Annotated in this window: 41 protein-coding genes and 1 tRNA gene (2 of these 42 running past the window's edge); 23 read left to right on the top strand and 19 right to left on the bottom strand. The window is 73.0% G+C overall.

Going from position 1 to position 57,671, the window contains the following annotated elements; translation table 11 throughout:
• The 3 genes from pepN to ACFYMO_RS07195 all read right to left on the bottom strand — a co-directional run.
• Window positions 1-393: the 5' end (the start) of an aminopeptidase N gene (gene pepN, locus ACFYMO_RS07205; RefSeq protein ID WP_366772270.1), read on the bottom strand. It extends 2,160 nt beyond the left edge of the window; the window shows 393 of its 2,553 coding nt (coding positions 1-393); its start codon is at window positions 391-393; the stop codon falls past the left edge of the window.
• A 43-nt stretch (window positions 394-436) separates the two neighbouring features.
• Entirely contained in the window at window positions 437-1,207 is a 771-nt protein-coding gene (locus ACFYMO_RS07200; protein WP_388544837.1) for a transcriptional regulator, read from the bottom strand.
• Between the two features lie 109 nt (window positions 1,208-1,316).
• A tRNA-Leu gene (locus ACFYMO_RS07195) sits at window positions 1,317-1,390 on the bottom strand.
• A 97-nt stretch (window positions 1,391-1,487) separates the two neighbouring features.
• Here ACFYMO_RS07195 and ACFYMO_RS07190 point away from each other — a divergent pair.
• Window positions 1,488-2,171, top strand: a complete 684-nt coding sequence (locus tag ACFYMO_RS07190; protein WP_366772272.1) for a response regulator — start codon at window positions 1,488-1,490, stop codon at window positions 2,169-2,171.
• Between the two features lie 54 nt (window positions 2,172-2,225).
• On the opposite strand, the gene ACFYMO_RS07185 is transcribed toward ACFYMO_RS07190, so the two are convergent.
• The 7 genes from ACFYMO_RS07185 to ACFYMO_RS07155 form a co-directional block, all read right to left on the bottom strand.
• Window positions 2,226-2,942 (bottom strand): ABC transporter ATP-binding protein, encoded by a 717-nt coding sequence (locus ACFYMO_RS07185; protein ID WP_388545225.1) that lies wholly within the window; start codon window positions 2,940-2,942, stop codon window positions 2,226-2,228.
• A complete protein-coding gene (locus tag ACFYMO_RS07180) occupies window positions 2,939-3,922 on the bottom strand; it encodes an ABC transporter ATP-binding protein (RefSeq protein ID WP_366772273.1) in 984 nt (327 codons plus the stop codon). The genes ACFYMO_RS07185 and ACFYMO_RS07180 overlap by 4 nt, the downstream gene beginning before the upstream one ends.
• A 6-nt stretch (window positions 3,923-3,928) precedes the next feature.
• Complete coding sequence (locus ACFYMO_RS07175) at window positions 3,929-5,782, bottom strand: branched-chain amino acid ABC transporter permease (RefSeq protein WP_366772274.1); 1,854 nt, start codon at window positions 5,780-5,782, stop codon at window positions 3,929-3,931.
• A 5-nt stretch (window positions 5,783-5,787) separates the two neighbouring features.
• Complete coding sequence (locus ACFYMO_RS07170) at window positions 5,788-6,717, bottom strand: branched-chain amino acid ABC transporter permease (RefSeq protein ID WP_366772275.1); 930 nt, start codon at window positions 6,715-6,717, stop codon at window positions 5,788-5,790.
• Between the two features lie 94 nt (window positions 6,718-6,811).
• On the bottom strand, window positions 6,812-8,056 hold the full coding sequence (locus ACFYMO_RS07165; protein ID WP_366772276.1) for a branched-chain amino acid ABC transporter substrate-binding protein: 1,245 nt from the start codon (window positions 8,054-8,056) through the stop codon (window positions 6,812-6,814).
• A 593-nt stretch (window positions 8,057-8,649) separates the two neighbouring features.
• The gene (locus ACFYMO_RS07160; protein WP_019358390.1) at window positions 8,650-9,102 is read right to left on the bottom strand and encodes a PaaI family thioesterase; all 453 of its coding nucleotides are present in this window, start codon (window positions 9,100-9,102) and stop codon (window positions 8,650-8,652) included.
• A gap of 79 nt (window positions 9,103-9,181) precedes the next feature.
• A complete protein-coding gene (locus ACFYMO_RS07155) occupies window positions 9,182-11,464 on the bottom strand; it encodes an FdhF/YdeP family oxidoreductase (RefSeq protein ID WP_388544830.1) in 2,283 nt (760 codons plus the stop codon).
• Window positions 11,465-11,716: 252 nt separating this feature from the next.
• Here ACFYMO_RS07155 and polA point away from each other — a divergent pair, with 252 nt between their 5' ends.
• Both polA and ACFYMO_RS07145 read left to right on the top strand, forming a co-directional pair.
• On the top strand, window positions 11,717-14,380 hold the full coding sequence (gene polA / locus ACFYMO_RS07150; RefSeq protein ID WP_366772285.1) for a DNA polymerase I: 2,664 nt from the start codon (window positions 11,717-11,719) through the stop codon (window positions 14,378-14,380).
• A 290-nt stretch (window positions 14,381-14,670) separates the two neighbouring features.
• Window positions 14,671-16,410: a lytic murein transglycosylase gene (locus ACFYMO_RS07145; protein WP_388544827.1), complete on the top strand. Its 1,740-nt coding sequence runs from the start codon at window positions 14,671-14,673 to the stop codon at window positions 16,408-16,410.
• A gap of 161 nt (window positions 16,411-16,571) precedes the next feature.
• Here the strand turns inward: ACFYMO_RS07145 and hrpB are convergent, their stop codons facing one another.
• Complete coding sequence (gene hrpB / locus ACFYMO_RS07140; RefSeq protein WP_388544824.1) at window positions 16,572-19,106, bottom strand: ATP-dependent helicase HrpB; 2,535 nt, start codon at window positions 19,104-19,106, stop codon at window positions 16,572-16,574.
• A 175-nt stretch (window positions 19,107-19,281) separates the two neighbouring features.
• Complete coding sequence (locus ACFYMO_RS07135) at window positions 19,282-20,211, bottom strand: class I SAM-dependent methyltransferase (protein WP_366774232.1); 930 nt, start codon at window positions 20,209-20,211, stop codon at window positions 19,282-19,284.
• A gap of 392 nt (window positions 20,212-20,603) precedes the next feature.
• Between ACFYMO_RS07135 and rpsA the strand changes: the two genes are divergently transcribed.
• The 4 genes from rpsA to ACFYMO_RS07115 all read left to right on the top strand — a co-directional run bounded on the left by rpsA (window position 20,604) and on the right by ACFYMO_RS07115 (window position 24,670).
• Complete coding sequence (gene rpsA, locus ACFYMO_RS07130) at window positions 20,604-22,127, top strand: 30S ribosomal protein S1 (protein WP_366774231.1); 1,524 nt, start codon at window positions 20,604-20,606, stop codon at window positions 22,125-22,127.
• A 216-nt stretch (window positions 22,128-22,343) separates the two neighbouring features.
• Window positions 22,344-23,318: a PAC2 family protein gene (locus ACFYMO_RS07125; RefSeq protein WP_366774230.1), complete on the top strand. Its 975-nt coding sequence runs from the start codon at window positions 22,344-22,346 to the stop codon at window positions 23,316-23,318.
• 106 nt (window positions 23,319-23,424) lie between these two features.
• Window positions 23,425-24,021 (top strand): dephospho-CoA kinase, encoded by a 597-nt coding sequence (coaE, locus tag ACFYMO_RS07120; RefSeq protein WP_366774229.1) that lies wholly within the window; start codon window positions 23,425-23,427, stop codon window positions 24,019-24,021.
• Window positions 24,022-24,274: 253 nt separating this feature from the next.
• On the top strand, window positions 24,275-24,670 hold the full coding sequence (locus ACFYMO_RS07115) for a tetratricopeptide repeat protein (RefSeq protein ID WP_366774228.1): 396 nt from the start codon (window positions 24,275-24,277) through the stop codon (window positions 24,668-24,670).
• A 30-nt stretch (window positions 24,671-24,700) separates the two neighbouring features.
• Here ACFYMO_RS07115 and ACFYMO_RS07110 read toward each other — a convergent pair whose 3' ends face one another.
• Entirely contained in the window at window positions 24,701-25,966 is a 1,266-nt protein-coding gene (locus ACFYMO_RS07110) for an amidase (RefSeq protein WP_366774227.1), read from the bottom strand.
• 122 nt (window positions 25,967-26,088) lie between these two features.
• On the opposite strand from ACFYMO_RS07110, the gene ACFYMO_RS07105 reads away from it, so the two are divergent.
• From ACFYMO_RS07105 to ACFYMO_RS07085, 5 genes are all read left to right on the top strand, one after another.
• Complete coding sequence (locus tag ACFYMO_RS07105) at window positions 26,089-26,379, top strand: hypothetical protein (protein WP_388544817.1); 291 nt, start codon at window positions 26,089-26,091, stop codon at window positions 26,377-26,379.
• Between the two features lie 229 nt (window positions 26,380-26,608).
• Window positions 26,609-29,689, top strand: a complete 3,081-nt coding sequence (locus tag ACFYMO_RS07100) for a DEAD/DEAH box helicase (RefSeq protein WP_366774225.1) — start codon at window positions 26,609-26,611, stop codon at window positions 29,687-29,689.
• On the top strand, window positions 29,686-31,098 hold the full coding sequence (locus ACFYMO_RS07095; RefSeq protein WP_388544814.1) for an SWIM zinc finger family protein: 1,413 nt from the start codon (window positions 29,686-29,688) through the stop codon (window positions 31,096-31,098). The genes ACFYMO_RS07100 and ACFYMO_RS07095 overlap by 4 nt, the downstream gene beginning before the upstream one ends.
• Window positions 31,099-31,263: 165 nt before the next feature.
• Window positions 31,264-31,944, top strand: coding sequence for a hypothetical protein (locus ACFYMO_RS07090; protein WP_366774223.1), 681 nt, complete (start codon window positions 31,264-31,266; stop codon window positions 31,942-31,944).
• Window positions 31,945-32,317: 373 nt separating this feature from the next.
• A complete protein-coding gene (locus ACFYMO_RS07085) occupies window positions 32,318-33,100 on the top strand; it encodes a PIG-L deacetylase family protein (protein ID WP_388544810.1) in 783 nt (260 codons plus the stop codon).
• 117 nt (window positions 33,101-33,217) lie between these two features.
• Here the strand turns inward: ACFYMO_RS07085 and ACFYMO_RS07080 are convergent, their stop codons facing one another.
• The 3 genes from ACFYMO_RS07080 to ACFYMO_RS07070 form a co-directional block, all read right to left on the bottom strand.
• A complete protein-coding gene (locus ACFYMO_RS07080) occupies window positions 33,218-34,501 on the bottom strand; it encodes an MFS transporter (protein ID WP_366774235.1) in 1,284 nt (427 codons plus the stop codon).
• Between the two features lie 277 nt (window positions 34,502-34,778).
• Window positions 34,779-35,342, bottom strand: a complete 564-nt coding sequence (locus tag ACFYMO_RS07075) for a methylated-DNA--[protein]-cysteine S-methyltransferase (RefSeq protein ID WP_388544807.1) — start codon at window positions 35,340-35,342, stop codon at window positions 34,779-34,781.
• Window positions 35,343-35,467: 125 nt separating this feature from the next.
• Window positions 35,468-36,475: a glycerophosphodiester phosphodiesterase family protein gene (locus ACFYMO_RS07070; RefSeq protein ID WP_366774220.1), complete on the bottom strand. Its 1,008-nt coding sequence runs from the start codon at window positions 36,473-36,475 to the stop codon at window positions 35,468-35,470.
• A gap of 205 nt (window positions 36,476-36,680) precedes the next feature.
• Here ACFYMO_RS07070 and uvrB point away from each other — a divergent pair, with 205 nt between their 5' ends.
• The 4 genes from uvrB to ACFYMO_RS07050 all read left to right on the top strand — a co-directional run bounded on the left by uvrB (window position 36,681) and on the right by ACFYMO_RS07050 (window position 42,958).
• A complete protein-coding gene (uvrB, locus tag ACFYMO_RS07065; RefSeq protein WP_366774219.1) occupies window positions 36,681-38,801 on the top strand; it encodes an excinuclease ABC subunit UvrB in 2,121 nt (706 codons plus the stop codon).
• 155 nt (window positions 38,802-38,956) lie between these two features.
• Window positions 38,957-39,535 carry a TerD family protein gene (locus tag ACFYMO_RS07060; protein ID WP_366774218.1) on the top strand — a complete coding sequence of 193 codons (579 nt, stop codon included), beginning with the start codon at window positions 38,957-38,959 and terminating at the stop codon, window positions 39,533-39,535.
• Window positions 39,536-39,733: 198 nt separating this feature from the next.
• The gene (locus ACFYMO_RS07055; RefSeq protein ID WP_388544803.1) at window positions 39,734-41,647 is read left to right on the top strand and encodes a TerD family protein; all 1,914 of its coding nucleotides are present in this window, start codon (window positions 39,734-39,736) and stop codon (window positions 41,645-41,647) included.
• Window positions 41,648-41,962: 315 nt separating this feature from the next.
• Window positions 41,963-42,958, top strand: coding sequence for a TerC family protein (locus tag ACFYMO_RS07050; RefSeq protein WP_366774216.1), 996 nt, complete (start codon window positions 41,963-41,965; stop codon window positions 42,956-42,958).
• A 129-nt stretch (window positions 42,959-43,087) separates the two neighbouring features.
• On the opposite strand, the gene ACFYMO_RS07045 is transcribed toward ACFYMO_RS07050, so the two are convergent.
• The 3 genes from ACFYMO_RS07045 to uvrA form a co-directional block, all read right to left on the bottom strand.
• A complete protein-coding gene (locus ACFYMO_RS07045) occupies window positions 43,088-46,489 on the bottom strand; it encodes a phosphodiester glycosidase family protein (RefSeq protein WP_366774215.1) in 3,402 nt (1,133 codons plus the stop codon).
• Between the two features lie 227 nt (window positions 46,490-46,716).
• A complete protein-coding gene (locus tag ACFYMO_RS07040) occupies window positions 46,717-47,148 on the bottom strand; it encodes a Rieske (2Fe-2S) protein (RefSeq protein ID WP_366774214.1) in 432 nt (143 codons plus the stop codon).
• 63 nt (window positions 47,149-47,211) lie between these two features.
• Window positions 47,212-50,205, bottom strand: a complete 2,994-nt coding sequence (uvrA, locus tag ACFYMO_RS07035; protein WP_366774213.1) for an excinuclease ABC subunit UvrA — start codon at window positions 50,203-50,205, stop codon at window positions 47,212-47,214.
• Between the two features lie 196 nt (window positions 50,206-50,401).
• On the opposite strand from uvrA, the gene ACFYMO_RS07030 reads away from it, so the two are divergent.
• The 7 genes from ACFYMO_RS07030 to gap form a co-directional block, all read left to right on the top strand.
• On the top strand, window positions 50,402-51,115 hold the full coding sequence (locus ACFYMO_RS07030) for a maleylpyruvate isomerase family mycothiol-dependent enzyme (RefSeq protein ID WP_388544798.1): 714 nt from the start codon (window positions 50,402-50,404) through the stop codon (window positions 51,113-51,115).
• A 9-nt stretch (window positions 51,116-51,124) separates the two neighbouring features.
• Window positions 51,125-51,781 carry an MBL fold metallo-hydrolase gene (locus ACFYMO_RS07025; RefSeq protein ID WP_366774211.1) on the top strand — a complete coding sequence of 219 codons (657 nt, stop codon included), beginning with the start codon at window positions 51,125-51,127 and terminating at the stop codon, window positions 51,779-51,781.
• A gap of 104 nt (window positions 51,782-51,885) precedes the next feature.
• Window positions 51,886-53,976: an excinuclease ABC subunit UvrC gene (gene uvrC / locus ACFYMO_RS07020; protein ID WP_366774210.1), complete on the top strand. Its 2,091-nt coding sequence runs from the start codon at window positions 51,886-51,888 to the stop codon at window positions 53,974-53,976.
• A 56-nt stretch (window positions 53,977-54,032) separates the two neighbouring features.
• Entirely contained in the window at window positions 54,033-54,974 is a 942-nt protein-coding gene (gene rapZ, locus ACFYMO_RS07015; RefSeq protein WP_366774209.1) for an RNase adapter RapZ, read from the top strand.
• A 5-nt stretch (window positions 54,975-54,979) separates the two neighbouring features.
• Entirely contained in the window at window positions 54,980-56,032 is a 1,053-nt protein-coding gene (yvcK, locus tag ACFYMO_RS07010; RefSeq protein WP_026004935.1) for a uridine diphosphate-N-acetylglucosamine-binding protein YvcK, read from the top strand.
• Window positions 56,023-57,000 (top strand): DNA-binding protein WhiA, encoded by a 978-nt coding sequence (gene whiA / locus ACFYMO_RS07005; RefSeq protein ID WP_074998123.1) that lies wholly within the window; start codon window positions 56,023-56,025, stop codon window positions 56,998-57,000. The genes yvcK and whiA overlap by 10 nt, the downstream gene beginning before the upstream one ends.
• 211 nt (window positions 57,001-57,211) lie before the next feature.
• Window positions 57,212-57,671, top strand: the 5' portion of a protein-coding gene (gap, locus tag ACFYMO_RS07000) for a type I glyceraldehyde-3-phosphate dehydrogenase (RefSeq protein WP_388544793.1). 545 nt of this gene lie beyond the right edge of the window; only the first 460 of its 1,005 coding nucleotides appear in the window; the start codon lies at window positions 57,212-57,214; its stop codon lies off the right edge, out of view.

Genomic DNA, 57,671 nt, shown 5'->3' with positions numbered 1-57,671 from the left:
CAGCGGCGCGTCCGCCATGCAGCACTGCGTGTACACATAGGCACACCCGTCCTCCGGATCGGTGAACCGGTGCATGCCCTCACCCATCCGCGAGTACGGCATCACCGCCTCGACCCGCAGCTCGTGCTCCCCGGCCGCCAGCCCCCGCAGCGGCAGCCGCCCCTCCCGCAGCGCACCCGGATCCAGCGCCGCACCGTCCAGCTCGGCCCGCAGCAGCTCCCGCGGCCGGACCTCCACGAAGGTGTCGGCGCCCGCCTCCAGCACGGTGAACCGCACCGCCGTCGTGGACCCGAACACCTCCTCGCCCCGCGTCAGGTCAAGATCCACGGCATACCGCCGCACCCGCACGACCCGAGCCCGTTCCTGCGCTTCCGCACGCGTCAACACGACCATGCGCGCCATAGTGCCCCACCCGGATGCGCCGGGCACCGGGACCTCAGTATTTCGGGCCGACATGCGCGTCCATCAGCGCCACGGAGGCGCGCCGGGCGACGGAGACGTTGCGGGCGCCCTGCGGATGCCGGGCGGCCGTCCACGCGACGCCGAGCGCGTCGAGCGTGCGGGTGTAGAGGTCGACGATGTCGGGGGACTTGTTGGTGAAGAAGTACCGCGGGTAGGTGTAGCGCTTCCGCCGGCCGCCCACCGTGCGTGTGGTCCAGTTCGCGATGCGGCAGCCGTCCGAGTGCACCAGGCCCCGGATCAGCTCCCAGCGGTGGGCGCCGGTGATCTGCTGCTGCCAGGGCACCAGCTCGATGCGGCGCTCGTGCTTCCTGCCCGGGCCGTGCTGGGGGAACAGGCAGGGCCAGTGATTGGAGTAGGAGGTCACGGCCACGCAGCCGGGCGCCTGGACGCGGTGGACGCTGTCGCCCGGGCGCACCGCGCGCATCGCGCCCTCGCAGGCGTCGATCAGTCCGGGCCAGGCGTCGGCGCAGGAGACCCGCAGCGTCCAGGAGCGCCCCGTCCTGCTGACGCAGCCGTCTCCCAGGTACAGGCCCAGCAGGTAGGCGTAGGAGGACGGGTCGTCCGGCGGGCGCGGCGGTGTCGCACAGCGCTCGCAGGTGGCTCCGGAGCGGGTCGCCGGGTGCAGGCGCTGCTGCCAGGTGCGCAGACACCACCGGGATATCCCCGTCTGCCTGCTCACCGCGTTCAGGCTTCGTCCTTGCGCGACGAGTGCGAGGGCCCGCTTGCGCGTTTCCAGGTCGTACACGGGTTCAGCATGCGCCGGCCTGTGCGAGCTGAGGGCCGTATGGCCTCCCTCTCACCTGAACCGGCGAAGCCGACGGCGAGGGGTTGCAATCTTGAAATCGAAGGTAGAGTGCCCCGGGTCGGACTCGAACCGACACTGTATGGGTTTTGAATCCACCATCTCTGCCAATTGGATTACCGGGGCCCTTCGAACTGAAGGATTGCGGTCACCCGCTGTGCCAACACTTTACAGGACCTGGGTAGGCTCGTGTCTCCCACCCGTGGCGGAAACGAGGAGCCAAGTGAGCGCGGCGGACTTCCCCGAGCCCGAGAGTGCCCAGAGTGCAGAGCCTGTCGAGGAACCGACCCCGGCGGGCGGGAGTGAGCATGTGCCTCCGGCGACGCGGCGGGTCGTGATCGCGGAGGACGAGGCCCTGATCCGGATGGATCTCAAGGAGATGCTGGAGGAGGAGGGCTACACCGTCGTCGGCGAGGCCGGCGACGGCGGGCGGGCCGTGGAGCTGGCCCGCGAGCACCGGCCCGATCTGTGCATCTTCGATGTGAAGATGCCGGTGCTCGACGGCATCTCCGCGGCCGAGAAGGTCGCGGAGGAGGGCATCGCTCCGGTGCTGATGCTCACCGCGTTCTCGCAGCGCGAGCTGGTGGAGCGTGCCCGGGACGCCGGGGCCATGGCCTATCTGGTCAAGCCGTTCAGCAAGACCGACGTGGTGCCGGCCATCGAGATGGCGGTCTCCCGGTTCACCGAGCTGAAGGCGCTGGAGAAGGAGGTCGCGGACCTCTCCCAGCGGCTGGAGACGCGGAAGCTGGTGGACCGGGCCAAGAGCGTGCTGCAGACCCAGTACGGGCTCTCGGAGCCGGCCGCCTTCCGCTGGATCCAGAAGACGTCGATGGACCGGCGGCTGTCGATGCAGCAGGTGGCGGAGGCGGTCATCGCGGACGCGGAGGAGCGCCGCAAGCAGCAGTGAGCACCGGGAGGGTGGCGGGTCCGGTCCGGACCCGCCACCCTCCGCTGTGCGCGGTCAGTCCTCGCCGAGGTACGCCTTGCGCACGGACTCGTCGTGCATCAGTTCCTCGCCGGTGCCCGAGAGGGTGATGGTGCCGGTCTCCATCACATGGCCGTGGTCGGCCAGCGAGAGGGCGGCCTGGGCGTTCTGTTCGACGAGGAGGATCGTCGTCCCCTGGGCCCTCAGTTCGCCGATGGTCGACATGATCTTCTGCATCATGATCGGGGAGAGGCCCATGGAGGGCTCGTCGAGCATGAGCAGTTTGGGGCGGGACATCAGGGCGCGGGCCATGGCGAGCATCTGCTGTTCGCCGCCGGAGAGGGTGCCGGCGGCCTGTCTGCGGCGTTCTCCCAGGATGGGGAAGCGTTCGTAGGCGCTGCCGATGTCGTCGGCGACCCCGGCGGGGTCCTTCCGGAGGAAGGCGCCGAGCCGCAGGTTCTCCTCGATGCTGAGGCGGGGGAAGATGCGGCGTCCTTCGGGTGAGTGGGCCAGCCCCATGGCGACGATCTTGTGGGCGCCGACGCCGTCGAGTGGCCGTCCGTCGAAGCTGATCTTCCCGGTCGCCGGTTTGAGCAGTCCGGAGAGGGTGCGCAGGGTGGTGGTCTTCCCGGCGCCGTTGGTGCCGATGAGGGTGACGACCTCGCCTGCCTCGACGGTGAACGAGATGCCTTTGACGGCTTCGATCTTGCCGTAGGCGACGCGCAGGTCCTCGACTTCGAGCAGGGCCATCAGTCCGTCCGTCCTTCCTGACGTCGGTCCGCCCGGTCCGGCTCCGCCGCGTCCGGGGCCGCATCCGCAGGGCGCGTGCCGGCCGGGTCCGTGGCCGTGTCCCGGTGGGCCGCGGCTTCGGCCTCCTCCGCGGCCTGCACCTCGGCCGCTTCCGCCTGGCCTGGTTCGCCCTCGAAGGGGGTGCCGAGGTAGGCGGCGACGACGCGCTCGTCGCGCTGCACGGTCTCGGGGGTGCCTTCGACGAGTTTCTCGCCCCGGACCAGGACGGCGACGCGGTCGCAGAGGTTGAAGATGAACCGCATGTCGTGCTCGATGACCAGTACGGCCGTGCCCTGTTCGCGGATGGCGAGGACGAGTTCGCGGGTGGCGGTGGTCTCGACGGCGGTCATGCCCGCGGTGGGCTCGTCCAGGAGCAGCAGTCCGGGTTCGCTGGCGAGGGCGCGGGCGATCTCCAGTTTGCGCTGTTCGCCGTAGGGGAGGTTGCGTGCGAGGTGTTCGCGTTTGGTCTCCAGTCCGGTGAAGCGCAGGAGGTCCATGGCGCGTTCCTCGGATTCCCGTTCGGCTCTGCGGAAGCGGGGTCCGCGGACGAGGGCGGAGAAGAGGCCCTCGTGGGTGCGGGTGTGCCGGCCGACGAGGACGTTCTCCAGGACGGTCATGTTGGCGAAGAGGCGGATGTTCTGGAAGGTGCGGGCGATGCCTGCCTGGGTGACCAGGTGGGAGCGGTGGGGCAGGACGGTGCCCCGGTAGCGGACGGTGCCTTCGGTGGGGATGTAGAGCCCGGTGAGGCAGTTGAAGAAGGTGGTCTTGCCGGCGCCGTTGGGCCCGATGAGGCCGACGATCTCCCCGGCGTGCACCTCGAGGTTCACGTCCCGTACGGCGGTGAGGCCGCCGAACCGCATGGTGACGCCGGAGGCGTCGAGCACGGCGCCGCCGCTGCCGGTGCCGGGGGGCGGGGCGCCGGGCGTGGTGGTCGTGGTGGTCATCTCGTCTCACGCCTCCGTCTTGCCGAGGCCAAGGGCCGCTGCCGTGGGGGTGCTGGGCTGTTCCGGCTCGTGGAACTCGAGCTGCTTGCGGCGGTCGGCGATCAGGCCCTCGGGCCGGAAGCGCATCAGCAGGACGAGTGCGATGCCGAAGAGCAGGAGCTGGTAGTCGGCCATGAACTGGAGTTTGGCCGGGATGAGGTAGAGGAGTGCCGCGCCGATGAGGGGGCCGCTGACGGTGCCCATACCGCCGAGGATGACGGCGATGAGGAGGAAGGCGGAGTTGGGTGGTGCGGTGTGCACGAACTTGTAGGACTCGGGGGTGACGGAGAACTCGACGTGGGCCAGGACCGTGCCGGCCATTCCGGCGAGGGTGGCGCCGAGGGCGAAGGCCATGAGTTTGAGCCGGAAGGCGTTGACGCCCATGGCGCGGGCCGCGGTCTCGTCCTCGCGGATGGCGATCCAGGCCCGTCCGATGCGGGAGTTGTCGGAGCGCCGGAAGACGGTCACGACGATCGCGGTGAACAGCAGCATCAGCAGGTAGTAGTTGCCGAAGCGGCCGAGTTCGAAGCCGAGGACGGTGTGCGGCTGTCCGAGGTCGAAGCCGAAGATCTTCAGGTCGGGGATGTTGGGGATGCCGTTGGGTCCGTTGGTGATGTTGGGGCCGGAGTCGCCGTCGAGGTTCTGTACGGAGATGCGGAAGATCTCTCCGAAGCCGAGGGTGACGATGGCGAGGTAGTCGCCGTGCAGGCGCAGTGAGGGGAAGCCGATGAGGAGGCCGAAGACGAGGGCGACGGCGGCCCCGATGAGGACGGCGGCCCAGAACGGTACGTGGATGCCGAGGGAGGAGGTCTCGGCTCCGGAGACCAGGGCCGCGGTGTAGGCGCCGACGCCGAGGAACGCGACGTAGCCCAGGTCGAGGATGCCGGCCAGGCCGACGACCATGTTCAGGCCGAGTGCGACGGTCGCGAAGATGAGCACGCTGACGGCGATGTTGGTGTATGCCTCGTTGCTCTGGGTGACGGGGAAGAGCAGCGCGGCGGCGAAGGTGGCGGCCAAGGTGACGGTGCGGTGCGCGACGGTCAGCGCGGAGAGCCGCCGGGGCAGCCCGGCTCGGGCGAGTGCGGGGAAGGCGAAGGCGGCCAGGATCAGGAAGCCGATGAAGGGCGGGCCGCCTTCGGCCTCGATGCCGTAGGCGAAGACGTAGAGGCCGGCGGCGCAGGCGGCGCAGATCACCAGGATCTCGGCCCAGCCGGGCAGGGACGCTGCCGGTCCCGGTGGGGGTGCGGCGACGGCCCGGCGCAGCCGCTGCCAGGGCGCGCCCTGCCGGGTGCCGGGCGCGGTGCGGTCCGCGTCGGCATCCGCGGGCAGGTCGGTGGGCAGGGCGAGAGCGCCGATGACGGCCAGCAGGGTGCCGGCGGCGCCGATCCACATGCCGGGTTCGAAGTTGACGACGCCGCCGAGTTCGACGGCGATGGCGGCGGCGGTGTACCAGGTGGCGGCGAGGTTGCCGAGGGTGAGCAGGAGCAGGGCGCTGTGTCTGCCGCCGGGGGTGAGCCAGCGCAGTCCGGGGACGCCCGCGGTGGCCAGGAGCATGGCCGCGGTGAGGACGGCCGCGGTGAGGGTGAGGAGCTGGAGGCCCGCCGGGTACAGGGCGATCGTCAGGTTGCCCGGGAACGCGGAGGTCCAGGTCCAGGGGAGCATGGTGCTCGCGAAGGCGGCGAGGGCTCCGGCGCCGACGAGGATGCGGCCCCGCGTGCGGCTGGTGTGCGGGTCGGGGCTGAGCGGCAGGGGCGGTGGGCCCGCGGTGGTGGTGGCGTTCGCCGCGTCGGGGGCCGGGGTCGTGGTGTGCTGTGTGGTCATGGGTATCACGCCCGATCCGCGAGGCGTTCGCCGAGGATTCCTTGGGGTCGTACGAGGAGGACGAGGATGAGCAGGATGAACGCCCATACGTCCTTCCAGGAGCCGCCGCCGAACTGTTCGAGTCCGGGGATGTCGCCGATGTAGGCGGTGGCCATGGCTTCGCCGACGCCGAGGACGAGGCCGCCGACCATGGCGCCGTAGATGTTGCCGATGCCGCCGAGGACGGCGGCGGTGAACGCCTTGAGTCCGGCGATGAAGCCCATCCGGAAGTTGACCTCCCCGGTCTTGAAGCCCTGGGCGATGGCGGCGACGGCGGCGAAGGCGGCTCCGATGGCGAAGGCCATCACGATGATGCGGTCGGTGTTGACGCCCATCAGTTTGGCGGTGTCGGGGTCCTGCGAGGTGGCCTGCATGGCGCGCCCGGTGCGGGTCTTGGCCACGAACAGTCCGAGCGCGAGCATGCACACGGGTGCGGAGACGAAGATGAACAGGTCTTCGCGGGAGAGGGCGACGAAGCCCAGGTCGAGGTCGCCGCCGCCGAGTTGCGGGAAGGGGCGGGCCTTCTTGGCCTCGGGGTAGAAGGCCCAGACGGCCTGCTGGAGTGCGAGGGACAGCCCGATCGCGGTGATCAGCGGCGAGAGCCGGGGTCCGCCGCGCAGCGGCCGGTAGGCGAAGCGTTCGGCGCCGATGGCGACGAGGACGGCGCACACGACGCCGAGGAGGATCATCAGGGGGAGGGCGACGGCCATGCCGGTGCCGGCGGGCAGCCACAGGTGGGCGGTCAGCGCGCCGAAGCCGCCGATCATGAATATCTCGCCGTGGGCGAAGTTGATGAGCTGGACGATGCCGTAGACCATCGTGTACCCGATCGCGATGAGGCCGTACAGCGCGCCGAGTGCGAGTCCGTTCGCCAGCTGATCCGGCAGATCTTGCACCGGGACTCCTTGAGGTGTCAGATACGGCTGCGCGGGGGCGCGTCGGGCGCCCCCGCGCAGCCGTGCGGTACCGACTGGGGCAGTGGTGTGCTGATCAGCCTTCGCCGAAGGTGCCGGTCCGCACCGGCTCGTGCTTGCCGCCCTTGACCTCGTAGACGGAGAGCTGCTTGTTGGTGGTGTCGCCGTACTCGTCGAAGGCGACGTCTCCGGTGACGCCCTTGAACTGGACGTCCTGCATGGCCTCGGTGATCTGCTTGCGGGTGTCGTCCATGGAGTCGGGCAGCTTGCCGTCGTTCTTCTCGGCCACGGCCTTGACCGCCTGGATGATCGCCCAGGTGCTGTCGTAGGCGTAGCCGCCGTATGCCTCGTAGGGCAGCTTGTAGTCGGCGGCCTGGTAGTTCTTCATGAACGTCTTGGCGGTGTCGAGGGTCTCCAGCGGTGCTCCGACGGAGGTGGCCAGGTCGCCGTCGACGTTCTTCTTGCCGAGCTTGATGTACTCCTCGCTGTAGAGCGCGTCACCGCCGACGACCAGCGCGTCGGAGCCGGCCTTGGTGATCTGCGCGCTGAGCGGGGCGCCTGCCGGGTACTCGCCGCCGTAGTAGACGAAGTCGGCCTTGGACTTGGCGACCTTGGTGGCGACGGCGGAGAAGTCCCGGTCGTCGGGGTTGATGTGGTCGGTGCCCACGACCTTGCCGCCGAGCTTCTTGAACTCGTCGGTGAAGGTGCCGGCCAGTCCGGCGCCGTAGGTCTTCTTGTCGTCGATGATGTACGCCTTCTTCAGCTTCCGCTTGTCGAACAGGTACTGGGCGGCGTACGGGCCCTGTACGGCGTCGGTGGTGGAGGTGCGGAAGTAGGTGTCGAACAGCCGCTTCTTGTCGCCCTTCTGCCAGTTGGGGCCCTGGCTGAGCTCGGGCGCTGTGTTGGCGGGGGAGACCTGCACCAGTCCGGCGTTGCCGAAGACCTTCTGCATGGACTGGCCGACGTGCGAGTTGAGGGGGCCGACCACCCCGACGACCTTGTCGTTGCCCACCAGTTTGGTGGCGTTCTGCTGGCCGGTTCCGGCCTGGGCCTGGTCGTCCAGCGCCTCCAGCTTGAAGGTGACGCCCTTGACCTCGTTGTTCTTGTTGGCGGTCTTGACCGCGAGGTCGCTGGAGTTCTTGATGCCCTGCCCCAGTGCGGACAGGTCGCCGGTGAGCGGGGCGTCGACGCCGATGACGACGGTGGTGCTGGAGCCGCTGTCGCTGCCTCCGCTCTTGTCGTCGCGCGAGCCGCACGCGGACAGGGTGAGGGCTCCCACCGTGGCGGTGGCGGTGAGTATGAGCAAGGAACGGTGACGCACGATCAGTCCTTTCCCCGAGGCGCGGCCCCCCATGGAGTGAGTGGCCGTATCGCGCGCCGGGCCGTACGAGTCGTACAGAACGGTGCTGTCGTGCGCCCGGCGGCGCGTGACTGGCGGTGACTCTATGGCGCTGCCGGTGCCGCCGGGCAGAGGGCGGATCCAGGATGTGACTTTCTTGTTATGACCGTCACGGAACCGGTCGACCGGTGGCCGCTCCTCCGCGGTCCGCCCGGTGTGACGGGCGGATGGCGGACATGTTGCGCGGCCGGAAGCCGCAGTTGGTCCGGCGCTTCGCCGGCCGGGATCGCGCGGCGGGTCCGGATACCGTACGGGCCGCGCGGGTGCGCGCCCGGGCGCGACGGCCTCGGGGGACGTGATGGGCCCTGCCGTGCCTGCTCGTCACGCAATGTGACGCCCGGGTGGCGCGGCCGCACCGGTGGCGGCGGGTTGCGGCCTTCTCCGGTGGGCTCCGGCGGGTGCCGATGCGGCGGCTGGCGGTACGGCGGGTGGCGGCGCGGCAGGTGGCGGTTCGGCGGCCCCGCCGTACCGGGGGGAGCGGATGCGGTCCCCCGGTGCCGGGTGCGGCGTGGTCCCTACGCGTCACGCAGCAGGCAGGTCAGGCGTGCCGAGCACACCCGCCGGTCCTGCTCGTCGGTGACGACGATCTCGTAGCTGGTCATCGTCCGCCCCCGGTGCGCCGGGGTGGCCACCCCGGTCACCAGGCCCGAGCGCGGCCCGCGGTGGTGGGTGCAGTTGAGGTCCACCCCGACGGCGGCCTTGCCGGGTCCACCGTGCAGCATCGCTCCCACCGAGCCGAGCGTCTCGGCGAGCACGGCCGAGGCACCGCCGTGCAGCAGCCCGTAGGGCTGGGTGTTGCCCTCGACCGGCAGCGTGCCCACCACCCGCTCGGGGGCCGCGTGCAGGATCCGCAGCCCCATCCGCTCGCCCAGCTTCCCGGCCGAGAACAGCGCGGGCAGGTCGACCCCCGATCCCTTCCACTGGTCCAGGATCTCCTGGGGGAACTCGGTGGTGGTCTGCTCGCCCATGTGCCGCTGCTCCGATCCTCCGTCGTCCGCCGGTGCTCCGTCTCCGACCGGCCGATCCGAGCTTATGCCCGCGCGGGCGTCAGTCGGCCGCCGAGGGAGTGAGCCTGATCACGATGGACTTGCTGGCGGGTGTGTTGCTGGTGTCGGCGGTGGCGTCGAGCGGCACCAGCACGTTGGTCTCCGGGTAGTACGCGGCGGCGCATCCGCGCGCTGTCGGATAGTGCACGACGCGGAATCCGCGGGCCACCCGCTCCCGCCCGTCGTCCCACTCGCCGGTCAGATCGGCGTAGCAGCCGTCCGCCAGTCCGAGCGCGGCCGCGTCCGCCGGGTGCACGAGTACCACGCGGCGGCCGTCGCGGATGCCCCGGTAGCGGTCGTCCAGCCCGTAGACGGTGGTGTTGTACTGGTCGTGGGAGCGCAGTGTCTGCAGCAGCAGCCGCCCCTCGGGCAGCCGCGGGTACTCCACAGGGGCTGCCGTGAAGTTCGCTTTCCCCGTCGCGGTGGGGAAGTGCCGCCGGTCGCGGGGCGCGTGCGGCAGCGTGAACCCTCCGGGGCGGGCCGCCTTGGCGTTGAAGTCCTCGAAACCGGGCACCACCCGCGCGATGCGGTCGCGGACGAGCCCGTAGTCGTCCGCCAGCTCCGCCCAGGGGACGGTGGACGACGTGCCCAGTACGGCCTGCGCCAGCCCGGCCACGATCGCGGGCTCGGACCGCAGCAGCGGGCTCGCCGGCTCCAGCCGCCCCCGCGAGGCGTGCACCATGCCCATGGAGTCCTCGACGGTGACGAACTGGTCGCCGCCGGGCCGGGTGTCGCGCTCGGTCCGCCCCAGGGTGGGCAGGATCAGCGCCCGGGCGCCCGTCACGCAGTGCGAGCGGTTCAGCTTCGTCGAGACGTGCACGGTCAGCCGGGCCCGGCGCATCGCGGCCTCGGTCACCCCGGTGTCCGGGGAGGCGGCCACGAAGTTGCCGCCCATCGCGAGGAAGACCTTCACCTCCCCGTCGCGCATGGCGCGGATCGCCCGGACGACGTCGTAGCCGTGGGCGCGCGGCGGCGCGAAGCCGAACTCCTGCTCCAGCGCGTCCAGGAAGGCGGGCGCGGGGCGCTCGAAGATGCCCATGGTGCGGTCGCCCTGCACGTTGCTGTGGCCGCGCACGGGGCAGACCCCGGCGCCCGGGCGTCCGATGTTCCCGCGCAGCAGCAGGAAGTTGACCACTTCGCGGATGGTGGGCACCGCGTGCTTGTGCTGGGTCAGCCCCATCGCCCAGCACACCACGGTGCGCTCCGAGGCCAGCACCAGTTCCGCGGCGCGCTCGATCTCGGCCTGCTCCAGCCCGGTGGCGGCCAGCGTCGAAGCCCAGTCGGTGGCCCGGGCGGCCTGCGCGAACTCCGCGAAGCCGTGGGTGTGCTCGCGGACGAACTCCTCGTCGACGGCGCCCTCCCGCTCCAGGACGATCCGGTTCAGCGCCCGGAAGAGCGCCTGGTCGCCGCCGAGCCGGATCTGCAGGAACAGATCGGTGAGCGCGGTGCCGCCCGCCGCCAGGCCCTTGGCGGTCTGCGGGTTCCTGAACCGCTCCATGCCCGCCTCGGGCAGCGGGTTGACGGTGATGATCCGTGCGCCGCCGGCCTTGGCCTTCTCCAGCGCGGAGAGCATCCGGGGGTGGTTGGTGCCCGGGTTCTGCCCCGCGACGATGATCAGGTCGGCCCGGTGGAGGTCCTCCAGCAGCACGCTGCCCTTGCCGACGCCGAGCGTCTCGGTCAGCGCGGAGCCGGACGACTCGTGGCACATGTTGGAGCAGTCCGGCAGGTTGTTGGTGCCGAACTCGCGGGCGAAGAGCTGGTAGAGGAAAGCGGCCTCGTTGCTGGTGCGGCCCGAGGTGTAGAAGACCGCCTCGTCGGGCGAGGCCAGGCCGCGCAGCTCCTCGGCGATCAGCGCGAAGGCCTCGTCCCAGCCGATCGGCTCGTAGTGCCCGCCGCCCTCGGGTAGGTACATCGGTTCGGTCAGCCGGCCCTGCTGGCCCAGCCAGTAGCCGGACCGCCCGGCGAGGTCGGCCACCGGGTGCGCGACGAAGAAGTCCCGGGTGACCCGGCGCGTGGTGGCCTCCTCGGCGACCGCCTTGGCCCCGTTCTCGCAGAACTCCGCGGTGTGCCGTCTCTCGCCCTCCGGCCAGGCGCAGCCCGGGCAGTCGAAGCCGTCCTTCTGGTTGACGCGCAGCAGCGTCAGTGCCGTGCGCTTCACGCCCATCTGCTGCTGTGCCATCCGCAGCGAGTGGCCCACGGCGGGCAGCCCCGCCGCGGCCCGCGCGGGCTCTCCCACCTGGGGTGCGTCCTGGACCGGGTCACTGGAGGGAGCCTTCCGAGTCATACCCCGGATGGTGCCACTCATCGGCCGCCGTGGGCAGCCCGGCGGCGCGTCGGCCGACCGGGAACCCGTGCCCCGGCGGTCCGGCCGCGCGGCCCCGGGTGCCCCGCGACGCCCCCGTCCCGCGGCGTCTCACGGCGCCGTGTCCGGCGATTGTCGGACCCGCATGGGAGGATCGGCACCGTGGCTAAGAAGGCATCGAAGACGGCACCAGAAGCAACCCCTCAGCAGAGCGGCGGGGACCAACCCCGCCTGATGCTCATGGACGGGCATTCCCTCGCGTATCGGGCGTTCTTCGCACTTCCGGCGGAGAACTTCAACACCACCTCGGGGCAGCCCACCAACGCGATCTACGGCTTCGTCTCGATGCTGGCCAACACCCTGCGTGACGAGGCGCCCACGCACTTCGCCGTCGCCTTCGACGTCTCCCGCAAGACCTGGCGCTCCGAGGAGTTCCCGGAGTACAAGGCGAACAGGTCCAAGAGCCCGGACGAGTTCAAGGGCCAGGTCGAGCTGATCGGCGAGCTGCTCGACACCATGCGGGTGCGCCGCTACGCGGTCGACGGCTTCGAGGCGGACGACGTCATCGCCACGCTCGCCACCCGGGCCGAGGCTGAGGGCTTCAAGGTGTCCATCGTCACCGGCGACCGGGACACCTTCCAGCTCGTCAGCGACGACGTCACGGTGCTCTATCCGACCAAGGGCGTCTCGGAGCTGACCCGCTACACCCCGGAGAAGGTGCAGGAGAAGTACGGCCTGTCCCCGGCGCAGTACCCGGACTTCGCCGCGCTGCGCGGCGACCCCTCGGACAACCTGCCGGGCATCCCCGGGGTCGGAGAGAAGACGGCCACCAAGTGGATCACCCAGTTCGGCTCGCTGGCCGAACTGGCCGAACGGGCGGGCGAGGTCAAGGGCAAGGCGGGCGAGAACCTGCGGTCCCACCTGGAGTCGGTGCTGCTCAACCGCAGGCTGACCGAACTGGTGCGGGACGTGGAGCTGCCCGACGCGCCGGAGGACCTGGCCCGCGCGCCCTACGACCGCGACGCACTCGCCGTCATCCTGGACACCCTGGAGTTCCGCCACCAGAACTTCCGGGACCGCCTCTTCGCGGTGGACCCGGCTGCCGCGCAGGCCGAGGAGCCCGCGCCCGCGGAGGGCGTCGAGGTGGAGGGAACGGTCGCCGAGGCAGGTGCGCTCGCCCCCTGGCTGGAGCAGCACGGCGCGGCCGCTCTCGGCGTCGCCACGGTCGACGTGTGGAAGCAGGGCACCGGCAGTGTCAGCGAGGTCGCGCTGGCCACCGGCACCGGTCCGGCCCTGTGGTTCGACCCGGCCGCACTGCCGGAGGGGGACGAGCGGGCGTTCGCCGACTGGCTGTCCGACCCGGACCGCCGCAAGATCATGCACGACGCCAAGGCGCTGATCCGGGTCTTCGCCGACCACGGCTGGCGGGTGGACGGCGTGTGGATGGACACCGCGCTCGCCGCCTACCTGGACAAACCGGGCCGCCGTTCCTTCGCGCTGGACGCGCTGTCGGTGGAGTATCTGGGCCGCGAGCTGGGTCCCGCGGCCGAGGCCGACGGGCAGCTCGCGCTCGGGATGGACGAGCAGGCCGAGGCGCAGGCCCTGATGGTCAAGGCCCGCACGGTGCACGACCTGGGCAGCGCTTTCGAGGAGCGGCTGGAGCAGGTGGGCGCCGCCGGCATGCTGCGGGAGCTGGAGCTGCCGACGTCCGAGCTGCTGGCCGGCATGGAGCGGGCCGGTATCGCGGCGAACCGGGAGTGGTTCACGGGCCTGGAGCAGCAGTTCGCCGGTGCCGTGCAGCAGGCCGTCGAGGAGGCGCACGCCTCGGTGGGCCACGAGTTCAACCTGGGCTCGCCCAAGCAGCTCCAGGAAGTCCTCTTCGGCGAGCTGGGTCTGCCCAAGACGAAGAAGACGAAGACGGGCTGGACCACCGACGCGGACGCGCTGGCCTGGCTGGCCACCCAGACCGAGCACGAGCTGCCGGTCATCATGCTGCGCTACCGCGAGCAGCAGAAGCTGCGCACCACGGTCGAGGGCCTGATCAAGACGATCGCGCCCGACGGCCGCATCCACACCACGTTCAACCAGACGGTCGCCGCCACCGGCCGGCTCTCCTCCACCGAACCGAACCTGCAGAACATCCCCGTCCGCACGGACGAGGGCCGCGCCATCCGCCGCGGCTTCCGCGTGGGCGAGGACTTCGAGTCGCTGATGACGGCCGACTACAGCCAGATCGAACTGCGGGTGATGGCCCATCTGTCGGAGGACGCCGGGCTGATCGAGGCGTTCACCTCCGGCGAGGACCTGCACACCACCGTCGCGGCGCAGGTGTTCGGCGTCGAGAAGAGCGGTGTCGACGCGGAGATGCGCCGCAAGATCAAGGCGATGTCCTACGGACTGGCGTACGGGCTGTCCGCCTTCGGGCTCTCGCAGCAGCTCGGCATCACCCCCGACGAGGCGCGGAAGCTGATGGACACCTACTTCGAACGCTTCGGGGGGGTGCGGGACTATCTCCACCGTACGGTCGAGGAGGCCCGCGCCACCGGCTACACCCACACGATCATGGGGCGCCGCCGCTATCTGCCCGACCTGACCAGCGACCACCGGCAGCGCCGCGAGATGGCCGAGCGGATGGCGCTCAACGCCCCGATCCAGGGCACGGCGGCCGACATCGTCAAGGTCGCCATGCTCAAGGTCGACGCGGCGCTGCGGGCGGCCGGGCTGCGCTCCCGGATGCTGCTCCAGGTGCACGACGAGATCGTGCTGGAGATCGCCCCGGGGGAGCGGGAGCGGGTCGAGGAACTGGTGCGCTCCGAGATGTCCACGGCGGTCTCCTTGCGGGCGCCGCTGGACGTGTCGGTGGGCGTCGGCCTGGACTGGGAGTCGGCGGCGCACTGAGCCGCGCCGGATTCCGGGCGGTCGCGCCGGGACCCGGGCGCTGGTGTGCGCGGGCCCCGGAGGCCGCGTCGCGGACGGCAGCCGGGGACGGCGGCACCCGCCGTCCCCGGCTGCCGTCCGCGTACCGGCTGCTGTGAAGGACATGGGGGAACAGTGGGGCGAACATCGGGAAAACCGGCGTCCGAAGCGGGTCATAAGCGCCAGAAGTCCCTCAGGGCTGCTGACTTGGGGCAGGCTCTGCCGTAAGGTCGCGGTGACTGCGTCCGATGGGGAGAGGACGGGACTGACCTATGGCGCGAATCCGGGGCCGGCACGCCGCACGGCGGGCGGTCACCACAGCGGCGGGACACCGGCGCCGCGGCGGGCTGCGCAGTGCCAGATACCGCAGGGGGCTGGGCGGCACGGCCGTCGCGGCCGTCGTCATGGCGGCGCTGACCGCCTCGCAGGCGCCCGGGATGGAACTCGCCGGCGACGGCGGTGCCGACCGGCCGGGCTCCGCGGGCGACCGCACGCCTGGCGACGACGACTACGCCACGGAACTGCCGCCGCTGGAGTCCCCGCATCCGCCCGGTACGTCCGAACCCGGCGGTTCCGAAGACACCTCCGGCATCCCCGCCTCGGTGCTGGCCGCCTACCAGAAGGCCGCCCGGTCGCTCGCCTCCCGCACCCCGGGCTGCGGGCTGCGCTGGGAACTCCTCGCGGGGATCGGCAAGGTGGAGTCCGGCCACGCCCGCGGGGGCGCCGTGGACGAGGACGGCACGACGCTGCGTCCGATCCTGGGTCCGGTGCTCAACGGCAAGGGTTTCGCCCACATCAGGGACACCGACGGCGGCCGCTGGGACAGCGACACCACCTACGACCGTGCGGTCGGTCCGCTGCAGTTCATCCCCTCCACCTGGGACCGCTGGGGCGCGGACGGCAACGGCGACGGCCGCAAGGACCCCAACAACATCCAGGACGCCGCACTCGCCGCGGGCGCCTATCTGTGCGCGGACGGGCGCGATCTGTCCTCCGGTGCCGGGCTGGACCGGGCCGTTCTCAGCTACAACAACTCCAGCGACTACCTGCGGACCGTCCTGGCCTGGTTCGAGTACTACCGCAAGGGCACCCACGCGGTGCCGGACCGCGACCTTTCCGTGCTGCCTACCACGCCCGGAGTCGGCGAGTCCGGGGGCGGTTCGAGCCCGGGCGCCGGGCGCGGCGGCACGGACCCCGCGGACGACAGGCCCGGCAAGCCGAACGGGCCCGGTAGGCCGAACGGGCCCGGCAAGCCGGACAAGCCCGGGAATCCGGGCGAGCCCGGTGGCGGCGGCAAGCCCGGCGACGGGGACGACGGCGGCGGCAAGCCCACCCCCGAACCGACCGGCCCGCACGCCATCGAGCGGGTCGGCGCCGGGAAGTTCACCGCGGTCGCCGGTGAGGACTTCGCCGGGCACCCCGTCGTCCGGGTGGAGACCGCCAAGGGCAAGGGCGTCAAGGGCGTCGAGGTCCGGTTCGAGGTCCGCGGCGCGACCGAAGCCGCCTTCGGGGGCGGTGCCAGGAGTGCGACGGTCACCACCGACGCGCAGGGCAACGCGACGGCGCCCGCGCTCGGCGCGGGCAGCCGGACCGGTGCCTTCACCGTGCGCGCGACGGTTCCCGGCAAGAAGCTGGGCAGCGTCGATTTCGCGGCCTCGGTCACGGCCCCGCGGGCCGACACCCTGGCGCGGACGAGCGATGTCGCGCTGGAGGCCGACAGGGGCGGAAAGTTCGCCCAGGTCGTGGAGGTCAAGGCCACCCGCAAGGGCAAGGCCGTCGCGAACACCACGTTGACGGCCTCGTTCGGCGACGACGCCGAGGAGGCCGGCCCGTACTTCGGCAAGGACGAGCAGGGCACCCCGGTCCGCCGGCTCGCGGACCTGAAGACCGGCGCCGACGGTGTCGTCGAGCTGCCCGAGCTGTTCGCCGGCGACCGGCCCGGCAGCTACACGCTGACGCTGACGGCCGAGGGCGGCGCCACCGTGCAGGTGAAGGTCGTCGTCAAGGGCTGAGCACGACGGCCTCCCGCCGCCCCCGGTGCCGAGCACCGGGGGCGGTCCGGTCTGCGGCCGTCCCCGGCCCGGCGTCAGCGGCGGGCGGGGCCCGCGGGGACCGGGGCGTCCACCGGGGCGTCTGCCGAGCGCCCGCCCCGGCCGCCGCCCGCCCGACGGGCTCACCCTGGCCGCCCGCGAGCCTTCGTACGGCCGGTGGGTTCGGCCGCGGCGGGGTCCTCCGGCCAGGGGTGCTTGGGATAGCGGCCGCGCAGCTCGGCCCGCACACTCCGGTAGCCCTCCGCCCAGAAGGACGCCAGATCGGCGGTGACGGCCGCGGGACGCCCGGCGGGGGAGAGCAGGTGGAGCAGCAGCGGCACCCGCCCGTCCGCCACCCGCGGAGTCTCCAGCGCCCCGAACATCTCCTGGAGCTTCACGGCCAGCACCGGCTGCTCCGGCGCGTAGTCGACCCGGATCCGCGACCCGGACGGCACCTCGACCCGCTCCGGCGCCAGCTCCTCCAGCCGCGCAGCCGCACCGGAGGTCCACGGCAGCATCCCCGACAGCACCTCACCCGCCTCGACACCGGCCAGGTCGGCGCGCGAGCGCACCTGTCCCAGCCAGCCCTCCGCCTGCGCCAGCAGCGCCTCCTCGGAGACGTCCGGCCAGGGCGCGCCCACCGCCCGGTGCAGGAAGGCCAGCCTGCGGCGCAGCGCCACAGCCCTCGGTGACCAGCGCAGCAGATCCGTTCCGTGCTGCCGCAGCCCCTGCAGCGCGGCCTCCCGCAGCGCCCCGGGCGGCGGGTGGGGCAGCGGGCGCACCGAGAGCCGCACCGCTCCCAGGGACTCCACCTGACGGGCCACCACGTCACCGGGCGCGTCCTGCGGACCCTGCCCGGGGTCCCAGCGCACCTCCTCGCGCACTCCGTACAGCGCGCCCGCCGCGGTCCGCGCCGTCGCCTCGTCGATCCCGGCCGCCATCCGCACCCGGGCCGAGGCGGCGCCCACCGGCCGGTCCGCGACGGCGACGGCCAGCCACCGGGCCCCGCGCAGCGCGCTGTCCGCCGCGAGCTCGGCCCGGGTGCCGCCGGCCATCAGATACGCGCCGCCGCTCTGCGCCCGCGCCACCCGCTCCGGCTGCGCGAGCGCCACCACCGTGCCCACGGCCTGCTCGTGGGTGAGCCCCTCCGGCGGCGCGGTACGCGCGCCCAGCAGCGACCGCAGCCGCCGCACCTCGGCCGCCCAGCGCGTCCCGTACGGGTCCTCGCGCGGGGCCGCGCGGGCCCGCCGCACGGCCTCGGCCGCGTCGTCCCCGTACGCCCGCGGGGGCTCCTCGGCCAGCAGCGCAACCGTCTCGCAGGCCGCCTCGCTGCCCGCGGCCGCGGCGCCGTCCAGCAGCGCGCGCGCCAGCCGCGGGTGCACACCCAGACCGGCCATCCGCTGCCCTCGCCGGGTCACCCGGTCCCGCTCGTCCAGTGCGCCGACCGTCCGCAGCGTCCGCCGCGCCGCCGCCATGGCGCCCTCCGGCGGCGCGTCCAGCAGCGCGAGCCGCGCCGCCCGCGGATCGCCCCAGCAGGCGGCCTGCAGCGCGAACGCCGTCAGATCGGCCACCGCGATCCCGGGGGACGGATCGCGCGGCCGCCCCGCCTCCTCGGCCTCCGCCCAGCACGCGTAGGCCACACCCGGCGCCTCCCGGCCGGCCCGGCCGCGGCGCTGCTCGGCCGCCGCGCGGGAGACCCGCACCGTGGTCAGTGAGCCGAGCCCCCGCGCGTGGTCCGTACGGGGCTCCCGGGCCAGCCCCGCGTCCACCACCACCCGCACCCCCGGCACCGTCAGACTCGACTCGGCCACCGCCGTGGAGAGGATCACCCGGCGCTCCCCGCGGGTCCCGCCGCCCAGCACCTCGTCCTGCACCCGCGCCGGTGCCCGGCCGTGCAGCGGGAGCACCCGCGCCGCCAGCCCCGACAGCAGGTCAGCCACCCGGGCGATCTCGCCGACACCGGGCAGGAAGCAGAGCACGTCGCCCTCCGGCTCGGCCGCCAGCGCCTGCCGGACGGTCGCCGCCACATGGCGCAGCAGTCCCGGATCGACGCGCATGCCGTGCGGCGGGCGCAGCCCGGCGGGCGGCGGCGCGTACCGCACCTCCACCGGATGGCTCGTACCCCGGCCGCGCACGACCCGCGCGGACAGCAGCCGCGCCCACGCCGCGCTGTCCTGGGTGGCGGACGCGGCGATCAGGTGCAGGTCGGGGCGGAGCGTCTCGCGCACGTCCAGCAGGAAGGCCAGCGCCGTGTCGGCGTCCAGATGGCGCTCGTGGCACTCGTCCATCAGGACGGTGTCCACACCGGGCAGCTCCTGGTCGCGTTGCAGGCGCTGGAGCAGCACGCCCGTGGTCACCACCTCCACCCGGGTGCCGGGCCCGGCCCGGCGCTCGCCCCGCACCGTGAAGCCGATGCTCCCGCCCGGCTGCTCGCCCAGCAGCCAGGCCATCCGGCGCGCCGCCGACCGCGCCGCCATCCGGCGCGGCTCGGCCACCAGGACGGTGCGGGCCGGTGCGCCGTCCGGCAGGAGCCCGGCCAGCGCGAGCGGCAGCAGTGTCGTCTTGCCGGTGCCCGGCGGAGCGTGCACGACGGCCGCTCCGCACCCGGCGAGCGCCTCGCGCACCCGGGGGACGGCCTCGGCTATGGGGAGCTGCTGCAACTGGTCGTCATGGCGCACCAGCCGATTGTGCCCGGCCGGCGCCCCCGGTGTGCCTCCCGGGGCGCGGGGGTGCGGGGCAGGGGGACACGGTGGCGCCGGATGTCGTGCGATGCGGGCCGCCGTGCGCGCCGTGCCCCGCGCGGACACGCGAGGTGCGGGGGCCCGCACGGCCGCCGCCGCGCCGCCGGGACGCTCAGGCGAGCGTGCACACGAAGACGGCCGTGCCCGGCACCAGCCGTCCGCGCAGCGGCGACCAGCCGCCCCATACCTGCTGGTTCCACTCCGGCCACTCCGGTTCGACCAGATCCTCCAGCCGGAACCCGGCCCCGACCAGCTCCCGCACCCGGTCCCCCAGGGTGCGGTGGTGCTCCGCGTACACCGTCCGCCCCGCGCCGTCCTCCTCCACGTAGGGCGTGCGGTCGAAGTAGGAGGCGAGGACGGTCAGCCCCGCGGGCCCCGGTTCGTCGGCCAGGGACCAGCGCAGCGGGTGGGTGAGGGAGAAGACCCAGCGGCCCCCGGGGCGCAGCACCCGGGCCACCTCGGCGAACACCCGCTCGGGGTCGGCCACGAACGGGATCGCGCCGAAGGCCGAGCAGGCCACGTCGAAGGACCCGTCCGCGAAGGGGAGTGCCCTGGCGTCGGCCTCGACCAGCGGGAACTCCGCCCGGCCCGGGTCCCCGCCGGCGATCCGCAGCGCGTGCTGGAGCTGCCGGTGGGAGAGGTCGAGTGCGACGGGCCGGGCGCCCTGCGCGGCCAGCCAGCGGGAGCACTGCGCGGCACCCGCCCCCACTTCCAGCACGTCCAGGCCGCGGAGCCGCTCCGCGGGGCCGAGCAGCTGCGCCTCGGCCTCGTCCAGGCCCTCGGGGCCCCAGACGAAGCGGGCGTCGCCGAGGAAGTCGCCGTGGTCGTTCTGGTACTCGTCCGCGTTCCGGTCCCACCAGTCGCGGTTGGCCCGACTGGTTTCCCGGCCCCCGGCCGGCCGCCGCACGGCCTCGGCGTCGTCGGTGTGCTGCCCGGCGTGCCCGGCGCCGTCCCGCGGGCCGGGCGCGCCGCCGGACCGGGCCGCGGGGTCACCCTGGGTCATGGGGTGGACACCCTCGCCGACCTCGTGCTTTTGTTCCATTGCGGCGCTCCCCGTACTCTCGGTTTCTCGGTGTCCCCGCGGCGCGTCCCGGGGTGCCTTCCGGGGCTCCGGCCGGGCGGCCGGGTCCGGCGGACCGGCTCCCAGCTGCGGCCATCCGGCCGTGCGGAGCAGCGAGTTCTGCCGGGTATGGGGTGTTGCATCCCAGGTGTGCTCTTTCGCGCATTGACCATGCCCAGCGGCCCCCGTATGCTACAAGTTGCGCTGCGGGCCTGCGTGCCTCGGACCGAGCAGGCCGCGCTCGCATCGACTGTATGTCCCCTCGGGTTCCGGGTTTTCCAGGCTGTCCGGCTGACTTGCATGTGGTGCGTTCGAAGGGTCCTCGGCGTAGCAGTACCTACGACTTCATGTCCGTACCGGAGACCCTTTTCCACATGACGAGCAGCACCGAGACTTCCGCCACCACTCCGCAGGTTGCGGTCAACGACATCGGTTCCGAGGAAGCCTTCCTCGCCGCGATCGACGAGACGATCAAGTACTTCAACGACGGCGACATCGTCGACGGCGTCATCGTGAAGGTCGACCGGGACGAGGTCCTGCTCGACATCGGTTACAAGACCGAAGGTGTCATCCCTTCCCGAGAGCTGTCGATCAAGCACGACGTCGACCCGAACGAGGTCGTCGCCGTCGGTGACGAGATCGAGGCCCTCGTCCTCCAGAAGGAGGACAAGGAGGGACGCCTGATCCTCTCGAAGAAGCGCGCCCAGTACGAGCGTGCCTGGGGCACCATCGAGAAGATCAAGGAAGAGGACGGCATCGTCACCGGTACCGTCATCGAGGTCGTCAAGGGTGGTCTCATCCTCGACATCGGCCTCCGCGGCTTCCTCCCCGCCTCCCTGGTCGAGATGCGCCGGGTGCGCGACCTCCAGCCGTACGTCGGCAAGGAGCTCGAAGCCAAGATCATCGAGCTGGACAAGAACCGCAACAACGTGGTCCTCTCCCGCCGCGCCTGGCTGGAGCAGACCCAGAGCGAGGTCCGCCAGACCTTCCTCACCACCCTCCAGAAGGGCCAGGTGCGCTCCGGCGTCGTCTCCTCCATCGTCAACTTCGGCGCCTTCGTGGACCTGGGCGGCGTCGACGGCCTGGTGCACGTCTCGGAGCTGTCCTGGAAGCACATCGACCACCCCTCCGAGGTCGTCGAGGTCGGCCAGGAGGTCACCGTCGAGGTGCTGGACGTCGACATGGACCGCGAGCGCGTGTCCCTGTCGCTCAAGGCCACCCAGGAAGACCCCTGGCAGCAGTTCGCCCGCACCCACCAGATCGGCCAGGTCGTTCCCGGCAAGGTCACCAAGCTGGTGCCGTTCGGTGCGTTCGTCCGCGTCGACGAGGGCATCGAGGGCCTGGTCCACATCTCCGAGCTGGCCGAGCGCCACGTGGAGATCCCGGAGCAGGTCGTCCAGGTCAACGACGAGATCTTCGTCAAGGTCATCGACATCGACCTGGAGCGCCGCCGCATCAGCCTCTCGCTGAAGCAGGCCAACGAGTCCTTCGGTGCGGACCCGACCGCGGTCGAGTTCGACCCGACGCTCTACGGCATGGCCGCGTCCTACGACGACCAGGGCAACTACATCTACCCCGAGGGCTTCGACCCGGAGGCCAACGACTGGCTGCCGGGCTACGAGAAGCAGCGCGAGGAGTGGGAGGGCCAGTACGCCCAGGCCCAGACCCGCTTCGAGCAGCACCAGGCGCAGGTCATCAAGTCCCGCGAGGCCGACGAGCAGGCCGCGGCCGAGGGCGCGACCGGCGGCGGCGCCGGTGCCCCGCAGGGCGGCGGTGCCGGCGGCGGCCAGGGCGGCGGCTCCTACTCGTCCGAGGGTTCGGACGAGGACTCGGGCGCGCTGGCCTCCGACGAGGCGCTTGCCGCGCTCCGCGAGAAGCTGGCCGGCGGCCAGAGCTGATCGCTCGCCGCGAGGCGAGGAGCACACGAGCGGAGCCCGAGGCCCGCACCCTTTCGGGGGTGCGGGCCTCGGCCCGTTCCGGCCCGCCGCCGACCACCGGCGGAGGGCGCCCGGTGGCGTGCCGGCTGTCCGGCCGCGGCCCCGGACGCCCGGAAGCGAAACGGCCGATCGTCCGGAAGGGGAATGCGGGCGCGGGGGTGGGGCGTTGGAAGGGGTATGGCACAGAAGCGGGAAGCGATGTACTCCTGGGACCAGGCGGGACTCGACGCGGTCGATGCGATCATCGCCGAGCCGGACAGCGCCGGGCTGGTGATGCTGTACCACCTCGAGGGCTTCATGGACGCTGGCGACACCGGCGAGCAGATCGTGGAGCGGCTGCTGGAGAGCCAGCCCGCCCGCACCGTCGCCCGTTTCGACGTCGACCGCCTGCTCGACTACCGGGCGCGCCGGCCGATGATGACCTTCCGCCGGGACCGCTGGGTGTCCTACGAGACGCCCCGGCTGGAGCTGCGGCTGCTGCGCGACGCCACGGACGCGCCGTTCCTGCTGCTGTCCGGCCCGGAGCCGGACAGCGAGTGGGAGGGCTTCACCGCGGCACTGCGCGAGATCGTGGAGCGGCTGCGGGTCCGGCTGTCGGTGACCTTCCACGGCATCCCGATGGGCGTCCCGCACACCCGTCCGGTCGGGCTCACCCCGCACGGGAACCGCACCGACCTGGTGCCCGGCCAGGGGTCCGCCTTCGACGAGGCCCAGGTCCCGGGCAGCGCGGCGGCGCTGACGGAGTTCAGGCTCGGGGACAGCGGACATGACGTGCTCGGTGTGGCCGCCCACGTTCCGCACTACATCGCCCGCTCGACCTATCCCGACGCCGCGCTCGTCGTGGCCGAGGCGATCACCTCGGCGACGGGTCTGGTCCTCCCGGAGGTGGCGCACGCGCTGCGGACGGAGGCGCTGCGCACCCAGAACGAGATCGAACGGCAGTTGGCCGAGGGGGACGAGGAACTGGTCTCGGTCGTCCGCGGCCTGGAGCAGCAGTACGACGCGGTGGCGGGTGCCGAGACCCGCGGCAATCTGGTGGCCGAGCCCGCCGAACTGCCCTCCGCCGAGGAGCTGGGGGCGGTCTTCGAGCAGTTCCTCGCCGACCGTGAAGGCCAGCAGGGCCCGGGTTCCGAGGGCGGACGGCAGGAGTGAGCCGGGCCGCTCCCGCGTGGGCCGCCCCGTCCGGTTCCGGGGGCCTGGCGGCACCCGGCGGAGACGGACTGCCGCCCCGGTGCGGTCACCGGATAGCGTGGGGCGCATGGTGAAGGTGGGTCTGACGGGCGGGATCGGCTCGGGCAAGAGCGAAGTCGCACGGCTGTTCGCCGAGTGCGGAGCGGTGGTCGTGGACGCGGACCGCGTCGCGCGGGAGGTCGTGGAGCCGGGCACCCCGGGCCTGGCGGCGATCGTCGACACATTCGGTGCGGAGGTCCTGACCCCGGAAGGACGCCTGGACCGGCCGCGGCTGGCTGCCCTCGTCTTCGCCGACCCGGAACGGCGCGCGGCGCTCAACGCGATCGTGCACCCCCTGGTGGGCGAGCGCTCCGCCGAACTGGAGCGTGCTGCGCGGGAGGCCGACCCGGACGCCGTCGTCGTCCACGACGTGCCGCTGCTGGTGGAGAACGGACTCGCGCCGCTCTACGACACGGTCGTCGTCGTGGACGCCGCCACCGAGACCCGGCTCGACCGCCTGGTGCGGCTGCGCGGCACGGACGAGGACGAGGCGCGCGCCCGGATGGCCGCGCAGGCGAGTCGTGAGGAGCGGCTGGCGGTCGCCGACATCGTGGTCGACAACAACGGGCCGCTGGCGGAGCTGGCGCCCCGGGTCCGCGAGATCTGGCACGAACTGCACGGCTGACCCGCTACCCCCCGTCCCCGCCCGCTGCCGGCCACCGGCCGTCGGCTGTCGGCCCAGTGAGTGGGGATCCGGAATCGCCACGACCGGTGGCACCGCGGCGGGCGCTTCCCCGTGAAGGGGCAGGCAGTATTCCGTTCGTCCTGCCCGGCCGAGGGGCATATGCTCCCCAGTCCCCGGCCGGAGGACCGCCGCGGGAATGGCCGCGCACGGTCCGGCGTTGTGCCGAGGCGTCAGCCGACGGAAGGGCAGTGCCGTGACGAGCCCCGAGACGAACCTCATCCAGTTCCGCGCGGCGGAGCAGCTGCTGGCAGCGCGCGACCCGCGCGGCGCGGTCGACCTGCTGGACAACGTGATCGACGAACACCCCGAGCACCGGGGTGCCCGGCTGCTGCGCGCCCGCGCGTACTTCCTGGAGGCCCGGCTGCACTCGGCCGAGCAGGAGTTCCAGTGGGTGCTGGAGCGGGAGCCGGACAACGCCTTCGCGCACTTCGCCCTGGCCCGTACGCTCCAGCGCGGCTCCCGGGACGAGGAGGCCCGCGCCCACTTCAAGCTCGCCGCCGCTCTCGACCCCCGGCCCGACTTCGTGGAGGCCGCCGGTTTCGAGAGCTTCGAGCCCCCCGCCCCCGGGACGACGGACCTGGGCAACTGACCCGCGGGCCGCGGCCCGGGGCCGGGGCGGTCAGCGCGGGGCGGGCATCGTCTCGGCGGCGGCCGCGACGGCCAGCAGTTCGGCCTCCCGGCCGTGTGCGGCCACAAGTTGCAGCCCGACCGGTTCACCGGCCCCGGTCCGACCGGCGGGCAGGCTGATCGCCGGGTGCCCGGTGATGTTGAAGGCCCAGGTGAGAGCGACACTCATGTCCCCTCCCGGTCCCTGGTGACCGTGCGGCGGGTTGGGTGTGGTCGGAGTGGCGAGCAGATCGACCGCGGCGAAGACCCGGTCCAGCTCGGTCGTGAGCTCCGCGCCCGTGCGGTCGGCCGCCGCGGCCGCTGCCGGATCGGCCGCTGGGCCGCCTTCCGGGCCGGCGGCCGTCCCCGGAGGGCGGCGGGCGCGGAGCGTGCGCCAGCATTCGGCGACATCCGGCAGCCGGACGGCTGCGGGCCGCGGGGCGACGGCGCCGGTCCGGGCCAGCTCGTCCAGGAAGGCACGCGCCGCCGCGGCAACCGGCTGCCGTGTGTCGGCGCAGCCCAGGGTGGCCGACCACGCCGTGCGCAGCGGGCGCTCCGGAGGCTCGGGCTCGTATGCACAGGCGCCGGTGAGGGCGGCGAAACAGGCGGCGGTGTCGGCCGCGGTGCGCGCCAGCGGTCCGGGCACGCTCCGCCGGGGGCGTCCCACCGGGCTGCCGGGCAGGGACAGCAGCCCGCCCGTCGGCTTCAGGCCGAGCACCGCGCACCACGCGGCCGGGATCCGTACGGAGCCCGCCCCGTCGCTCCCGGTGGCCAGCGGGACCATCCCAGCCGCGACGGCCGCGGCCGAACCGGCCGAGGACCCGCCCGGACTCAGATCGGGGCGCAGCGGGTTGAGGGTGCGGCCCCGGTCGGTCATCCCCCACGTCTGCCATGGGGTTCCCGGGCCGGGGGTCGCCGTGGCACCGACGGGCACACATCCGGCCGCGACCAGCCGGGCCACGGACGGTGCCGAGAGCCGCTGCGTGGCCTTGACCCCCAACGGCACTCCGGCCAGCGGCAGCCGCTCGCCGTCCCCGACGGCCCGGTCGACGGCCGCCGCGTACTCCAGCGCACGCGCGGGCCACACCGAGTCGAACGCTCTGACCGACGGGTCGGCTTCCGCGATGCGGGCCAGCGCCTCCCGCACCACCTCGCGCGCCGTGACACGTCCCGCGGTCACCTCGGCGGCGATCCCGGCCGCCGACAGCGGACCGCGGGCGGCGGGGCCCGGCGGGCGTGCCGGTGCGGCGGCTGCTGCCCGTGCGTTCTCGCCGCTCACGGGGAAACGGTACAACCGGGCACGGTCTGGCGGCTCCGTCCCCGGCCGAACTACGTTGGAATGCATGGAGGCTGCCACCGCGCTCCGCCTCGTCGGCACCGCCGCCGCTTCCGCCGCCTGTGGTGCTGCCGACGCGGCCGGGCAGTCCGCCTGGGAATCCCTGCTCTCGCTCGTGCGCAGGGTGGGCGGCCGACGCGGCGACCCCGGAGAGGGGCGGCTGCTCGCCGTCGCCCGCCGCCGACGGCGAGCAGGTCGGTGCGCTGACCTGCTGGCTGGACGAGCAGGCACGGGATGACGAGGAGTTCGCCGCCCTGCCGTGCGGCTGGGCCGCGCGGCACGCCCCCGCGCTGCGGGCCGAACGCTCCGAGGTCCGCAACACGGTCGCGGGCTCGGCGCGGGTGCGGGGCCGGTGATCCACGCCCGGGGCATCCACGGCGGCGTCGACCTGGGCTGAGCCCCCCGCTACCCGAAAGCGCCGCCGGGCACCGCCCGATCCGCGGCGTCCCTTGACCGTCGGCGACCTCGTCGGTGGCTGTCAGTGGCCGCTCCTAGACTCGTTCCACGAGTGCGGGCCAGGTGTGCGGCCCGCCGGCCTGCTGTCGGGCTGTGCGGTTGGGGAACGAGGGTGGAAGCGAGGCGCGGATGGGTCCGGGGAGCGGTGCGGGCCTCGTGAGGTGCGCCGCGGTGTTCCTGCCGGGCGGGGTGCCCCGGGAGGGGTGCGTGGCGTTCTGGCGGGACGACGGGGGTGAGCTGCCCGAGCTTGGGGAGCCGGGAGAGCTCGCGGTGGTGCGGCCGCACGGCGAGGGCGTGCGGCGGCGCGCGGTGCCGGCCCGCCGGCTGCCGGTCCGCGAGGCCCTGCCCGTGCTGATGCGGGCGCGTACGGAGAGCGGTGCACACCCCGCGGCCGCCTGCTGGGGCGCGGCGGCGCTGCACGGACTGCGGCTGGTGGCCCGCGGCCGGCTGGTGCCGGGCCTGGGCGAAGGGGACGCGGACGTGTGGCGGGCGGGCCCGCTGGACCCGGAGGACGTGGCGCAGCTGCGGGCGGTGGCCGCCGCGATGCCCCCGGAGGCGCACGCGGTGCCGGCCCCGCGGGATGCGGCGGACCCCGGAAGCCGGTCGGCTGACGCCCCGCTGCGGGTCCCGGACCCCGAGGCACTCGTGCGGGACTTCCTGGACGCGGTCGCCGATGTGCTGCCCCGCACCCCCGCCGGATCCGCGGTGGCGGGGCCGGCGTTCGCGGACCCGGGGCGGCGACGGCTCACCGAGCAGTATCCGCGGCTGCGGGAGTGGGCGGGTGAGGTGGCCGCGGGCACCGAGGCGGGTATCCACGTCTCCCTGCGGCTCGATCTGTCGGCGGACCGGGTCTTCGACGGCGGCCCCGAGCCGGCGGGCCCGCGGGACCACCGGCCGGTCGTCGGCCGGGAGGGTGCGGACGGGCGGACCGGCCCCGAGGAGTTCGACGAGCGGAGTGGCCGGGAGCGGACCGAACCGGAACCGGGCGACCCACCGCGGAGCGGCCCGGAGCGGCATGGCCCGCAGCGGACCGGCCCCGCGGCGGAGCCGTATGTCGCGGCGGCGGTCGTCCAGGCGGCCAGTGCCGCGGATCCGACACTGGTCGCGGACGTGGCCGCGCTGTGGCGGGGCGAGGCGGAGTACCTCGGGCCGCGGGCCCGGGTGGACACGGTGCTGGCGGTGCGGCGGGCCGCGCGGGCCTGGCCGCCGCTGGGACGGTTGCTGGAGCGGCCCGCTCCCGACGTGCTGCCGCTGACCGGGACGGAGCTGGACGACCTGCTGGGCCGGGCCTCCCGGGAACTCGCCGCGGCCGAGGTGGCCGTGCACTGGCCGCGTGCCCTGGCCCGGGAGCTGCTGAGCGCGACGGCGGTGGTGCGCCCGGGCCCGCAGTCGCCGGGTTCGGCGGCCGACGGGTTCGGCTTCTTCAAGGAGCAGCAGCTGCTGGAGTTCCGCTGGCAGCTGGCGCTGGACGGCGATCCGCTCACCGAGGCGGAGATGGACGAACTGGCGGAGGCCCACCGCCCGCTGGTGCGGCTGCGCGACCAGTGGGTGCAGGTCGATCCGGAGCTGGTGCGCAAGGCGCGCAAGCGGCACCTGGGGCTCCTTTCACCAGGTGACGCACTGGCCGCCGCCCTCTCCGGGGAGGCGGAGGTGGACGGAGAACGGGTGGAGGCGGTGCCGGTGGGCGCCCTCGCGGCGCTCCGGGACACCCTCCGTACCGCAACCGACCCGGACCGGGCCGCGGTGGCCGCCCCCGCCCGGCTGCACGCCCGGCTGCGCGGCTACCAGCGTCAGGGGCTCGGCTGGCTGGAGTCGATGACGTCGCTCGGACTGGGCGGCTGCCTCGCCGACGACATGGGGCTGGGCAAGACCGTCACCCTCATCGCGCTCCATCTGCGCCGCGCCGAGCGCGGCGCGACGGCGCCGACGCTGGTGGTCTGCCCCGCCTCGCTGCTGGGCAACTGGCAGCGGGAACTCGCCCGGTTCGCGCCCGATGTTCCGGTGCGCCGCTACCACGGTCCCGGACGCACCCTGGAGGGGCTGGAGCGCGGCGGCCCCGGAGCAGCCGGGGAACCGGAATCGGACGCGGGGTTCGTCCTGACGACGTACGGCACCCTGCGCGGCAGCGCGGAACAGCTCGCCGGACAGGCGTGGGGGCTGGTCGTCGCGGACGAGGCCCAGCACGTCAAGAACGCGGGCTCCGCGACGGCGCGCGCGCTGCGCACCCTTCCGGCCGCCGCCCGGATCGCTCTCACCGGCACCCCCGTGGAGAACAACCTCTCCGAGCTGTGGGCCCTGCTCGACTGGACCACGCCCGGACTGCTCGGCCCGCTCAAGACCTTCCGCGCCCGGCATGCCAGAGCCGTGGAGGGCGGTGAGGACCCGGAGGCGACGCAGCGGCTGGCCCGTTTGGTGCGGCCCTTCCTGCTGCGCCGCAGGAAGTCCGATCCGGGCATCGTCCCCGAGCTGCCGCCCAAGACGGCGACGGACCACACGGTCGAGCTCAGCCGGGAGCAGGCGTCCCTGTACGAGGCGGTGGTGCGCGAGACCCTGGCGCGGATCGCGGACGCGACGGGCATGGAGCGGCGTGGCCTGGTGATGAAGCTGCTGACCGCGCTCAAGCAGATCTGCAACCACCCGGCGCAGTATCTGCGGGAGGGAGCGGCCGGACGCCTCCCCGGCCGCTCCGGCAAGCTCGGGCTGCTGGACGAACTGCTGGGAACGATCCTGGCCGAGGGCGGTTCGGTGCTGGTGTTCACCCAGTACGTGGAGATGGCCCGGCTGCTCCGGGCGCATCTCGCCGAACGCCGCATCCCGGCCCAGCTCCTGCACGGCGGGACACCGGTGGGCCGCAGGGAGGAGCTGGTGGACGCCTTCCAGTCCGGTACGGTCCCCGTCTTCCTGCTGTCGCTCCGGGCGGCGGGCACCGGTCTCAACCTCACCCGCGCCGGACACGTCGTCCACTTCGACCGCTGGTGGAATCCGGCAGTCGAGGAGCAGGCGACCGACCGGGCCTACCGCATCGGCCAGACGCAGCCCGTACAGGTGCACCGGCTGCTGACCCGGGGCACGGTCGAGGACCGCATCGCCGGGCTGCTGACGGCCAAGCAGCAGTTGGCCGAGGCCGTGCTCAGCGGGGGAGAGGCCGCGCTGACGGAGCTGACCGACCGGGAACTGGCGGATCTGGTGGCGCTGCGGAGGCAGCCGTGAGCGGCACCGCACCGGGATCCGAGGCCGCCCCGGCGCCTGCGGCCGGGAGTTGGGGCGCTGCCTGGCTGCGGGCGATGGAGGGTGTGGCGCGGGACTCCGCCCGGTTGGCGCGCGGCCGGGCCTACGCGGATCCGAGCAGGGCCGGGGCCCGGGGCGCGGCAGGTGCCGGTGCGGTGTCCGCACCGCGGGTCGGGCCGGGGCGCGTCCTGGCGTATGTGCGCGGCAGCCGCGCGCGCCCCTACCGCACCGAATGGCGGCTGCCCGCGCTGTCCGAGGAGGAGTGGTCGGCCTTCCTGACGGCTGCCGCCGCCCGCCCGGTGCTGGCGGCGGCGCTGCTGGACGGCGAACTCCCCTACGCCGTGGTGCCCGTCGCGCAGACGGCGGGGGTCCGGCTGTTGCCCGGCGCCGGGGATCTGCTGCCCGCGTGCAGTTGCCCGGACCGCGGACACCCCTGCAAGCACGCGGCGGCGCTCGGCTACGAGACCGGGCGGCTGCTGGACGCCGACCCCTGGGCGCTGCTGCTGATGCGGGGCCGCAGCGCGGAGGCGGTGCGCGTGGACGTCGCGCGCCTGGGTGCTACTCGCGCCGACCTGTCCGCGGAGCGCCCCCGTACGCGCCGCGGCGGAGCGGCACAGCGCCGGTCCGGCGGGGATGCCGGCGGCCGGCCGGCCGACGGGCGGGGGCCGCGCGCCACGCGGCTCGCCACCGAGGTGTTCGCCGCCCCCGTGCGTCCTCCGCTCCCTGAGCCGCAGCCGCTGCCGGACGTCGCGAGCGAGCCGGGTGTCTATCCCGAGCTGCCCGGCGCACCCGACGCCGACGCTCTGGCCTTCCTGGCGGCCGACGCGGCGGTCCGGGCCCGGTGCGCGCTCTCCGCCGTGCCGGTGGAGCACGACGGCGCGGGGCCGCGTGGCGTGGGGGAGCACGGCCCGCTGCCCGACCTGTCGCGCTGGCACGACACCGTGCGCCTTGCCGCCACCCACCCGCAGTTGACCGGTCGCCACACCCTCTCCGCGCGCTTCGCCGGTCTGGCGCGGTCGGCCGGCCGGGACCCGCTGGAGCTGGCCCGGGCCGCGGCGGCCTGGCGGCAGGGCGGTCCGGCCGGGCTGGCCGTGCTGGAGGCCGCCTGGGATCCGCCGGCGGGCGACTTCGACCGCGGGCGCAGCGCCCTGGCGGGCCTGGGGATAGCGATGACCATCCACCGCAATCAGCTCACCCACACCACGCGTCCCGTCCAGCTCCGCTTCGGGAGCGACGGCCGCTGGTATCCCTACCGGGACGCTTCCGGGCGGGCGTCCGCGGACCGCGGCGGCTCCGCCCGGGACGGCCGCGGGGACGCCGCCGACTGGTGGCCCGAAGGCCCCTCCGCAGCCGACCCGGTGCAGGCCCTGACCGGGCTCGGGCAGCGGTGACCGTCGCGGCAGCCGGGAGCGCCGCGGTCCGCGGTCCGCCCGCGGAGCGCGCTCCGGGCCGCCGGTCCGCGGCCCCGGGAGGAGTGCTGTCACCCGGGGCGAGTACTCTGCGCCGAACGCAGAGACAGCGCCGTACCCGCGGCGAACGGAGCGAGGAGCGGTCCGATGGCCTTTCGCAAGGCGACGATGAAGAAGCAGGTGGCCGAGGCCATTGCCCAACAGGCTCCCGGAGACCGTCCGCTGGTGTCGGTCGGGGCCGTTGCGGGGCCCACCCCGTGGCTCAGCGTCGGATTTCTGGGCCTGATCGGCCAGTTCCTCATCAAGTATTACTTCATTACCGTGACCGAACAGGCCCTGCTGGTGCAGCGGATGTCCCGGTTCTCGCAGCGCCCGAAGGAAATCGTGCATGCGATCCCGCGGGACCAGGCCCGCTCGCTCTTCGGCGAGATCCAGCTCAACCCCCTGTGGAGCTTCTACCACATGGCGCTGCCGGGCGAGGCGAAGCCGGTACGCATCAACGTGCACCGCATCTGGCGCAACGAGCTGGAGGAACTGCTCGCGGTGGTCGGCGGCGGGCAGGGCGCCCCGCAGGGCTATCCTCCGCAGCAGTATGCCCCTCCGGCCCAGCTGCAGCAGGGCTATGCGCCGCAGCAGGGTTACGCGCCGCAGCCTCAGCAGGGCTACGGGCCGCAGCAGCCCCCGCAGGCCCACCCCCAGCCCGGCCCCTACTACGGCCGGCCCCAGGCCCCCGGAGCCCCGGCCCAGCAGCCCGGCCCGTACTACGGCAACCCCGGCCAGCAGCAGGGCGGTGCTCCCGCCGATCCCCGCGGCAACCCGTACGGCTGATTCCGCCCGCCGTTCCGGCGCCGCGGCACCACGCCTCTCCGCCACGGCGCCGCGCTCCCTCCGCGCGGCGCCGTGGCGGTGTGCGTACGGGGTCGGTCACCCGCGGCCGCGCACCGTCCCCGCAGCTCCACTCGCCGGGCCGGGCCGCCGAGGTCGACCCGCCGTCCGGCTGGAACCCTGGAGCCACCCGGAGTGCCGACAGCATCGGCCCCCCGGCGCCGGTCGGACCGCCGGCGGAGGTCAGCGGCGCGACGCGGAGGCGCCGGACCCGTGGAGACACGGCCGGTCACTGGGGAACAGGCGCCCGGGGAACGGGAGTTGCCATGGAGGAGCGGCGCCGACGGAGGCGCGGGTGACGAGAGGCGGAGCGGACATGACGGCCACAGCGCGAGGCGCCGAGGAGCAGGGGGCGCGAATGCGCCTGGCGGCGATGCCGGAGGACTGGACCCGGGCCCTGGCGGTCGTCGCGCATCCCGACGACATGGAGTACGGCGCCGCCGCGGCGGTCGCCGAGTGGACGGCGCAGGGCAAGGACGTCACCTATCTGCTCGCGACCCGGGGCGAGGCGGGTATCGAGACCATGGACCCGGCGGAGGCCGCCGGGGTCCGCGAGGCCGAACAGCGGGCCGGCTGCGCGCACGTGGGCGTGACCGAGGTGGAGTTCCTCGACCACCGGGACGGAGTGCTGAGGGAGGGCCCGGAGCTGCGGAGCGACATCGCGGCGGCGATCCGCAGACACCGCCCCGAGCTGGTCCTCACCCTCAACCACCACGACACCTGGGGCGGCGCCCCCGGCAGCCCGTGGAACACCCCCGACCACCGCGCGCTGGGCCGCTCGGTCCTGGACGCGGTGGGAGACGCCGGCAACCGGTGGATCTTCAGCGAACAGTTCGACGTGGAAGGGGTCCTGCCGTGGGACGGAGTGCGGTGGGTGGCGGTCTTCGCCTCACCGGCCGTCACGCACGCGGTGTCGGTGGGGGAGGAGGCGACCCGCAAGGGAGTCGCCTCGCTGCTGGAACACCGTGCCTATATCGAGGCGCTCACCGACGAGGCCCCCGAGACGTACGCGCGTTCGATCGTGCACGGGGGGCTGGATCTGCACGCCGACCGGAACGGTGGGCGACGCGCGGTGGCCTTCGAACTCCACGCGCGCTGATCCTCGGCGGACCGGCGGCGCGCCCGCCCGGCCCCGGATCCGCCCCCGCCGTGCGGCGACGGACCTGCCGTGCGGCCCCGCCCCCGGTCCGCGGCCGATGCCGCACGGCGGCCTTCCTCAGCGCCGTACCGCGACCGTCACCGTCAGCACCGTGACGGGGATCAGCAGCGCCGCTGCCAGCAGGTTGAGCCAGCCGTAGCCGGCCTGGGCGACCACCAGCCCGGAGAGCGCGCCGCCGACACCGGCGGCCGAGTTCATGATCAGGTCGGAGAAGCCCTGCACGGCGGCGCGGGCCCGCTGCGGTACCGAGTCGGTCAGCAGCGCGGACCCGGCGACCAGTCCCGCGGACCAGCCCAGTCCGAGCAGGAACAGCCCGACGGCGGACTGCGCGTGGTTCCCGTCCGCCGTCCCGGCCAGCGCGGTGGCGCACCCGAGCAGCGCCGCGCCCACCAGGATGACGCTGAACCTGCCGATCCGGTCCGCGAGCCAGCCCATCACGGGCGAGAAGGCGTACATCCCGGCGATGTGGCCGCTGAGCACGAGCCCGATCAGTTCCACCCCGGCGCCGTGCCCGCCCAGGTCCACCGGGGTCATCACCATCACCGAGACCATGACCGTGTGCGAGCCGGCTATCGCGGCCAGCGCGACCCGGGCGGGCGCCGAGGCCGTCACCGCGGCCAGACCGGCCCGCAGCGACCGGCCACCGCCGTCCTCGTCCGACTGCCGGCCGGCGTCCGCCCCGGGCTGCCCACCCCCTTCGTCCGGCCCGCCGCCGGCCGTCGCCTTCCGGGCCAGCGCGCGGGCCGTCAGCAGCGGGTCGGGCCGCAGCAGCACCTGCAGCAGCCCTCCGGCGATCAGGAAGACCACCGTGCCCCACAGGAAGGGGCCGGCCGTCTCCGGCACCCCGAGGCCGGCCACGCTCCTCCCGGCGGGCCCCGCGATGTTCGGGCCCAGGACCGCGCCGACCGTGGTCGCCCACACCACCGTGGAGATGGCCCGTGCCCGGTGCAGCGGCTCGGCCAGGTCGGCGGCGGCGAAGCGGGCCTGGAGATTGGCGGTGTTGCTCGCGCCGAAGGCGGCCATGCCCACCAGCAGCAGCGGGAAGTTGCGCAGCGCGGCTCCGGCCACCACGACGAGCCCGCCGACGGCCGCCACCGCGTAGGCGGACGTCAGCCCGACGCGCCTCCCGCGCCGCGCCATCAGCGCCGCGCACGGCAGGGACAGCAGTGCCGTCCCGATGACCGAGGATGTGGACGCCAGCCCCGCCACGGCCTCGGAGCCGCCGATGTCCTCGGCCAGTACGGCGGCCAGCGCGACCGCTGTGGAGACGCCCAGTCCGCCGAGGATCTGGCTGAGGGCCAGGGCCAGCCGCACCCGCCGCCGGACGGCCGGCAGGTCCATCCCGCCGTCCGCCGCCGGTTCCCCGGCCGGCTTCTGCGGGCCGCGCACGGCGAGTCCTCCGGGCCGGGCGCTGTGCTGTGAGTGCCCGCCGGGCCGTCCCCCGGGCGCGTCTCGCGGACCGTCGGCGCCGGTCCGCTCCGGCGCCGTGCCCACCGGTCCGTCTCCTGTGGCTTCCGGCGTGTCATCACCGTCGACCGTGTCGCGAATGTCAGTCACGCCGTGCAGTCTGGCACCCGGCGCCGTCCGCCACCACGGACTTACGGCCGGTCCGCACGGCTCAGAACAGCGGCTGCGGCAGCACGCCCTCCAGCGCGAGGAGCGCCCGCTTGGTCTCCAGCCCGCCCCCGAAGCCGCCGATCGCGCCCGAACTCTCCAGCACCCGGTGGCAGGGCACGACCACCGGCAGCGGATTGGCGCCCATGGCGGCGCCGACGGCGCGGGCCGCACCGGGGTCGCCCGCGCGCACGGCGAGGTCCTGGTAGCCGACCGTCGTCCCGTACAGCACTCCGGTCGCCAGCTCGCGCAGCACCCGCGCCGGGACACCCTCCGTCAGCGACCAGTCCAGCGGCACGGTGAAGGGCGCCGGGGAGCCCGCGAAGTAGTCGTCCAGCGCCGCCTCGGCCGCGCCGAGATGTTCGGCGGCGGGCGCCGGGGCCTGCGCCGCCGGCAGCGGTCCGGCGCCCAGCTGCGCGTGCAGCCGGGCGAGGGCCCGGTCGAGTGTGCGTCCCCGCGCGTGGAAGACGACGTTGGCCAGGCCCTCCGTGGTGGCCGCGAGCAGCAGCGGTCCGATGGGCGTCTCCCGCAGGCTCCAGGCCGCGGGCCGCACCGGGGTGTCAGTCATACCGGCACCCCGGGTCGTGTCTTCAAAGCCCCGCCCTCCGGGCGGACGGCCCTCCGTTGAGGACACTTATCGGAGGAGCCCACCGAAAGCCGCCGACGCCCGTCCGGACCGCACCGGCGGGCTGGTCAGCCGGTCGGCCCCGACCCCTGGACGGCGTCGCTGACCACGTCCGGCTTGTTCGAGATGATGCCGTCCACTCCCGCGTCGGCGACCTTGCGGGCGGTCTCGGCGTCGTTCACGGTCCAGGTGAAGATCTCCATTCGCTTGTGGTGCGGCCCCTTGAGGGCGTGGACGGCCTTCACGTAGTCGGCGGTGGCGTCGGCGTGGGTGGGGTTGATCTGGTCGGCGAACGCGGCGTAGTCCTTCAGCTCGGCTGCCTTGGGGGTGCCCAGGAAGCCGGTCTTCACCTCGGGGCGCTGCTGGTGCACCTTCTGCACCGCGCCCTTGTCGAAGCTCTGGACGATGAGCCTGCTCCTGGTGTGCCGGCGGTCCAGCCAGCCCTGCCGGTCGAGCTCGTCGAGGGTCTCGCGTTCGATGCCCGGGTAGAGCGCGGGAGACTTCAGCTCCAGCAGCAGGTCCTGCCCGTTCCTGGTGAGCCGGTCCAGGTACTCGCCCAGGGTGGGGATCCGCTCGCCGGCGAACTTGCTGTCCAGCCAGCTTCCGGCGTCCAGCGTCTTGATCTCCTTGAGGGTGAAGTCGGAGACCTTCCACGGGCTGCGGTCCGGGAAGCGCTGCTCGACGTCCGTGGTGCGGGAGAGCGTGGTGTCGTGGATGACCAGCAGCTTGCCGTCCTTGGTGCGCTGCACGTCGTTCTCGACCCAGTCGATGCCGAGATCGTGTGCCTTGTCGACCGCGGCCAGCGTGTTCTCCGGCGCGTAGGCGGACGCCCCGCGGTGGCCCACGGGGAGCGGGGAGCGGTGCGGCTTTCTGGAGTCGGAGGGGGGCTGCTGCAGCTCCGGGTCGGGGTCCTCGTCGTCGCCGAAGCCCGGGAAGCCGGAGAAGTCTACGACCGGATCCGGCGTCTGTCCCGCCGGGCGGGGTGAGGCCGCCGCAGAGGGCGTGGCGGTGAGGAAGAGCGCGCTCATACCCAGCAGCGCACCTGTGGCGGCAGCGGTCAGCGGGCGTATCGACATGCGGGACTCCTCGCTTGTACCTGCACGGACTGCCGAGACAGTTCCCGATGCGCAATACAACCAAGCCAGGACAAAGTGACGGGGTGCTGAACGGAGCGTGGTCAAGCCTCTGACCTGCGACGAAGGAAATTGGCAGCTATCTGCCAGTGGGGCGTAGTTTGCGCGCGGAACCCCGTTGTCAGTGCCGAGTCGTACCGTGGTGGACATGCGGCCCAACACCGAGATCGAACGCAAGGTGGCGCCCTTCGAGGTCGTCAGTCCGTATCAGCCCAGCGGCGACCAGCCGACCGCCATCGCGGAGCTCGCGCAGCGGGTCACCGCAGGTGAGAAGGACGTCGTGCTGCTGGGTGCCACGGGCACCGGCAAGTCGGCCACCACGGCGTGGATGATCGAGAAGCTGCAGCGCCCGACGCTGGTGATGGCGCCGAACAAGACCCTGGCCGCACAGCTCGCGAACGAGTTCCGGGAGCTGCTGCCGAACAACGCGGTCGAGTACTTCGTCTCGTACTACGACTACTACCAGCCGGAGGCGTACGTCCCGCAGACGGACACCTACATCGAGAAGGACTCCTCGATCAACGAGGAGGTCGAACGGCTGCGCCACAGTGCGACGAACTCGCTGCTCACCCGGCGTGACGTCGTGGTGGTCGCCTCCGTCTCCTGCATCTACGGCCTGGGCACCCCGCAGGAGTACGTCGACCGCATGGTGCCGCTGAGGGTCGGCGAGGAGATCGACCGGGACACGCTGCTGCGGCGCTTCGTGGACATCCAGTACCAGCGCAACGACATGTCGTTCACCAGGGGCACCTTCCGGGTCCGCGGCGACACCGTCGAGATCTTCCCGGTGTACGAGGAGCTCGCGGTCCGCATCGAGATGTTCGGGGACGAGATCGAGGCTCTCTCCACCCTCCACCCGATCACCGGCGAGGTGATCACCGAGGACCGGGAGCTGTACGTCTTCCCCGCCTCGCACTACGTGGCCGGTCCGGAACGGATGGAGCGCGCCATCGCGGCCATCGAGGCCGAGCTGGCCGCGACGCTGGAGTCGATGGAGAAGCAGGGCAAGCTCCTGGAGGCCCAGCGGCTGCGGATGCGGACGACGTACGACATCGAGATGATGCGGCAGATCGGCACCTGCTCGGGCATCGAGAACTACTCGCTGCACATCGACGGCCGCGACCCGGGCACGGCGCCGCACACCCTGCTGGACTACTTCCCCGAGGACTTCCTGCTGGTCATCGACGAGTCGCACCAGACGGTCCCGCAGATCGGCGCCATGTACGAGGGCGACGCCGCCCGCAAGCGCACGCTGATCGACCACGGCTTCCGCCTGCCCTCCGCGCTGGACAACCGCCCGCTGAAGTGGGAGGAGTTCCTGGAGCGCACCGACCAGACGGTCTATCTGTCGGCCACCCCCGGTCCCTACGAGCTGGCCCGCTCCGACGGCTATGTGGAGCAGGTCATCCGCCCCACCGGGCTGGTCGACCCGGAGGTGGTCGTCAAGCCCACCGACGGGCAGATCGACGACCTGGTCCACGAGATCCGGCTGCGCGAGGAGCGCGACGAGCGGGTGCTGGTCACCACCCTCACCAAGAAGATGGCCGAGGATCTGACGGACTACTTCGTCGAACTGGGCATCCGGGTCCGCTACCTGCACAGCGACGTGGACACCCTGCGCCGCATCGAACTGCTGCGGGAGCTGCGCTCCGGCGAGTACGACGTGCTGGTCGGCATCAACCTGCTGCGGGAGGGGCTCGACCTGCCCGAGGTCTCCCTGGTGGCGATCCTGGACGCCGACAAGGAGGGCTTCCTGCGCTCCGGCACCTCGCTGATCCAGACGATCGGGCGTGCGGCGCGCAACGTCTCCGGCCAGGTCCATATGTACGCGGACAAGGTCACCCCTGGTATGCAGCGGGCGATCGAGGAGACCAACCGGCGCCGCGAGAAGCAGATCGCCTACAACCAGGAGCGCGGCATCGATCCGGAGCCGCTGCGCAAGAAGATCGGGGACATCGTCGCGGACATCGCCCGCGAGGAGGTCGACACCGAGGCGCTGCTGGACACCGGCTACCGCCAGCGGGACGAGACGGGCAAGGCCGGCAAGGGGAAGGCCCCCACGCCCGCGCTGGGCAAGGGCAAGGGCGCCGGCTCCGGAGAGCTGACCGACCGGCCGGCCGCCGAACTCGCCCAGACCATCGAGGATCTGACCGAGCGGATGCGCGCTGCCGCCGCCGAGCTCCAGTTCGAGGTCGCCGCCCGGCTGCGCGACGAGGTCGGGGAACTCAAGAAGGAGCTGCGCCAGATGAAGGAAGCCGGGCTGAAGTAGCCGGGCACGGCGCCTGCCGCCGGGGCCGCCACGCGGAGTGTTGCAAGACCGACACAAGTCGCGGACGGCCTCCCGGGCGCTCCGCGCTCTTGCGTAGGGTGCTGAATCTGGTGGCCGTCGGCCTGTGGCGGCCCCGGTTCAGAGAGGGGACGCACGTGTCGGTCAACTTGTCCAAGGGCCAGGGCATCAGCCTGCAGAAGAGCGACGGGGCCAGCCTCACCGCGGTGCGCATGGGCCTGGGCTGGAAGGCCGCACCGCGGCGGGGCCTGTTCGGCAAGCGCACCAAGGAGATCGACCTGGACGCCTCGGCGGTGCTCTTCGCCGACAAGCAGCCCGTCGACGTCGTCTTCTTCCGCCATCTGGTGAGCGACGACGGCTCCGTCAAGCACACCGGTGACAACCTGGTGGGCGGCTCGGGCGAGGGCGGCGACGACGAGGCGATCCTGGTGGATCTGCAGCGCGTCCCGGTCCATATCGACCAGATCGTCTTCACGGTCAACTCGTTCACCGGCCAGACCTTCGCCGAGGTCGAGAACGCCTTCTGCCGCCTCGTCGACGAGACCACCGGCCAGGAGACGGCCCGCTACACGCTCACCGGCGGCGGCCAGTACACCGCGCAGATCATGGCCAAGGTCCACCGGCAGGGCGACGGCTGGCAGATGACCGCCATCGGCGAGCCCGCCAACGGCCGTACCTTCCAGGACCTGATGCCGACGATCCTGCCGAAGCTGTGAGCTGCGCGCTGCCGCCGAGGCCGTGACCCGTCCGGTCCACCCGGCGGGGTGGCCCGTCCGGTCCCGCCGACGCGGTGACCGTCCCGGACCGTCGATGCGACCGCCCCGGGCCCGCCCGAGCGGCAGCGGTCCCGGCCCGCGGGGGTCCCGGGCGGCCCCGTCCGCCGAGCACGAGAGCCGCAGGGGAGAGGCACGACGATGAGGGCCGAGCTGGTCCGGGGGCAGAACCACCCGCTGCCCGGCACCCGGATGGAGATCCGGGTGACGGCGGGTACCCCGGTCGTCGCCGGGGCGACGCTCAACGACGCGCAGGGGCGGATCCGCGGCGCCGAGTGGGCTGCCCACCCGGCAGCCCCGCGGCTGCCCGGGGTGGAGGTCTCCCGCCGGGCGGCGGCGGTGCACCACCTGGCCCTCGACCCGGGGGCGCTGCCCCAGGGCGTCGAGCGGGTGAGCATCCTCCTGGCCCTGCCCGCCGGGCCGGGCGCTCCCTCGGGGTTCGCCGGCCTCCCCGCGCCCTTCCTCGCCGTCACCGGCCCGGACGGCACGGAGATCGCCAGCTACACGGTGACGGGACTGGCCACCGAATCCGCCGTCGTCGCCCTGGAGCTCTATCTGCGCGGGGGCGCATGGAAGGTACGGGCTGTCGGACAGGGGTATGCGGACGGCCTCGCAGCCCTGTTCGCCGACCAGGGGCTGGCCGAGGCGCACACGCTGGCCGTCGCCGTCCAGGAGGCGGTCGGCGCCGAGGCGGACGACGCGGTCGCGCCCCCTCCGCAGGGGCGGGCCCGGCACGCCGCCGCGTCCCGCGGTGCGGTCGGCGGCGCCCCCGCCGGGGGCAGCGGCGCCTCCGCCGAGGGCCCGATCGACTATCGCCATCCGCGCCGCGCACCGGCGGCCACCGGCGCCGCGCAGGCCGGGGGCGGTTCTCCGTCGTCCGCGCCGCCCGTCCCTGGACCGGGGTCCGGGGAGGATGCGGGAGCCCAGCCGGTGGCGGGCGACGCCGCCGGCTGGTCGATGGAGGAGCGGCTCCACAACCAGGTGTGGGGCATCTTCGAGGACCTGGCCCGCAGCGTGGCGGCCTACCGCTCGGCCGTCGACTTCGCCGACGCGCGCAGGGAGCGTGAACTGGACGGGGTGCTCGCCGATCCGCAGGCCCGGGTCGGCGCCGCCGCGGCGGCGGCCCGTGCCCGGGCCGAGGCCAAGCACAGCACGCTGGTGGAGCAGGCCCGTGCCGTGCTGGAGCGGGACGCGGCGCAGCTCGAGGCCGAGGCGGAGGTGGTCGAGCCGGCTCTGCCGCCGGCGATGGCCCGCTGGGACAACCCGGTCTGGCACGCCTACCGGCCGCCCACTGAGCGTCCCCTCGCGCTCCGGGTGGGCGATCTGAGCCTTCCGGAGCGCGCCGGGCTGCGGGTTCCCCTGCTGGTGCGGCTGCCCCTGGAGCGGGGCCTGTGGATCGACAGCGGCCGCCCGCGGAGCCGCGAGGCGGGTGTGGCGGACGCGGACGAGCTGCGTCGCCTCGCGCAGACGACCGCCGCCGCACTGGCCGCCCGCGTCCTGGCCGTGCACCCGCCGGGCGAGGTGACCCTCCGGGTCCTCGACCCGGCGGGCGCGGCGGCCACCGCGCTCCTTCCGCTGGTGGAGTCGGGTGTGCTGGCGGACCCGCCCGCCGCGGGTGCCTCCGGTGTCGCCCGCACCCTGGAACGGCTGACGCAGCGTGTCGACCTCGTCCGGATGGCGGTGCGCAGCGGGGCGACCGACGCGCTTCCGCCGGACCTGGACCTGGCCGACCAGCTTCTGGTCGTCCACGACTTCCCGCACGGCTTCGACGACCGGGCCGTCAATCAGTTGCGCTACCTCGCGGACGAGGGTCCCGCGGTCGGCGTCAGCCTGCTGCTGGTGGCCGACCGGGACGAGGCGCGCGGCTTCGGGCCGCTGCTCGATCCGCTGTGGCGCTCGCTGCTGCGGCTGACCCCGGTCCCGGACGACCATCTGGCCGATCCGTGGGTGGGCCATGCCTGGACGTACGAGCCGCTGCGGGTGCCCGCGGGCAGCCAGGTCGTGCCGCAGGTGCTGCGGCATGCCGTAGCCGCGCGCCGCACGGCCGGCGGCTGAGAACCGCTCCCTCCGTTCCCCGAGGCCGGGGTGGAATCCTGCCGCCCGGAGGGCCGTGCCCGACCGCGCCCGACCCCGCCCGGCGGCCTTCGCGGGGGCGGGGCGCGAGGCCCGCGCGACCACGCTCTTTACCTTTACATGGTTTTACTTTACTCTCTCTTGTATCGGAGGGGAGTATTCCCAGCCATGCGGTGATCCCGTCAGTACGGGCCGGACAGGACGGCCCCGGGGCACCGGCCCGGCCCGCTGCGGGCGGCGGCCCCCGGGTGGAAGAGACCTCCGGCCCATGCTCGAATGCAAGCCGGAGGATCACGCATGGACATATCCATGACCACCTGGGCGCTGACCATCGTCGGTCTGTCCGCCCTCATCGCGGTCGACTTCTTCATCGGCGGCCGCAAGCCGCACGAGGTCTCCCTCAAGGAGGCGGGCATCTGGACGACCGTCTGGATCGTCCTCGCCGCGCTCTTCGGACTCGGCCTCTTCCTGTTCGGAAACGGCCAGGCGTCCGGCGAGTTCTTCGCGGGCTTCATCACCGAGAAATCCCTGAGCGTCGACAACCTCTTCGTCTTCGTGCTGATCATGGCGAAGTTCGCGGTGCCGTCGATCTACCAGCAGCGGGTGCTGATGGTCGGCGTGCTCATCGCGCTGGTGCTGCGCGGAGCTTTCATCGCCGCCGGGGCCGCGATCATCTCCACCTTCTCCTGGGTCTTCTTCCTCTTCGGCGCCTTCCTGATCTGGACGGCGTGGAAGCTCGTCCAGGAGGCCCGCTCCGGTGACGACGAGGAGGAGTTCGAGGAGAACCGGCTGCTCAAGGCCGTCGAGCGACGGTTCCCCTCGACGGACAAGTACCACGGCACCAAGCTGTTCGTCGTCGAGAACGGCAAACGGCTGATGACACCCATGCTGATCGTCATGCTGGCGATCGGCACCACCGACGTGCTGTTCGCGCTGGACTCCATCCCGGCGATCTTCGGCCTCACCCAGGACCCGTACATCGTCTTCACCGCCAACGCGTTCGCCCTGATGGGGCTGCGTCAGCTCTACTTCCTGATCGGCGGCCTGCTGCAGAAGCTGGTGCACCTCTCCTACGGGCTCTCGATCATCCTCGGCTTCATCGGCGTCAAGCTGGTGCTGCACGCGCTGCATGAGAGCGGAGTCCACGTTCCGGAGATCAGCATCCCGGTGTCGCTGGGCGTCATCTGCGCCGTGCTGGTCGTCACGACGATCACCTCGCTGGCGGCCTCCCGCAAGCAGGCACGGGCCGTGGCCCAGGCCGAGCGCGACGAGCGGACCCGTACGGGTTCCTGACCTCCGGCCCCTGACCGGCCACCGGACTCCGGCAGCGCCCGGAGCCCCCGTCCCCCGGCCCCGCCCCACCACTCCTTCCGGTAGGGGGCGGGGCCGGGACCGCGCCCGGCGGCCCGCCGCCCTGCCGGCTCAACGGCTGACCGTCACCCGCTGTGCCGCCCGCTCCCCGTTGACCAGCACCGCAAGGGTGACCGTGCCCGGTCTGCGCCCGGTCAGGGTGCCGTCCGCCGGATCGTAGGAGGCCACACAGCGTCCGCGGGGCACCGCGCCCTTCACGCACAGCCCCGGTGAGCCGGGCCAGTCCGCACTCACCGGCCAGCCGACCGGAACCCGGCGCGCTGCCGGGCCGCTGCCCTGCCGGACCGTCGCCGACGCGGTGGCCTGCCCGCCCACCGCGAGCCGCTCCGGCGCGTCCAGCAGCAGCGCGTCCACATGGGCGCGGGTCTGTACCGAGAGCCAGTCCCCGTCGCGTGGCCGCCCCTGGTCCACGCCCAGCAGCGACCAGCCGGTGAAGCCGCCCGCTGTCGGCGGAGCGGCCGGAGCCTTGGCCGAGTTCCCGTTCACCAGATACGGGACCCCGTTCACCCGGGAGGCGTCGAAGACGCCGACATGCCCCGCCACCAGGGCCGCGCCCTTGCCCGAACGGGACCGGAAGTCGGCCAGCCAGCTCTCCAGCAGATCGGCCTCCATCCGGTCCGTGAGCTGGCTGGCCCGCGCCGGGGTGGGGTCGCGCGGCGGTACGTGCTCGATGACGGCGACGGAGTCGATGCCGCGGTCCCGTGCGGCGGCGTCCAACTGCCGGCGCAGTTCCTGGAACTGGGCAAAGCCGCCGCCCCGCACCGTCAGCGACGAGGTGTCCAGGGTGATGAACCGGGTGCCGCGGTGGTCGAAGGTGCGCTGCGCGGGCCCGAACTCCTGGACGAAGTGGTCGATCGAACCGCCCATCACCTCGTGGTTGCCCGGCACGTAGTACCAGTCGACCGCGTCCCCCAACTCCTCCTCGAGTACCGTGCGCGCGAACGCCAGGTCCTCCGGGGTGCCCTCGTCCACCAGATCCCCGTCGACGATCAGGAAGTCGGGCCGGGCGGCGCGGATCTCGCGCAGGGTCCGGCGTGCCTGCCGCACGGCCTCGCTGTCCGGGTCGCGCGCGACGAACTGCGCGTCCGACAGCACCGCGAACCGCCAGTCGCGCCCGGCGGTGTCGGCGGCCGTGGAGATCAGCGGATCGGGCGGCCGCCCGGTCTCCGGCAGGTCGATGTCCGGCGGCGTCCTGGCGACCAGTTCGTCCAGCACCACCGAACCCTCGTACTGCGCGGCGGGCCGGGTCTCGGCCAGGTAGAAGCGGTGCAGCGTGAGCGGATACGCCACCCCTTCGGGGACCTCGAAGGTGACCTGGCGCCAGTCCCGCCACTCCACCAGCGGGCCGCGCAGCACCTGGTCGGTGCCCGCCGCGTCCTTGAGGTGCAGCGAGGGCCAGGCACCCGAGCCGTCCCCTCTGATCCACAGGGTGAAGCTGCGCGGCTGCCCGGGGATCTCCCGCTCGGCGGGCGGGTTCGCGTAGGCGGCACGAGTGGCCGTGGAGCGGGTGAAGTCGTAGCTGAGCTTGAGCCCGCCGCCGTCCTTGCCGTCCGGTTCGGGAGCCACCGAGCCGGTGGCGCGGGCCGCGCTGAACGTCCAGTCGGACGCGTCGCCGAAGTCGGCCACCGGCTGTTCGCGCAGCCCCACGGTGACGGCCACCCGGGTCGTGTGCCCCCGCACCGTCACGGTCACCGTGCCGGACGCGGACTCCTGCCCGGAGCGGGTCCTGACGGTGAACCTGCCGTCGGCGGCGTCCTCGTCCGCGGTGACCGAGAAGAGCGTGTGGTCGTAGGACAGATGCGCGTCCGCGGGCTCGACGGGTGCGCTGTTGCCCTCCGCGTCGTATCCGACCAGCCCGAACGACCCGTCGGCACCGCCGTCGGCCAGACCCACCCGGTCCGTGGTGGCGCGTACCCGGTCCAGCGGACCGAGGACCCGCAGCTTCGTGGCGCCCTCGGCGGCGCCGGCCCGAGCGGTGACCGCGGTGCTGCCCGTCCGGCGGGCCCGGAAGACGCCCTGCGCGTCCACCCGGCCGACGTCCGGCCGCGCGGTCCGCCACCGGGGGCGCGGCGCCCCCCGCGCCGGGCCGTAGGTCTCGTCGTACGGGGCGGCGGTCAGCGTCCGGGTCAGGCCGGGGAAGACGCGGTCGGGGTGGCCGCCCGGCATGGTGTCGGCCGTGGCCGCCTCGCGGGGGTCGAGGGCCGTCTCCACCCAGAAGCCGGACAGCCGTCCGGAACCCTTCGGCGCCGTCAGCGCCAGCGCGTCCGCGACCTCCCGCTGCTCGCCGTCGGAGGGCGCGTTCTCCAAGCGGAGAGCGGTGCCGCCCGGCTTCCGGGCCAGCAGCGTGGAGGAGCCGCCGCCGTCCAGGTTGAGGGCGTTGTAGGCGCCCAGCTTCTTCATCATCCGGGCGAGTTCGGTCAGCGTCACCCCGCCCGAGGCCGCCTGCCTGCCGTCCACCGTCAGCACGTGCATCGTGCCGCCGTCCTTGGAGAAGCCCACGGCGGTGCGCGGCGCCGCCGTGTTGTTCGGCCTGCCGTCCCAGTTCTGCGGGGTGCCGTCCTCGACCAGCACACCGCGTCCGCCGACCGCCGTGCGCGGCAGTGGGGAGCCGTCGTCGGTGCGCATCCGGTAGGCCACCTCGACCGGGTCGCCCGGGTGCAGCGCGGCGAGCCGCTCGGCGCCGTCGCCCCGGCCCAGCAGGATGTTCACCCCCGCCGGGATCTCGCCCTTGCCGGGTTTCCGGGCCACCGAGGTGACGTCGCCGTCCCGCACGGCCACCTCGGTGACCTCGGGATCCCGGTCGACCGTCAGCGCCCGGTCGGCGTCGCCCCAGTCCGCGTCGTACAGCCCGATGCCGTCCTCCGCGACATCGGCGGCGTCCCTCCCGGCGAGCGGTACGTCGCCTGCCGGGAGGGTGACCGTGCCCTCGAAGTACAGGTCCAGGATGCGGCCCGCCGCGTCCGGCCCGATGCCGACCGCCTCGGAGACCCCGGGCGCGGGGGAGTGGACGGGCTTGCCGTCGCGGACGCCGGGGCCGAGCGGGGCGCCGGTCTCGTTGATGTCGAAGAAGTCGGCGTTGAGCGCCGCGATGGTGCGGCGGCCCGGTCCGGGATCGTGCTCCGCGGCAAGGTCGCCGACCGTCCGGCGTTCGGTGACTTTGCCCGAGGAGAGGTAGTCGGCACTCGTACCCGTCCGGGCCCGGCCCAGGTCGAGGGTGAGCGCGTCCGCGCGCAGCCAGCTGTCCGGTTCGAGCCGGTCGAATGAGGTGAGCCGCGCACCCTGCGCGAGGGGCCGGGTGGTGCGGGAGAGTTCCATGCCGTCGCCGGCCGGCCCGGGGGCGGCCCGGTCTCCGGCGCTGCCGGCCGTGGCCGGCCGGGGCGTGTGCTGCTCCACCGCGGCCCGGGCCGTGCCGGCCGACAGCAGACCGGCCAGCAGCGCCGCGGCGGTCGCCACCGGGAGCAGCGGAGCGGTGAGTCTTGCGCGAGCGTGGACTTTTCTCACAACGTCCCCCACAAAGACCAGTGTTCTCGGCACTTTCTGCGCACAGTGCCGCACAGGGTCCCAAGGAGGACCGGTCCACACCAGAGGTGCGGAGCGAAGTCGGGGGAAACGCCGCGGATCTTCCACCGGTTGGCCGCAGGGTTCCGCGCCCGGGCGGGCCCGCTCGCGCTACGAGCGGCTCAGCCCGCGACGAGCTTGCCCTGCTCCACCTTCACCGGTACCGCAGGCAGCGCCTCGGTGGCGGGACCCTGCGCGACCTTCCCCGAGTCCACGTGGAAGCGGCTCCCGTGCAGCGGGCAGACCGCCACCTCGCCGTCGATCTCGCCCAGGACGCTGCCCTGGTGGGTGCAGATCGCGCTGAATCCTTTGAAGTCGCCCTTCTCCGGTTGGGCGACCAGTACCTTCTGCTCGGCGTACAGCTTCGCGCCACCCACCGGTACGGCTTCCGCTTCGCCGAGCTCGACCGGCTCGTCCGGGCCGGACCCCGACGTGCCCTTCCCGGAGTCACCGGCGCACCCGGCGGTGGTCAGTCCCAGCGCGGCCAGCGCGGCCCCGCACAGTACGGTGCGGCGCGTGGCCGGCGATTCCTTGCTCGTCGTCACGCGCCGCACTCTACGTCCGGCCCGCCGCTCCGCGCACCCGGCGGCCGGCGCCTCGCACGGCCGCACACCGGGTCAGGGCTTGCGGGCGGCCTTCCTGGTGGCGGTGGCCTTCTTCGCGGCCGGCTTCTTGGCGGCGGCCTTCTTCGCGGTGGCCTTCTTGGCGGCCGTCTTCTTCGCGGCTGCCTTCCCCGCCGCGGGCCTCGCCGGGACGGACGCGTCGCTGACGCGGTCGCCCAGCACATCGCGGAGGAACTTCCCGGTGTGGCTGGCGGGCTCTGCCGCGACCTGCTCCGGGGTGCCCTCGGCGACCACCAGGCCGCCGCCGTTGCCGCCCTCCGGGCCGAGGTCGACGACCCAGTCCGCGGTCTTGATGACATCGAGGTTGTGCTCGATCACCATGACCGAGTTGCCCTTGTCCACCAGGCCCTCCAGAACACCGATCAGCTTCCTGATGTCCTCGAAATGGAGGCCGGTCGTCGGCTCGTCCAGGACGTAGACGGTCCGTCCGGTGGAGCGCTTCTGCAGCTCGCTGGCCAGCTTCACCCGCTGCGCCTCACCGCCCGAGAGGGTCGGTGCGGACTGCCCGAGCCGCACGTAGCCCAGGCCGACGTCGTTGAGCGTCCGCAGATGGCGGGCGATGCCGGGCACCGCCTCGAAGAAGTCCAGGGCCTGCTCGATCGGCATGTCCAGGACCTCGGCGATGTTCTTGCCCTTGTAGTGCACCTCCAGGGTCTCCCGGTTGTAGCGCGCACCGTGGCAGACCTCGCAGGGGACGTAGACGTCCGGCAGGAAGTTCATCTCGATCTTGATGGTGCCGTCGCCGGCGCAGTTCTCGCAGCGGCCGCCCTTGACGTTGAAGGAGAACCGGCCCTGCTGGTAGCCGCGCACCTTCGCCTCGGTGGTCTCGGCGAACAGCTTGCGCACGTGGTCGAAGACGCCGGTGTAGGTGGCCGGGTTGGATCGCGGGGTACGGCCGATGGGCGACTGGTCGACGTGCACGACCTTGTCCACGAGGTCGTCGCCCTCGACCCGGGTGTGCCGGCCGGGAACCGCTTTGGCACCGTTCAGCTCGCGGGCGAGATGCGTGTAGAGGATGTCGTTGACCAGCGTCGACTTCCCGGAGCCCGACACGCCCGTGATGGCGGTCAGCACGCCGAGCGGGAAGGAGACGTCGACGTCGCGCAGGTTGTTCTCCCGCGCTCCGCGGACGGTCAACTGCCGTGCGGGGTCGGCGGGACGGCGCACCTCGGGAGTGGGGATCTCGCGTTTGCCGGTCAGATAGTCGCCGGTCACGGAGTCCTCGTTGGCCAGCAGTTCCTTCAACGGCCCGCTGTGCACCACCTTGCCGCCGTGCTCGCCCGCGCCCGGACCGATGTCCACCACCCAGTCGGCCGCCTTGATGGTGTCCTCGTCGTGTTCGACGACGATGAGGGTGTTGCCCAGGTCGCGCAGCCGCACCAGGGTCTCGATCAGCCGGTGGTTGTCGCGCTGGTGCAGCCCGATGGACGGCTCGTCCAGCACGTACAGCACCCCGACCAGCCCGGAGCCGATCTGGGTGGCGAGCCGGATGCGCTGCGCCTCCCCGCCGGAGAGGGTGCCGGCCGCCCGGTTGAGTGTCAGGTAGTCCAGGCCGACGTCCACCAGGAAGCGCAGCCGCTCGTTGACCTCCTTGAGCACCCGCTCGGCGATCTGCTTGTCGCGTCCGGTCAGCGTCAGCTCGCGCAGGAAGTCGGCGCACTCGGTGATCGACATCGCGGAGACCTCCGCGATGGACTTGTTCTGCACGGTGACGGCCAGCACCAGCGGCTTGAGCCGGGTGCCCTCGCAGGCGGGGCAGTTCACCTCGCGCATGTAGCCCTCGAAGCGCTCCCGGCTGCTGTCGGTCTCCGCCTCGGAGTGCCGCCGCTTCACGAACGGGACCACGCCCTCGAAGGCGGTCGTGTAGGCGCGCTCGCGGCCGTACCGGTTGCGGTACCGGACCTCGACCTGGGTCTTGTGACCGTGCAGCAGGGCCTTCTTGGCGCGGGCCGGGAGGCCCGCCCACGGGATGTCGGTGCGGAAGCCGAGCGCGTCGGCCAGCGCGCCGATCAGCCGGCCGAAGTACTCCTTGGTGTGGCCGTGCGACCACGGGTGCAGCGCGCCCTCGTCCAGCGACTTGTCCTCGTCGGGGACGATCAGCTCCGGGTCGACCTCCATCCGGGTGCCGATGCCGGTGCACACCTGGCAGGCGCCGAAGGGCGAGTTGAAGGAGAAGGACCGTGGCTCCAGCTCCTCGAAGGAGAGGTCGTCGTAGGGGCAGTACAGGTGCTCGGAGTACATCCGCTCGCGCTGCGGGTCGTCCGGCTCCAGGTCGACGAAGTCGAGAATGATCATGCCGCCGGAGAGGCCGAGCGCCGTCTCCACCGAATCGGTGAGCCGCCGCTTGGCGCTGCCCTTGACGGTCAGGCGGTCGACGACCACCTCGATCGTGTGCTTCTCCTGCTTCTTCAGCTTCGGCGGCTCGGAGAGCTGGACGGTCCGCCCGTCGACCCGGGCGCGGCTGTAGCCCTTGGTCTGGAGTTCGTTGAAGAGGTCGACGAACTCGCCCTTGCGCTCGCGCACCAGCGGCGAGAGCACCTGGAAGCGGCTGCCCTCCTCCAGGCCGAGCACCTTGTCCACGATGGCCTGCGGCGACTGGCGCGCGATCGGGCGGCCGCAGACGGGGCAGTGCGGCTTGCCGATTCGGGCGTAGAGCAGCCGCAGATAGTCGTAGACCTCGGTGATGGTGCCGACCGTCGACCGCGGGTTGCGCGAGGTCGACTTCTGGTCGATGGAGACGGCGGGGGAGAGCCCTTCGATGAAGTCCACGTCGGGCTTGTCCATCTGCCCGAGGAACTGCCGTGCGTAGGCGGAGAGCGACTCCACGTAGCGCCGCTGGCCCTCCGCGAAGATCGTGTCGAAGGCGAGCGAGGACTTGCCCGAGCCCGAGAGCCCCGTGAAGACGATGAGCGAGTCGCGGGGGAGGTCTATCGAGACGTTGCGGAGGTTGTGCTCGCGAGCGCCACGGACGAGAAGACGGTCGGCCACGCCTGTTGGCACCTTTCGTGTGGGAAGCGGGAGCCCGCGTCGAGCGGGAGCCCCCGACCAAGAGTAGGACGGCGCCGCCCGGAGTGTCGTTCGCCTCGGGTTCGGAAGCCGGGCTCGACCATATAGCACGTTCATTCGAATCACGGCGGATCCGGCAGTCTTCCCCTCGAACGAGGGACACCAGTAGCTTTGGATCATGACCTCGCCTGCGACCACGCCCGTCCACGACACCGAACTCCTGCGGAGCGCGACCGGTCACCTGCTCGCCGCTGCCGCCGGACTGACGGCGGCCGAGGCGGCCGAGCCCTCCCACCTCCCCGGCTGGACCCGCGCCCACGTGCTCACCCACCTCGCCCGCAACGCCGACGCGCTCGTCAACGTGCTCGCCGGTGAACCCATGTACGCCAGTGCCGAGGCCCGCGACGCGGACATCGCGGCCGGGGCCGGCCGCTCCCCGGAGGCGCTCGCCGACGACGTGCGCACCAGCGCGGCCTGCCTGGAGCGCGCCTTCGCGGCCCTGGGCGACGAGGAGTGGAACCGCACCGTCACCCTCCGCAACGGTGTGACGGACCTCGCCTCCTCGCTGCCCTTCCGCCGCTGGATCGAGGTCGAGCTGCACCACGTGGACCTCGGGATCGGCTACACGCTGGAGGACCTGCCGGGCGCCTTCGTGGACCGCGAGCTGGCCAACATGGCGCGCCGCTTCGCCGGGCACCCCGACATTCCCGTCGCCGTCGAGCTGCGCGCGGAGGACGGCAGGAGCTGGCGCACCGGCGCCGCGGAACCGGGCGCCGAGGGCCCCTTCGTCGTCGCCGGGAGCCCCGTCGCGCTGGTCGGCTGGCTGACCGGCCGGACGAACGGCAGCGGCCTCTCGGCGCGGGGTTCGCTGCCCGCACTGCCCGCGCTCTAGGGTTGGCGCATGCCTTACAGCGGAACGGTACAGGTCGGCGGCCCCGCGGACGTGCACGAGCTGCGAGACCTGATGATCTCCAAGGTCGCCGTCGGCCCCATGGACAACAACGCGTACCTGCTGCGCTGCCGGGCCACCGGCGAGCAGCTCCTGATCGACGCCGCCAACGACGCGGGCACCCTGCTGGAACTCGTCGGTGACGACGGCATCGCCTCCGTCGTCACCACGCACCGGCACGGCGACCACTGGCAGGCGCTCGCGGAGGTGGTGGAGGCCACCGGAGCCCGCACCTGCGCCGGACGGTACGACGCGGAGGGCATCCCGGTCCCCACGGACGTGCCGCTGGAGGACGGGGACACCCTGCGGGTGGGCGAGGTCGAGCTGACCGCGCGCCATCTGACCGGGCACACGCCCGGCTCGATCGCCCTGGTCTACGACGACCCGAGCGGCCACCCGCACCTGTTCACCGGCGACTGCCTCTTCCCCGGCGGGGTGGGCAACACCTTCGGCGACGCCGAGCACTTCGTCCGGCTCATCGACGACGTGGAGACCAAGCTGTTCGCCCAACTCCCCGACGAGACCTGGGTCTACCCCGGTCACGGCGGGGACACGACGCTGGGCGCCGAGCGCCCGCACCTGGCCGAGTGGCGCGAGCGCGGCTGGTAGCCCGCGCGGCGGTGCCGGGACGCGCGCCCGGCACCGCCGCCGCACGCCCCTCCCCGGCCGTCGCACGCTGATCGCTGTCACCCGGCGCCAGTAGGGTGGGTCACATGGCAGACCCCTCCACCTACCGTCCGAAACCGGGAGAGATCCCCGACTCGCCCGGGGTCTACCGCTTCCGCGACGAGCACCGCCGGGTGATCTACGTCGGCAAGGCCAAGAGCCTGCGCCAGCGGCTCAACAACTACTTCCAGGACCTCGCCGGACTGCACCCGCGCACCCGCACGATGGTCACGACGGCCGCCTCCGTCGAGTGGACGGTGGTCGGCACCGAGGTGGAGGCCCTCCAGCTCGAGTACACCTGGATCCAGGAGTTCGCCCCCCGGTTCAACGTCAAGTACCGCGACGACAAGAGCTATCCGTCGCTCGCGGTGACGATGAACGAGGAGTTCCCCCGCGTCCAGGTGATGCGCGGTCCCAAGAAGAAGGGCGTGCGCTACTTCGGCCCGTACGGGCAGGCCTGGGCCATCCGCGAGACGGTCGACCTGATGCTGCGGGTGTTCCCCGTGCGCACCTGTTCGGCGGGTGTCTTCAAGCGGTCGGCGCAGATCGGCCGGCCCTGCCTGCTCGGCTACATCGGCAAGTGCTCGGCGCCCTGCGTGGGCCGGGTCACCCCCGAGGAGCACCGCGAACTCGCCGAGGAGTTCTGCGACTTCATGGCCGGGCACACCGGGTCCCACCTGCGCCGGCTGGAGCGGGAGATGCAGCAGGCGGCCGAGGAGTTGGAGTACGAGCGGGCGGCGCGGCTGCGCGACGACATCGACGCGCTCAAGCGTGCCATGGAGAAGAACGCGGTCGTGCTCGCCGACGCCACCGACGCCGACCTGATCGCGGTGGCCGAGGACGAGCTGGAGGCGGCCGTCCAGATCTTCCACGTCCGCGGCGGCCGGGTGCGCGGCCAGCGTGGCTGGGTCACCGACAAGGTCGAGGCCGTCGGCACCGCCGAGCTGGTCGAACACGCGCTGCAGCAGCTCTACGGCGCCGAGCAGGGGGACGCGGCCACCGGCGGCGGCAGCGGTGGTGTGCCCAAGGAGGTGCTGGTCCCGGCGCTGCCCGAGCCGGCCGGACCGATAGCGCAGTGGCTCTCCGAGCGCCGGGGGGCGCAGGTGAGCCTGCGGGTGCCGCAGCGCGGCGACAAGCGGGCCCTGATGGAGACGGTCGACCGCAACGCGCAGCACGCCCTGGTGCTGCACAAGACCAAGCGCGCCTCGGACCTGACCACCCGCTCCCGGGCCCTGGAGGAGATCGCCGAGGCGCTCGACCTGGACTCGGCGCCGCTGCGCGTCGAGTGCTTCGACATCTCACACCTGCAGGGCGACGATGTGGTGGCCTCTATGGTGGTCTTCGAGGACGGGCTGGCGCGGAAGAGCGAGTACCGCCGCTTCCAGATCAAGTCCTTCGCGGGCCAGGACGACGTGCGCGCCATGCACGAGGTCGTCAGCCGCCGCTTCCGCCGCTACCTGGTGGAGAAGCAGCGGACCGGCGAGTGGCCGGACGAGGAGCTCGGCGGCGAGCTGGAGTCCGGGCCCGCCCCGGAGCCGTCCGGGGGCGACGCGGCCGTTCCCGGTCCGCCCGGGGAAGCGGAGCCGGCCGCCGCGCGGCAGCCGGCCCGGGCGGCCGGCCGGGACGAGGACGGCCGCCCCAAGAAGTTCGCCTACCCTCCGCAACTGATCGTGGTCGACGGTGGCCAACCGCAGGTGGCGGCCGCGCAGGCGGCTCTGGAGGAGCTCGGCATCGACGACGTCGCCGTCTGCGGCCTGGCCAAGCGGCTGGAGGAGGTCTGGCTGCCGGGCGAGAGCGACCCGGTGGTGCTGCCGCGCAGCAGCGAAGGCCTCTACCTGCTGCAGCGCGTCCGCGACGAGGCGCACCGCTTCGCGATCCGCTACCAGCGGGGCAAGCGCGGCAAGCGGCTGCGCGGCAGCCCGCTGGACGCCGTCCCCGGACTGGGTGAGACCCGCAAGAAGGCCCTGCTCAAGCACTTCGGCTCGGTCAAGAGGCTGCGGGCGGCCTCGGTGGAGGAGATCTCCCAGGTCCCTGGGGTGGGCCGGAAGACGGCGGAGACGGTGGCCGCGGCGCTCTCCGGCGCCGCGGCCGGCCCGGCGGTGAATACCGCGACCGGTGAGATCGTTGAAGATGAGTGAAATGTGGCGTCGAGACCGCCATCGATACGAAGACCGACACATCGGGGGATGACAGCATGAGCGCGGAACGCGAGCAGCGCGGAGACGGAGCAGTGGTGAGTACCCTCGACCCGGCCCAGTCGGAGGAGGCGGGCGCGACCATCCCGGAGCTGGTGATCATCTCCGGGATGTCGGGCGCCGGCCGCAGCACCGCAGCCAAATGCCTGGAGGATCTCGGCTGGTTCGTCGTCGACAACCTGCCGCCCGAGCTGATCCCCACGATGGTCGAGCTCGGGGCCCGCTCCCAGGGCAATGTGGCGCGGATCGCCGTCGTGGTCGACGTGCGCGGCCGCAACTTCTTCGACAATCTCAGGGGTGCCCTGGCCGACCTGGCGGCCTACCACGTCTCCCGGCGGGTCGTCTTCCTGGAGGCGTCGGACGAGGCCCTGGTGCGCCGCTTCGAGTCGGTGCGCCGCCCCCACCCCCTCCAGGGCGACGGGCGCATCGTGGACGGCATCGCGGCCGAGCGCGACCTGCTGCGCGAGCTGCGCGGCGACGCCGACCTGGTGATCGACACCTCCGGTCTGAACGTGCACGAGCTGCGTGCCAAGCTGGACGCGCGGTTCGCGGGCGAGGAGGAGCCCGAACTGCGTGCCACGGTCATGTCCTTCGGCTACAAGTACGGCCTGCCGGTGGACGCCGACCTGGTGGTCGACTGCCGCTTCCTGCCCAACCCGCACTGGGTCCCCGAGCTGCGCCCCTACACGGGCACCAGCGAGGAGGTCTCCAACTACGTCTTCAACCAGCCCGGTGCCAAGGAGTTCCTGGACCGCTACACCGAGTTGCTGCAGCTGATCGCGGCGGGCTACCGCAGGGAGGGCAAGCGGTACGTCACCGTGGCCGTCGGCTGCACCGGCGGCAAGCACCGCAGCGTCGCCATGTCCGAGAAGCTCGCCCGCAGACTCTCCGACGGGGGCGTGGAGACGGTGGTCGTCCACCGTGACATGGGGCGTGAGTGACGCCCATGGCCCGGAGGAGCCTGCGGCATCTGGTGGGGCGGCGTGCGACGCTGCGCGGCCTGAGTTCTCAGCAGCCCAAGGTGGTGGCGCTCGGCGGCGGCATGGGCCTGTCGGCCTCGCTGACGGCGCTGCGCCGGATCACCGGCGACCTCACGGCGGTGGTCACCGTCGCCGACGACGGCGGCTCCAGCGGGCGGCTCCGCGACGAGCTGGGGGTGCTGCCCCCTGGGGACCTGCGCAAGGCGCTCGCGGCGCTGTGCGGCGACGACGAGTGGGGCCGTACCTGGGCCCAGGTCGTCCAGCACCGCTTCGAGAGCCGCGGCGACCTGCACGAGCACGCGGTCGGCAATCTGCTGATCGTCGCGCTGTGGGAGCAGCTCGGCGATCATGTCCAGGCGCTCGACCTGGTCGGCAAGCTGCTGGGCGCGCACGGCCGGGTGCTGCCGATGTCCGCCGTGCCGCTGGAGTTGCGCGCCAGCGTGCGCGGCCATGACCCCGCGCGCCCCGACGAGCTGTCGATCGTCCGGGGCCAGGCCACCGTCGCGCTCACCCGCGGCGAGGTCCAGGAGGTGCATCTGGTCCCCAGCGACCCGCCGGCCGTGTCCGAGGCCGTCCGCGCGGTGCTGGACGCCGACTGGGTGGTCCTGGGGCCCGGCTCCTGGTTCTCCTCCGTCATCCCGCATCTGCTGGTGCCGGAGCTGCTGGAGGCACTGACCGAGACGAAGGCCCGAAAGGTCCTCTCGCTCAACCTCGCTCCGCAGCCGGGGGAAACGGATGGGTTTTCCCCGCAGCGTCATTTGGAGGTTTTGGGGCGACACGCCCCTAAACTCACCTTTGACGTGGTGCTGGCCGACCAGGATGCCGTGCCCGACCAGGACTCCCTGAGCGAGGCTGCCGATCAGCTCGGCGGGAGGGTCGAGCTGGCGCCCGTAGCGGCAGCCGGGGGCGCCGCCCGGACGGAGTCCGGGGAGGGGACTCCCCGGCACGACCCGGAGCTGCTGGCCGCCGCGTACGACCGTATTTTTCGGATGCATGGAAGGATCGGCCCATGGCGATGACGCCTGCGGTGAAGGACGAGATCTCCCGGCTCCCCGTCACCCGGACCTGCTGCCGGAAGTCAGAGGTCTCGTCGATCCTGCGCTTCGCGGGTGGGCTGCACCTGGTGAGCGGGCGGATCGTGATCGAGGCGGAGCTGGACACCGGGATCGCCGCCCGGCGGCTGCGCAAGGACATCCTGGAGATCTTCGGGCACTCCTCGGACCTGGTGGTGATGGCCCCCAGCGGGCTTCGGCGCAACAGCCGCTACGTCGTCCGGGTGGTTGCCGGCGGTGACCAGCTCGCCCGGCAGACCGGGCTCGTCGACAGCAGGGGGCGACCGATCAGAGGGCTGCCCCCGCAGGTGGTCTCGGGTGCCACCTGCGACGCGGAGGCCGCCTGGCGCGGCGCGTTCCTGGCGCACGGCTCGCTGACCGAGCCGGGGCGCAGCTCCTCGCTGGAGGTCACCTGCCCCGGTCCGGAGGCCGCGCTGGCCCTCGTCGGCGCGGCCCGCAGGCTGCAGATCGCCGCCAAGGCACGCGAGGTGCGCGGGGTGGACCGGGTGGTCGTCCGGGACGGTGATGCGATCGGCGCGCTGTTGACGCGACTCGGCGCGCATGAGTCGGTACTGGCGTGGGAGGAGCGGCGGATGCGCCGCGAGGTGCGGGCCACGGCGAACCGGCTCGCCAACTTCGACGACGCCAACCTGCGCCGCTCGGCGCGCGCCGCGGTCGCCGCGGGTGCCCGGGTGCAGCGGGCGCTGGAGATCCTCGGCGAAGAGGTCCCCGAGCACCTGGCCGCCGCGGGGCGGTTGCGGATGGAGCACAAGCAGGCGTCGCTGGAGGAGCTGGGCGCCCTCGCCGACCCTCCGCTGACCAAGGACGCGGTGGCCGGGCGGATCCGCCGGCTGCTGGCCATGGCGGACAAGCGTGCGCAGGATCTCGGAATTCCGGGAACGGAATCGAATCTGACCGAGGAAATGGTCGGCTGATGAGCGGGGAAATGCTCGTCTGAGTAGCGTGGAAAAACTCGTCCGACGAGCGGGAAAATGCTCGACTGAGCGGCGGGTTCTGGCGGTTTCCGGTCCGTGCGGCCGATGTGAGTTCCGCTCTGCCGGAGAGGTAGGGTCGGAGTCGGTCGGGGACATCCCAAACAGCCCTCGCCGGTTTCCTGACCGGCGTACCTAGCGAGGAGATCGGTTCGTGACGATCCGCGTAGGCATCAACGGCTTCGGCCGTATCGGTCGTAACTACTTCCGCGCCATGCTGGACCAGGGTGCGGACATCCAGATCGTCGGTGTCAACGACCTGACCGACAACGCCACACTGGTGCACCTGCTCAAGTACGACAGTGTTCTCGGTCGTCTGCCCTACGAGGTCAGCCACACCGAGGACACCATCACGGTCGGCGAGCAGACCTTCAAGACGATGGCGGAGAAGGACCCGGCCCACCTCCCGTGGGGCGAGCTGGGCGCCGACATCGTGATCGAGTCCACCGGTATCTTCACCAAGCGGGACGACGCCGCCAAGCACCTTTCCGCGGGTGCCAAGAAGGTCCTCATCTCGGCTCCGGCCAAGGAGGAGGACATCACCGTGGTGATGGGCGTCAACGAGGACAAGTACGACCCCGCCCGGCACGACGTGATCTCCAATGCCTCCTGCA

It is taken from the genome of Streptomyces sp. NPDC007025 (genome assembly GCF_042869455.1).
Lineage (GTDB): Bacteria > Actinomycetota > Actinomycetes > Streptomycetales > Streptomycetaceae > Streptomyces.
Note: the sequence above shows the minus strand (reverse complement) of the source record. Positions and strands in the feature narration are given on the sequence as shown.

Excerpts from the sequence above, each read along its gene's own strand:
- rapZ (WP_366774209.1), top strand. The coding sequence starts at position 54,033 with ATGAGCGCGGAACGCGAGCAGCGCGGAGACGGAGCAGTGGTGAGTACC.
- uvrC (WP_366774210.1), top strand. The coding sequence starts at position 51,886 with ATGGCAGACCCCTCCACCTACCGTCCGAAACCGGGAGAGATCCCCGAC.
- ACFYMO_RS07090 (WP_366774223.1), top strand. The coding sequence starts at position 31,264 with ATGGCCTTTCGCAAGGCGACGATGAAGAAGCAGGTGGCCGAGGCCATT.
- ACFYMO_RS07135 (WP_366774232.1), bottom strand. The coding sequence starts at position 20,211 with ATGGAACAAAAGCACGAGGTCGGCGAGGGTGTCCACCCCATGACCCAG.
- ACFYMO_RS07055 (WP_388544803.1), top strand. The coding sequence starts at position 39,734 with ATGAGGGCCGAGCTGGTCCGGGGGCAGAACCACCCGCTGCCCGGCACC.
- yvcK (WP_026004935.1), top strand. The coding sequence starts at position 54,980 with ATGGCCCGGAGGAGCCTGCGGCATCTGGTGGGGCGGCGTGCGACGCTG.
- coaE (WP_366774229.1), top strand. The coding sequence starts at position 23,425 with ATGGTGAAGGTGGGTCTGACGGGCGGGATCGGCTCGGGCAAGAGCGAA.
- ACFYMO_RS07030 (WP_388544798.1), top strand. The coding sequence starts at position 50,402 with ATGACCTCGCCTGCGACCACGCCCGTCCACGACACCGAACTCCTGCGG.
- ACFYMO_RS07025 (WP_366774211.1), top strand. The coding sequence starts at position 51,125 with ATGCCTTACAGCGGAACGGTACAGGTCGGCGGCCCCGCGGACGTGCAC.
- ACFYMO_RS07180 (WP_366772273.1), bottom strand. The coding sequence starts at position 3,922 with ATGACCACCACGACCACCACGCCCGGCGCCCCGCCCCCCGGCACCGGC.
- rpsA (WP_366774231.1), top strand. The coding sequence starts at position 20,604 with ATGACGAGCAGCACCGAGACTTCCGCCACCACTCCGCAGGTTGCGGTC.
- ACFYMO_RS07160 (WP_019358390.1), bottom strand. The coding sequence starts at position 9,102 with ATGGGCGAGCAGACCACCACCGAGTTCCCCCAGGAGATCCTGGACCAG.
- ACFYMO_RS07100 (WP_366774225.1), top strand. The coding sequence starts at position 26,609 with ATGGGTCCGGGGAGCGGTGCGGGCCTCGTGAGGTGCGCCGCGGTGTTC.
- whiA (WP_074998123.1), top strand. The coding sequence starts at position 56,023 with ATGGCGATGACGCCTGCGGTGAAGGACGAGATCTCCCGGCTCCCCGTC.
- ACFYMO_RS07175 (WP_366772274.1), bottom strand. The coding sequence starts at position 5,782 with ATGACCACACAGCACACCACGACCCCGGCCCCCGACGCGGCGAACGCC.
- polA (WP_366772285.1), top strand. The coding sequence starts at position 11,717 with ATGCTCATGGACGGGCATTCCCTCGCGTATCGGGCGTTCTTCGCACTT.
- ACFYMO_RS07145 (WP_388544827.1), top strand. The coding sequence starts at position 14,671 with ATGGCGCGAATCCGGGGCCGGCACGCCGCACGGCGGGCGGTCACCACA.
- ACFYMO_RS07085 (WP_388544810.1), top strand. The coding sequence starts at position 32,318 with ATGACGGCCACAGCGCGAGGCGCCGAGGAGCAGGGGGCGCGAATGCGC.
- uvrB (WP_366774219.1), top strand. The coding sequence starts at position 36,681 with ATGCGGCCCAACACCGAGATCGAACGCAAGGTGGCGCCCTTCGAGGTC.
- ACFYMO_RS07080 (WP_366774235.1), bottom strand. The coding sequence starts at position 34,501 with ATGGACCTGCCGGCCGTCCGGCGGCGGGTGCGGCTGGCCCTGGCCCTC.
- ACFYMO_RS07125 (WP_366774230.1), top strand. The coding sequence starts at position 22,344 with ATGGCACAGAAGCGGGAAGCGATGTACTCCTGGGACCAGGCGGGACTC.
- ACFYMO_RS07155 (WP_388544830.1), bottom strand. The coding sequence starts at position 11,464 with ATGACTCGGAAGGCTCCCTCCAGTGACCCGGTCCAGGACGCACCCCAG.
- ACFYMO_RS07075 (WP_388544807.1), bottom strand. The coding sequence starts at position 35,342 with ATGACTGACACCCCGGTGCGGCCCGCGGCCTGGAGCCTGCGGGAGACG.
- ACFYMO_RS07070 (WP_366774220.1), bottom strand. The coding sequence starts at position 36,475 with ATGTCGATACGCCCGCTGACCGCTGCCGCCACAGGTGCGCTGCTGGGT.
- ACFYMO_RS07050 (WP_366774216.1), top strand. The coding sequence starts at position 41,963 with ATGGACATATCCATGACCACCTGGGCGCTGACCATCGTCGGTCTGTCC.